The sequence below is a fragment of the Paenibacillus filicis genome, from assembly GCF_038070315.1.
In the GTDB taxonomy this organism is placed as follows: domain Bacteria; phylum Bacillota; class Bacilli; order Paenibacillales; family NBRC-103111; genus Paenibacillus_G; species Paenibacillus_G filicis.
Genome location: NZ_JBBPCC010000020.1, coordinates 114,395 through 156,405, shown reverse-complemented (window position 1 = coordinate 156,405; position 42,011 = coordinate 114,395). Strand labels below are relative to the sequence as shown.

Genomic DNA, 42,011 nt, shown 5'->3' with positions numbered 1-42,011 from the left:
CCGTCGGATGGTATGCATTTGGCCATTCGGCTGCGGGACTTACCGCTGTCGGATGGTACGCGTTCGGCCATTCGGCTGCGGGACTTACCGCCGTCGGATGGTATGCATTTGGCCATTCGGCTGCGGGGCTTACCGCCGTCGGATGGTATGCATTTGGCCATTCGGCTGCGGGGCTTACCGCCGTCGGATGGTACGCGTTCGGCCATTCAGACGCTGGGCTTACCGCTGTCGGGTTGTACGCATTTGGCCATTCGGCTGCGGGACTCACCGCTGTCGGATGGTATGCATTTGGCCATTCTATGGCCGGGCTTACCGCTGTCGGGTTAAAAGCATTCGGCCACTGTGCCTCAGGGCTCACGGCTGTCGGATGATAGGCGTTCGGCGCAGCATTCGGAAATTGAGCAACAGGCGACAGCGCATAAGGCAGATGAGGCTGCCCGCAGCCGCAATCACTCCCGACATGGGCATTCGGGCCCCAACCCGGGAATCCAGGATATGCAGCTTGAGCTTGAACCTGAGGCCAGTGATTCGGTTCATTGGCCTCAGCACTTTGCACATGCATGTTCGGAAACACGGGAAGCTCGGGCTCCTTCGCATAGGGGAGAGCACCTGCCTTGGTTGCCGGTACCTGGAATTGCTGGAACAAGTCTGTTGCCGGAGGCAAGTTACCGGCATGTGCCGGACCCAGGTTAGGAGTCGGCAATACGTTAGGCTGAATGTTCGGCTGTACATTTGGCGCAATATTTGGCTGAACCAAAGACTCCACATTGAACACTTCGTTAACCTTGACATTCAGCTTTTCATTGATATGAATATTAGGTTTTTCGTTTGGAACGGGAGCTGGCTTATTCTCGACTGGCTTCGCTTCGACCGCCTTCTCTTCGACTGGCTTCGCTTCAACCGGCTTCTCCTCAACTGGCTTCGTCTCAGGGATCACCGGTGCGGGCGGCAGCTCCGACACCGGTGTAGCTTCGACGGGCAGCGGAGCTACAGGTACAGCCGAGTTGTCAATCTTCGGCGGCGCTTGATGGGCCGAGTTGTCGACTTTATGATGCCCGGCGTGACCTTGAACGGACGTCTCCGTCTTGTGACCCGCGTGATCGTGCCCGTGACCGTGAGCATGACCATGACCGTGACCGTGGCCATGACCGTGCGAGCCCGATTCGGATTTTTGCTTGGGGATGTACACGACATCTCCGGTCATCAGGACATTCGGGTTTTTCAATTGCGGATTGGCGGCGACCATATCCGCCAGCGGCACATTCCAGGCCTTCCCCAGCTTCCACAGCGTATCTCCCTGGACGACCGCATGCTTATACAGATAGTCGTTGGGGGGGGATACCGGTTTGGGTTCATTGGGAATCTTCACCTTCAAGCCGATTTCCAGGACATCCGGGTTCGAAATTTGCGGGTTTAGAGCAATAATCTTATCAAGCTCCACCCCATATTTCTGGGAGAGACTGTAAAGAGAATCGCCTTTCTTCACGATATGGATTTTCAAATGAGTAAACCTCCTTCAGTTTCGCGCTCTGTGCTGCCGGAACAAAATGACATTACAGTTTATGCAATAACCTGGGCATTTGACCATGAAACCGTGAAAAAAATCTGCAAATCGTCGACACCTTGGCCCGAAATCGTGTTTGGCATCCCTTTTTATAGCTTAAACCGGCGCATCAGCGGAACCCCCAGCTTATTCAATACAACGCGCAGCACCGACCATCCGGCTCTGCGTACGACAGGCAAATGCCTGTCATAGACGGCGGAATATTCAATCTCCGCAACGGCCCCGCGGTTACGCTTGAATTGTGCAGCACCGGAGCTCTCATGCAGCAGACAACCATTGTTCCGGGCAATATCCAGCAGCACCGCCGACAACATCCGGTACAGGCCGACCTCCTGGGGCAGAGAGGTATCATAGCCGAATACCGGCGTAGTCATCACTCCATTCCGGCTGAAGTAACCAAGCACCGCGTCGATCCGGCCCGTTTTCACATTTCGCAGCGCGTGGAACTCCAGCAGCCTCTTGCTCAGCGCCAGCGCAAAAAAGCGATCCGTGAGCTGCGGATTGCATGCTGAATATTTATCCAGATACAAGGCCCGGTACAGCTCTGCCAGCCGGGGAATATCAGCCTCCGTGAGGTCGTCTGGACCGACGCGCTCGTATCCTCGCTTGCCGAGCAGTCCGTAATCCCGCTTCACCAGCCAGCGGGCCTTAGCCGTTAGGGAGGCTTCATCCGAAGGCCTCAGCATATAAATCTGCCGGCTCGGAACCAGGCGGAAGCCCTGCTTGACCAGCTCGTCGATGAGCAGCGCATGGGTCGTACGATTCAGCGAACGGAAGATGAGCGTGTGATCGGGGAACCGGTCGCGCAGAAGGCCAATAGCCGGGAGCCACTCCTCTGCCGGCATGTCCGGGTATAAATTCGTCGACAGCAGCCAATTGTTGATCTGTACAACACGGTTGAATCGGGTTGCCTTGAATAGAAGCCCAATCAGATTCAACAATGCCGATAACGGAGCCTGCAGACGATGGAGCCCCACCAGTCTCAACTCTTCCTTGGCATAAGTGACATAGTGCGTATATGGAGAGCACACATAGGAGCTGTCGTACTGCGTGTCGTTGACCGTCACCGGAACGGCATGCCCGGATACGCTCAAGATGTGAAGCGACGTTTCCACATTGCAGATATAGGCTGAGACGGACTGTTCCAACAGAGGACGCAGGAACTGTTCCGCATAGCGTCCCTGCTCATCGTTCGGCCACTCCATCGGCTCAGCTGTCCCTTCATTCAGTCCTAGCTGTCCGGCCCTGCTCATGAGCCACTCCTCCTCTCGATACGCCGCAGCTTCCGCTCCCCAGGCACGAAGTCATAGGGGCGGAATCGGAGCTCGGGCAGGCGGCAGCCCACCCTGCTGCAGAGCTGTGCCAGTGCTCCCGCCACCCTCTCCTTCACCTCGGCCAGCCAGGCTTCCTCCTTCACCTGCAGCGAGAGCTCCAGCACCTCTCCGTCCAGCAGAACGGCATGATAGGCCTCTACCTGTTCGGAAGCGGACATAATCGCACGGCTGATGTAGTCAGGGAATACGGCCACCCTGCTGTCCCCTGTCAGTGCGGTTAAATGAAAAATATCGTCACAGCGCCCCTCAATCCGCCGGATCGCCTGGAGCACCGAGCCGCAGGGACACGAATCCTTCTGCTCGGTGAGCACATCATTGAGCCGGTAACGGATGATCGGCTGCGTCGTTCTGGAGAAATCGGTCACAACCGGCACGAACCTGCCGGAGCCTGCGTCGATATATTCCTTCTGTATAGCGACGATATCTTCGTTCAGATGAAGCGTTCCATGCTCGCAAGTCGCTCCAAGAAAGCCCTCGGTACATTGGTACACCTGGTGGAGCCTCTGACCGAACGCCTCCTCGATAACAGGTCTATCGATCTCCTCCAGCACCTCCGCCACCCCGACGACTCGCCGGGGCCGGATATGGAGCCGGCCCGCACGCATGGCATCCGCCAGCAGACGCAGCATCGACGGAGGGCCGACCAGTACAGTCGGGCGCTGCTCATTTAACCTTGCGATGTGGCGGTCCATCGGATCCAGCAGATCGTAGAAGCGAAAGTCCAGCCTGCCTCCCTGGACGGTTCCATACAGATTACTGTCAGCCCGCAGGAAAAAGGCTATCGCATGGCGGCCAAGCAAAGATCCCGGAAGCACCCGGGCCAGCACCGTTCCCGCCCAGGCGAGCCGTTCGCGGCGGCTGACGAGAAATAACCCCCGGCTGCCCGAGGTGCCCGAGGACATGCCGACGGTAATATCGCCGATCGCAGGCGTAAAGTCACGCGTGCGCTCCGCTTCCAGGGCAAGCCGGAATGCTGCCTTCCGACTAATCCCTGCTGTATTTAGCCGGTCGAACTCAGCCATCATGACCGATTTGTCGATCACTGGATACTGCGCCCACTCAGCAGCAGAACGGTCTCCCCAGAGCTCCCTATAGAACGGGGAGGACAGCCTGATCCGCTCGATGTGCTGGATGATACAGGCATGCTGCCACCGCTCCAGGGCGGCACGGCCCGTCCATCGGCGTCCGTAGCGAGCATGAACGTAATGGGCTGCGATACGCAAGCGGTCCAATCTCATAGCAAAGTCCCCCTTCCGGGGGTCCATCGGCTGCTCGCTTCCGCGCAATGCGATGGAATGATCCGCACCTCGGGAAACTGCCGGTGGAATTGGATAATTCGGCCGAAGCTTTCCCTATAGTCAGACCGGCTGGGCATGATCACCCCGGCCAGCGGATGCGGAGGCCTTGCCTCGCGGTAGGCCCGGCTCGACCATGCCGCGTCCGCACACAGAAAATACGTATGAAGCTCCGTAGCCAGCAGCAAACCGATCTGCCCGTCCGCATGACCCGGCAGGTCTACCGCCAGCAGGCTCCCGTCACCTAGCACATCCCGGGCCGATGGGAATGGAAACCCCAGCTCGGGAGGCAGGGTGATGACCGGTGCGGATGCGAGCGTGTCCGAGCGGGATTCAAAATCTTCAGGGAGCAGCTCCGGCAGGAACGCACGGCGCAGCGCGCTGAGTCCAGTTAGCTCTCTGACCGCTTCATATGCAACCGGGTTGTAGATAAAACGGGCGTTCGGAAAATCCCGCAATCCTGCCACATGATCCGCATGGAAGTGCGAGATTACAATCTTCCCGACCTGTGCAGGATCGATGCCAGTACGGCGCAGCTGCTCGGCTGCACTCTCCTCAGACAGGAATTGAACTGGCGTCATCATCCGGTACAGCTTCTCAGGCAGGCGGCTGGTCGCCTCAAGGAAACGGGCCGCATATCCCGTATCGAACAAAATCCATCCATAGCTCGGATGCTCAATACAAGCCCACATGGCCGGAATCGTGACAGGCCGGAGTCCGCCGCCTCTCAGTGTCACCCACTCCGGATGCCGGCAGCTTCCAGAGGTAAACAAGCGCAGCTTCACCCGGGGCGGCCGCTTCTCAAGCGCAGGCATCAGCCGGTCAAGCAATTCAAGCTTCATGATTCTGTTCCTCCCACCACCGTGCAAATTCATTCAAACCTTCCGCCACGCTCACCCTCGGCTCATAGCCGAGCACCTGTCTGGCCTGACGGATATCGAGCGTCTGGCTGCGCCCCAGCATACCTACCGTAGCGCGCGTCAGCATCGGCTCACCAGCTCCCGGCCTGACGGCGGCGGCCAGCTCCAGCACAGCGGCCAGCCCGTAAGCCGCCCGAAACGGCAGCTTCACGGTCCGCAGCGGGACGCCGAGTCTGGCGAACAGGAGCCTCGCTGCAGCCGCCAGCGGCATCGGTTCGCCGTTCGTAATATTATAGATACCGCCCAGTGCCTGATCGGGCGACTCGTAAGCCTGCACCAGCGCATCGACCGCATTGCCGACATAAGTCAGATCCACAAGACCCTGGCCCCCGTCGATCATGGGCACGCCACGCTTCGCGTTCGCCTGGATCAGCTTGGGCAGAATCGTCCGGTCTCCCGGACCGAATAGGGCCCGAGGACGCAGCGTAATAGCAGGCAGCCCTCTGCGCACCCCTTGCTCTACGACTTGCTCCGCCAGTCGCTTGGTACGGGCATATGCACTCCCCTGACGTACAGGAAGCGGATCATGCTCCGCAACGTTCAAACGGTGCACCGTGCCAAAATAAACACTCGGCGTCGACACATGCACCAGCCTGCGGACGCCATGCTCCAAGCAGCCTTCCACAACATGGCTCGTCCCGAGTACGTTGCTCGCATAGAACTCCTTGTACCGGCCCCATGCCGCCGACATCGCTCCGCAGTGAAACACCGCATCCTGACCGGTGCACAACAGCCGCAGCCGCTCCTGATCCGTAAGATCCGCCCTCACGAAACGGATCCCCTCCTGCTGCAGCTGCCCGCCAAGCTTCTCGCTGCGTCCTGTCGCCGTAACCTCCCAGCCGAGATCGCGCAGCCGTCTCGCCAGATGTCCGCCGAGGAATCCGGTAGCGCCGGTCACGAGCGCTCTCATCGCATCGGGCCTCCGTTCCATTCGATATCGGCGGTGGAGACCTCCATGAGCGTCAGACCTTGGGCGCACGCCGCTCTCCCCATCCCCCACAGCATTCTCGCCTGTTCGAAGAAAGGCGCGGGGTCACTTCTGCGGTATACGACATCTCCGGCCTGACGGAACCGCCGCAGCCACATGCTGAGCCCCGTCCAGGACAAGTCCGCGCGCAGGCCATAGGCCAGCATCGGCAGCGCCAGCATCGCCCGGGCCATGGGCCGTGGCTGGATCAACGAAACATAGGACGTGCTTCGGCTATCCGGCAGCAAGGCCTGTGCCAGGCCATCGCCCGGGCGGAACAAATGGACCCCGCTAGTCGCACGGGGATTGCATTCGAGCGGGTACAGCACACCCTGCCCGTCTTCGATGAAATCAAAAGCGATCTGGCCGCTGAACCCTTCTTCAGACACGAATCGCTTCACCCATTCCAACAGTGCTGTGTGCGCAATCGACTCGAAATAAATCGTCGCCCCTTGCCCGGCGGTATAGCTGGATTCATAAGCCCCATGTGCGCGCAGCTGTCCGTCATGCGCGACCCCGTATGTACACAAGGCGCGTCCGCGGATCAAGCGCTGAACGACCCACACGGGAGGATGAGACTCCATCGCTCCGTCCCTGCTCCCGTCACCCGGTATGTTCGAATCTGACCCTGCTTTATCATCAGTTTCCCTATGCTCCGTAGAAAAGGAAGTATGGCGCAAGCTCCGCTTGCTCTCCGCCACAGCCTGATCATGGAGTTTCCGAATGAACCTCCGCGCCTCCGCCAAACGCTCAAAGCGTCGGACCTTAGCGGCGAACCGTGAAAACTCCGGCTTCAGTACGACGCCGTCCGCGTAGTCGTCCTGCTCAAGCGCTTCCAGACAAGCGGCATAGCTCGCCTCGTCTCCGGGAACCAGTCTCACCGTAGCCGGAACCGCCAGCCCCATCTCCTCCACGCGCCGGATGAAGGCCCACTTGCTATGCAGCCGGCCGAGCTGGCCAAGCGGCACCGTCATGACACGGCAGTACGGGCTCAGCCGCTCCAGACCGGCCGAGATATAGAAAATTTCCTCGCAGGTCGGGATCAGCCAGTCGATCTTCTCTTGCTGCACAATTTGCAACAGCGCCTCGATATAGGCCGTTACGCCTTGGACAGGCGGAGGAACGCGAAAAAACTCCTTGACCGCCTTGGACGCTCGGCACAAGTGCCGCTCCGTGCTCTCGGCCACCGCTACATGCCAGCCGTCCGCCGCCAACTGCCGGGCCAGCTCCAACGCCGCCGGGGCCCTTCCGCCTGTGAGCAGCACCTTCCCCCGCTCAGTATACAAAAGCCAACCCTCCCAGAGACAAGCCTGCGGATGTGCCGAGCAGCAGCACCGAATCACCGCGCTCGATGCGGCCCTGCTTCACAGCCTCATGCAGCCCCATCGGGATCGAAGCCGCTATCGTATTCCCGTGATCCGGGGTGATGTACATCAGCTGCTCGTCGGAGATCTTCAGCTTCCTGCTCAGCAGACGCATCGCCATCGCGCTCCCCTGATGCGGAATGACAAGCTTGAAATCCCCGATGCTCATGTTCGCAGCAGCCAGCAGACGGTCGAGAAAGGAGGGCAATAGCTGGGACGCCATCCGGAAGATGCCGGCCCCGTTCATATCGAACGCGTAATGTTCCTCTTCGCTTGGCTCATAGAGGCTGGCCGGAAGCGCGCTGCCGCCCCCGCGAATTTCCGAGAAGGCCGCTCCATCTCCATACGTCTCCATGGCAGCTTGCAGAATGCAAGAGGACTCTCCGGCAGAGACGCGCTCCATCACGACGGCGGCTGCCCCGTCCCCGAATAAAGCCGTGCTTTCCTTCTGATGCCAGTTCAGACCCTTGGATGCGATCTCTGACGATACGATCAGTACACGGCGGTACCGTCCCGCCGCTACCATATAAGAAACCATGTCCAGAGCCGCTACAAAGCTCAGACAGGTCGTATTAATATCCAGCGCCGGAACCCCGGAGCGCCCTTGGCCCATCGCCTTCTGTATCAACGCAGCCGTGCACGGAATCGGCTGTTCCATCGTCCCGCTCGCGCACACCAGACAATCGATGTCGGTAAACGTCAGGCCCGCGGAGCACAGCGCCGCCTCGGCTGCTCTCGCTCCCATCTCCGAGGCCTTCTCCGTACCGGCAAAATAACGAACGGCCACATCCGACTTCTTCAGCACCCAGCCATCGGGCACTCCAAGCCGCCGGTCCATCTCCTGCGCCGTTACCCGAACGGCAGGCAAATATTTGCCCGTCCCTACAATCTTAACCTCGCGTCTCTGCATGCCGAATCCTCCTTGGCTCTCGCGATGTCTTATTGGTTCCATTGTAGCGAAAGCCGCTGCAGACGGTAGTACTAACTTCTCATAGTACCTCCCCAATTCGACATGCGGAAGCAGCTTCCCTGCCAGGAGGAAAGGAATTTAGTGGGAAATGAGACGAGGTGAAACGGATCAGGTTATCACTGCCTGCGTCGCCTTCACAACCTCCAAAGGCAAAAGCCCTCCTGCCGCAAGGCGACGGAGGGCCGGTGTATACCGGATTATTGCTTGGTGACCCGCACATCGTCGATGTGGAGCGTGGTGCCTCCCGGCGAATCCACATAGAAGCCAATGTCGATTTGGCCGTTCGTCACCTGAATGTCGCTGACGCTGATATATTTCCAGATGCCGTCTTTGCTGATATTCGTAAAGACCGGCGAACCGCCGTAATTTTGGATCTCGGCTCTAGCCGTTGTTGGCGTCGTGTTTTTCAGCAATACCCAAGCCTCGAACTTGTACTTCGCATTGTTGACAGGAACGCTGACCGTTTGATGGATGCTTTGCTGATACGGACCTGCGGCATAGAAATAAGCGCGCTTATCTCCTGCCCACGGCGATTCGGGCGGATTCATCGTCGAGCCGCTGTCGATTCCGTAAGCTATCGCCTGCGAAGCCGGATGCCATTCGGTCCAGTTGCTGCTCTGCGACGGATCGCGCTCGAAGCCCCCGTTGTCGAGCAGATTCTGCTCGGAGACGGGCAAGCCTGGCGCTGCGGTGGAAAGCAGCAGTCGATCGAGATTGACACTGCCGCTGTCTCCGGCATCGTACTTGAACGCAATCGTGTTCGTACCAGCGCCAAGCGTCACGGTCTGGGTGTTGTCCTGCCACACGTTCCAGTTGCCCCCAGGGCTGGTGAAGCTCGTTTGCCCCAGCTTCGTCCCGTTCACATACGTGCTAAGCGTCTTAACAGCACCCGAACCGTTCGCATAACGAAGCGCGATCTGGTAGCTGCCTGCGACCGGAGCGTTCACCGTAAATTTGACTTGGGCTCCCGGTGTGGTTAAGCCATCTACGAACGCCGTGCCGCTGTAGAACCAATGATTCTGATTGACGGTGCTGCCGCCGCTCAGCTCGGCGCTCTCCGCCTCGTATTTGCCGATGGCCGGAGCGAAGGGCACCGTGATGTTGTCCAGGTTGACCGAGCCCGTATCCCCTGCATCCGAGTAGAACTTGTAAGTGACGCTGTTCGTTCCCGCCGTGAGAGGCAGCGTCTCCGCCTGCGTCCCCCACGTGTCCCAGTTCGGCAGATTCGCCAGCGACGTGGATTTGACGCGCTTGCCGTTGACGAAAATACTGACACTCTTGGCCGTTCCCGTCGCGTTGGCGTAGCGCAGGGAAATATTATAGTCTCCGCCTGACTTCACCTTCGGATAAAAGGTAACGCCCGCTCCTGGATTGCTCAATCCATCCGCGAAGCCACTGCCCGTGTAGCCTGCATGATTCGTATTCACCGTCGCCTTGGTTGCCGTCGTATTGCCGGATAGCGACGCTTCTTCGGCTTCGTACTGCACATCCGCCACGCTGACCGGGCTGTTGCCGGTGACGGCAACCGCCTTGGCCGCCGCTGCCCCTGCGGACAGCTTGACATACGTGACATCGCCGTAGATGTCCTTGCCCTTGGCCCAGCCTTCGCCCGCAGCGGCTTTCAGCGCTTGCAGGCTGGTGTAAGAGGCTAGCGCCGCCCCATTGCTCGTCACGGTTGCTCCTGCGGCTCCGTGAAGCTTCACGATATAGGATTGCAGCGCAGGGCTGTATGTGCCGGTCTTGGCACCCAGCGTAAAGCTCAGCGTACCGGAGCCGCTGTCCTGAGCCGTCATCAATTGCTTGAAGTAGGCTCCGCTTTCATAGTTGTAGCTGCTGCCGTCATCATCATAATAGGTAAAGCTCGACTGTGCCGTATGGGGGAATACATCCACATCCACGGTTTGGACGGGAGCTTGGCCCACGTAGTCCTGCACCTTCTGCGACGGGATAATTGCGCCCTTCTTAAGGAAGAGCGGCATATCCGTCAGCGTGTCGGGATTGACGGTGTAGCTGATCTTCTGGCCGCCGGTGAGCACCGTGCCTCGGTTGTAGTCGATCCAAGTGCCGGCCGGCAAGTAGATCTCCTTGGCAGTCTGCTGCTTCTCGACAACAGGCGCCGCCAGCAGCCAATCGCCGAACATCCAGGCATCGAGATAGTTTTTGACGTTCGTGTCGGCGGGATACTCCTGCATCAGCGGCCGGACCAGTCCGTTGCCGTTCTCGTAGGCGCTTCTTTCATAAGCATACAGGTAAGGAATCAGGGAGTATCGCAGCTGGAGCGCTGCCTTGGACGCCTCCTCCGCCGTCGAGCCGTAATACCAAGGCTGGCGCTGCTGGTGGTTGTTGCCATGCACGCGGAACACCGGAGTCAGCGCACTGAACTGCATCCATCTGGCGTACAGATCCGGATTGGGATTGTTCGTCGTGCCGTCCTGCTGGTTGAAGCCGCCTGTGTCCATGCCCCATTTGACCTGGCCGTTATTGATCGAAGAAAGCATCACCGCCCGCTGCTCCTGCATGCCTGCAGCCCAATTGATGCGCTCCCCCTTATAATACTGAATCCCGATGTCTCCAGACCAGAGCGTCGTCGCATAGCGCTGTGCCCCTGGATAGAACGTGCGCGCCGTCTGCCAGACGCGCTGGGCGTTCGACGTATACGCTCGCTGTCCCTCGTACAGCGCCTGGGACATGTGGCCAGTGGTAAAGTTGCCGAATAAGTAAGACGCCCCTCCTGATGATACGGTATCCGTCTCGTCGTTCCACCAGCCGACGATGCCTTTATCGAACGCATCCTTGGAGTGGTTCCAGAACCAAGAGCGTGCAGCAGGGTTATAGGGGTCGATGCTGCGCACGAAGACCGGGATGAAGTAGTCTTTATATTCGTTATGCCCCGGATAAAAATAACCGCCGTTCGCCGCGTCCGTCCCTTGCACCGTAGGATTGTTGGAAAAATCCTTCGTCGCGATGCGGGGCTTGGTGATGCCGATCATTTTAATTCCCTTGGCGTCCATCTGCGACTTCAGCGACGTCGTGGCGGCGGAAGGGAAATTGGCTGTATTCCAAGCGAATTCGCCGTAATTGTTCTCACCGTACTTCTTCCAATCGAAATCGATCGCGTAGCCGTCGATCGGCATGTTTTTGGCCCGGTACGTATCCACATGGCTCTTCAATTCCGCTTCGTTCAGATCCCACTCAAAATTCATAAAGCCAAGGGACCATTTGGGCAGCATCGGCGGTTTGCCCGTAATCTCCCCGACGCTGGACATCAGTTCCTTCGGCGTGCCGAGCATGATGTAGTAGTTCACATTCTGTTTCGTGTAGCGCCGTCCTTCGGAAGGCGTGCCCCCATAATAAAACTCCAGCTTGCCGGTGGCCTCGTCCGTGAACGGATAACCCCCGTCGCTGTCGACGAGCACCCCGTACCCGGCTGTGCTCCAGATCAGCGGGCCGCCGGAGTTGCCCTGATCGCCTGCACGGGCAGCTTGGGTGGAGTTGTTGCGCAGCAGATCCCCGCCACTGTCAAAAGCATTGAAGCTGCGGATGCCGTACATATTGTCGCCGGATCCATGCAAGAAACGAACACCGTCCGAGAAAACGCCTCCGCTCGGCGGTTCCCATAATAGAGTGGTGCCGTCCGGTTTTTTCACGGTCAGACGCACCGGATTTTTCGTAATTTCAACCTTCATTGCTGGCGTTGTGATCGTCATCGGATTGGAGGTCGTGTTGATGGCAGCGCCTACGACGGGCCAGGTTTTGTTCGGATCGATCATGGGGGTATCTGCGCTCGGAGCTACGCCGTTCGGTCGGTAGTCCACCTTCAGGATACCGTTCTGGACCGCCTGCAGCACCAAAATATCGTCATTTGGCTCTGCGCCGTTATCGATCGTCAGCGTGAGCGTATCGCCAGTCACCGCCGAGGAGATCAGGTTGCCCAGAGCGCTTACATAGGCTTGGGCCGGAGGTGCCGATAGAGAAGGTAGGGTAGAGCCGATCAGCGCGAATGCTGCGAGTACGGAGAGAATCCGCGTGATTCTTTTTTTCCATAGGCCCATATCATTGCCGCCTTTCATCCATGAAATAGGGGAGGGCCATCAGCCCTCCCGACCAGGGTCGCCCCTGCCGTCAATGCTCCACAATCGCGATGTTATCGAGATTAATGCCTAACGTATTGGTGTTGTCATAGCTGACCTTGATCGTGTTGGAGCCGGCGTTTAAGGCTACGTTGACAGTCGCCGTCCCCCAGGTGTCCCAGTTAGCCGTTGCCGGCAGCGCCAGATCGGTCACTTTGGCGTTATTGACATAGATGGCGCGCGTCGCATTGCCGGAAGCCGAGGCGTACCGGACTTTGACCGCATACGTGCCGGGTGCTTTGACGGATACGTCGAAGGTCACCACATCTCCTGCCGTTTCGAAGCCGTCGACAAAGCCAGTGCCCATATAGCCGGTATGATTCGTATTGGTAGTGACGCCGGTGAGCGTACCGAATTCGGCTTCGTATTCGACTTTATTGACGCCGTCGAGCACGACGGCTTGGGCCGATGAGCTGGCGCCGAGCTTTACATAGGTAAGCTTCTGTACCGTATCGTAGTACCAGCCCGAGGCAGCGCTGGTCAACGCGGTTAGCGTACTATGTGCGGTGAGCGCCGTGCCGCCCAGCGTCACCGACGACGGCTTGGTCGTGAACACCTGCAGCGTTTTCGTCGAGTTGATCGCCGGAAGCGTCACCGTTTCCTTACTCAGTCCGTACTGCTCGGTCGATGTAATCGTCTTTACCGAGCCGCCGATATCATCATTCCAGCTGTACGTCGTCGTGCCCAGCGGATAGATGCGGAACGTCAGGTTGTTGTAGGCCGTCAAGCTGTTGCCGATCGTGCCGCCCACTTGATATTGCGCATTCAAATTCATAGGCAAGATACTGCCGGACTTCACAAAGACCGGGAGGTCATCCACACCTGCATAGTAGCTGATCGTTCGTCCGCCCGGACGCTGCGCGCCGTACCAGAAGTCGATCCAATCCCCTTGCGGCAGATAAACGCTCTTGTTCGTCTCGCCTTGATTCAGGACGGGCGCGACCAGCAGGCTGCTGCCGAACATGTACTGCTGAGTCAATCCGTACGTCTGGGTATCGCTCGGATACTCCAGCGCCATCGCACGCATCATCGGTACGCCGGTGTCGCTCGCTGCTTTAGCCTCGCTGTAGATATAAGGAAGCAGGTTCATCCGGGTATTCGTATACTTGGCAAAATGATTGATGATCGTGTTGTCGCCGGTGCGGGCCTGAGCGTTCCACGGGGACCGCTCCTCATTGATGCCGGAGCTGCCGTTGGCTTCGGAGTGGAACTGCATGATCGGGGCAAACGCCGACATCGCTGTCGCACGCTTATACAGCTCGGCCGACGGATAAGCGCCGGTGAATCCAGCCAAGTCCCAGCTCCAATATGGTACGCCGGACAAGCCTGCGGTCAGTCCCGCCTGGACGGCTTGCTGGAAGGCACCGAACGTCGATTCCTGGTCACCGGACCAGAAGATCTGATTCGCCTGCGCCCCCTGCGTGCCCGAACGGCTGAAGCTAACGGCATCGCTTTTCTTCGAGCGCGCATATTCGTTGTAGGCCTTCACGTAATCGTTCGGGTACTGGTTGCGCATTTCATCGCCTTTTTTGCCGTTGGCGAACGTATTCCAGCGGCCCCAGACCATTTCCCCTCCGTCTGTCTTGAACCCGTCGATGCCGACGCCGTCAAACAGATAGGCGCGCTTGGACATCCACCAGTTTTTGGCGCTGGGGTTTGTGAAGTCCAGCAGCAGGCTGTTCTCGAACCATTGGCCGCGCGGGATGCGGTATGGACCGCCGCTGCCGTTGCCTACGGCATAATTTTGGGCGATCATATAGTTTTCATCGTTATCTTTTTGCGGGTGAGCGGCTGCGGTCCATTTCTGGATCGGCACCTGCCACAGCACCAGCTTCATCCCGTTGCTATGCACATTGTCGGCCATTTGCTTCGGATTCGGCCAACGTCCGGCCGCCGGGAAAATATAGTCCGTATAGGAATGCGTGCTGCTGCCCGGCTTGGCCGTATACTGCGCATCGTTGAACATATATAACGTATTCTCGTCGCTCCACTGCTCCAGTACGACAGCCGTGGCCGGGATGTTGTTCGTATTGGCGTTGTTGATCGCGGTCGATACCTTGGATTGCCGGTCCCACTCATTGGCCGACATCCAGAGGCCGAACGCCCATTTCGGCAGCGCAGCCGGCTTGCCTGTGATGTTCGCATAATTGCTGACGACGCCCTTCAAGTCATTGCCGTAAATAAAGTAGTAATCCAGCGTCGAATTAGCACTGCCTCCGGTATCCGCCGTAAAGCTGTACATGTCGGAGCGCTCGGTTGCCAAGCGGAATTTGGAGTAATACGTGGAGTTTACGAAGATACCGTACCCGCTGCTGTTCAGCATGAAGGGGATCGCCATATAGGTGCGGTCGTTTTGATTTTTGTACTGGTTGTACACATAGGTGTCCACGTCGATCCCGCGCTTGCGGAAGTTGTTGTAGCGCTCACCGAAGCCGAAAAACTCCTCGGATGCAGGCGAGTAGAAGTGGTCTTCGATTTTGTTGATGACGGTGCTGCCATTGGTCAGCCACGCGAGATTGCGGTTGGCCGTGCTGTCATACTGGCGCGCGATCAGCGTCGTGCCGTCCGGCTTGTACACGCTGAGCTTAAATGGGTTTTTATCCACCTTCAGCTTTAATTTGGAGGTAGAGATCCAAGCCGTGGACGCGCTGTCCGTGACAGTAAAATTACTCAGTCCCGTGCTCTGAGTCCCCGATCCCGTAGGAGAGAGCTGGATGCGGAACACATCGTCCGCCGTGAACGAAATGTTGATCTTAGGGGACAGCGTCCCCGTGTTCGGCACCGCATTCAGCAAGATGCGGTTCGTATTATTCGTGACCGAGCCGATGCTGCTGACGTATTCCCAGTCGGTTACCGTAAAGGTGAACGGGCCGGACGTTTTTTCATTGGCGCCGTCCTTATTGCCGCGTACGGTGTAGGAGATCACGTCTCCTTTGGTGAAGCTGCCCAGGTTCGCCTCCCAGTACGTGTTGTTGCCGCTGTTGTACTTGTAGGCAGCTCCGACGGCTGGCTGAGCTACGCCGTTTTTCGTCCACGTTACCCAAGCCGTTTGCCCGGGCTCGATCGGCCAAGTGGTAATCTTGATCGACACCGCCTCGCCAGCCACAGGGTCTCTCGGACTCCGCTCCGTTGCCTGAATCTCATAGAGATCGTCGATCCCGTACGGCGCGTGGTACACACCGTCAATCGCATAGATGCTCGGCACCATCAAAAAGAAAATCAACAGCCAAGAAACGATGAGCTTGATGGGCGTAGGTACTTTCCTTCCATGCATAACCCTTGCTCCTTCCGAAAGTAGAATAGGATTGACAGTTCAAAATCAAAGCTAACTGCTCCTGGTTAGATTCCCTGCCTCACCTCCCTCACGGACTAAACGGCTTGGTACAATATCTGATCGGAGACGGCCTGGCTTCAAGAAGACGGATATTCCCGCTCCATAATCATTTGCACGAATTGCAGCCAATGGTCTGCATCATGCCCCCAACCTGCATGCTCGCCCTCGCCAATATGCACATCGCAAATGCGGGCCGTATAGCGGCCCCATTCGGCCAAGCTGTCGACATGCACGCCTGGGTCTCGACGTCCGGCGAATACACTCAGCCGAGAAAGCAGCGGGCCCCGGCCGGAAGGCATGCGGTACGCCTCGGCCATCCGGCAAGCATCCGGAAACAGAGCCGGATCAGATGGTCCCGTTCCCAAGTCCGGCCTCGCTTGCGCTTGCAGCAGATGGGGTGGGCTGCACCCGGATACGAACAGATGCGCCGGCTCCTGCATGCCGCAAGCCTTCAGCCAGTGGCTGGCCTCGAACGCCAACAGACCTCCCGAGCAGTGGCCAATCAAGCCGTAAACTCCGCCCCCTGCCCCGTCCATAGCGGAAGCGATATAGATTCCCGCCTCCTCCACCGCCTGCGTCCAAGCTTGAGAGGACGGATTCCACCCAAGCCTGGACGCTTCCTTCAACTCGACGGTTTCGAATCGGAATCGTGAAGGAAGTCCCCGGCTCCAAGCTCCATAGATATTCTCCTGGCCTCCACAGTGTGGAAACCCGAAAAGCCTCACTGCGTAATCACCAGGCTTCCTGCGAGATCGCTTGTCACAATCAACAGCTCGGCTCCTCTGCGGATGTACCTGCCCGGTTCAAGCTGCGAGAGATCGGCAGCCTGCGCCCACTCGCCGCCCTCGGAGACGATTGAGACCGCTTCGCCCTGCTGATGGATGAGGAAGCTGATGCCTTGCGGCAAGCCTTCCGGCCAATCCCCCGTCCAGGACAGATGAAGCTGGTTCCCCTCCCGTTTGGCGGATAGGTTCACCCGCGTTCCGAGATCGTCCTCAAATACCGCTTCCAATTGCGAGACGACGTACAGCCTGAAGGAGAGGTGCGTGTACCCGTCCGTGCGGCTGCCCACGTGACCGCCCAGCTTATAATCGTCGGCCAGATCTAGCGGGATTGCGCTATCCTGTCTGACATAGACCGGGATATCAGCCAGTTCAGCCGCCACTTTCAGCAAACGGGGCCCTTGCACTTCCGTATGATCGAACAGCGACAACCAGGAGCCTTCCGGCACGTAAACCTCCTTGACCGTATGCCCTTCTTCGGTAACCGGGGCCACCAGCAGCCGATCGCCGAACATGTACTGGCTGATCATCCCGGTGCACTGCGGGTCGGCCGGGTACTCCAGATACATCGCCCGCATCATCGGCAGACCGGTCCGGCTCGTGCGGATCGCCTGATCATAAATATAGGGCAGCAGGTTCATCCGCAGATCGGCGTACTTCTTGTACAAGCCGATGACCTCCGGCCGGCCCGTGCGCTCCGCAATGTTCCATGGCGTCCGGTCCTGGTTAAACTCGCCCTTAGTCTCCGCGTGGTACTGCATGACGGGGCAGAACGCCGCCATTTGCGCGGATCGCACGAACAGCTCTGCCGTCGGGATATCGCCGTGGAAGCCTCCAAGATCCCAGCCCCAGAACGGGATGCCGGACATGCCGCTGGACAGCCCCGCGATCATCGAGGAGCGAAAGGCCCCGAAGGTGGAGCGCTCATCGCCTGCCCAGTGCAGCGGGTACTGCTGCGCCCCCGTATAGCCAGCCCGGCTGAACGTAATGCCCCCCTCGGGCGCATGTTTCTGCACGAAGTCATAGTAGCTGCCCACATACAGATTCGGGTATAGATTGCGCATCTCTCGTCCGGTCGAGCCATCGTCAAACTGCAGATCATGGCCGAAGACGAACTCGCCTCCATCGGTTTTGAAGCCGTCCACACCGATCTCTTCGACCAGATACTTCCGCTTGCCGAACCACCAATCGGACGCCTCCGGGTTCGTAAAGTCAACGATATGGGAGTCCTTGAACCAGTTGTACGGCAGTGTGAACGCCGTGCCATCGGCGTTCTTCACGCCGTAGCCCCGCTCCAGCAGCGTCTGCTCGTCCCGGTCGCGCTGGGCATGGGCGACACCGTACATGCATTTGTGAATAGGAATTTGCCATAGCAGCACCTTCAGCCCCTGCGCGTGCAGATTGTCGACCATCTGCTTCGGATTCGGCCACCGCCCCCATGCCGGGAACTGGAAATCCCCGTAGCGGAACGGCTCGGCTCCGTCTTTGGCTTCATACTGAGCATCATTGAAAACATAGAACGTCGCCTCGTCGCTCCACTGTTCGATGACCAGGACCGTCGACGGAATTTCATATTTTTCCGTCAGCTCCGCTTGCAGCATAACCTCGGCTTGGGAATCCCAGTTGTTGCTCGACATCCACGGCCCGAACGCCCACTTCGGCGGCAGCACCGGCTTGCCGGCAGTCTGGGCGAACTGCCCGATCATCTCCAGCGGCTCGCCGGCGAAGAAGTAGACACTGATCTGCTGCGTCTGCGGCGAGAGGTCGATCTCCGCCTCCACCAGATCAGATAGCCGTGTCTGGAAGCGGAAGACCGAGTACAGCGCCGTATCCGCGAACAGCGAATATCCGCCCGAGCTGATTGCAAACGGCACCGGCATATATGTCTTCAGCCCTTGGTCCCGGTACTGGTTGTAGACGTACTGATCGACCTCCTGGCCTGAGTACTCATAATGGGAGAAGCGCTCTCCCATGCCGAACCAGCGCTGCCCCGGCTGCGGCCGCAAATTCAAGCGAACCTTGTGGATGGTGCCTGAACCGTCGGTCAGTACCTCGACGAACGGCTTCCCGCCGGTGGCATAGCCCTCCACCAGCAGCCCGCTTGCGCTGCGCAGCGCAAGCTCGAGCTTGCCCTCGCGCACAGCGGCCTCCAGCCGTGCGCGCGCGTGGCCCAGCGGCAGCGCCGCCTGCTGCAGCGGCGCGCCTGAGGGACGTTCGCCGGCTGCGGCGAACGTCAGCTGCACCGCGCCGCTCGCATCGGCGCGGAAGATCAGCGCGGGCGGCTGCGCGCCCGCTCCGGCCAGCCCGGTGCCGCCCGCGCCAGGCGCACCGGGGGCGAGCTCGACGACGAAGCCGTCCGTCGTCTCGTACATCGCATGGACGCGCTCCAGCGCCGTCCAAGTCCGTACCCGGAAGCTATACGGCTGCGAAGCGACCGACTTACTCCCGCTTCGCAGCGTGAAGGCATAGCTGACCTCGTCTCCGGCGAGATAAGGGCCGAGCTGCGCTTCCCACACCTTCTCGCCGTCGGCCGCGACTTTCATGACCGCCTGCACAGGCTCGGGCGCCTCGATGCCGTTAACGACGGCCTCCACGGTCACAACCTGACTCCCCTGAAAAGGCTGAGCCAATAATCGCACCAGCACCGCATCGCCCTCTTCGGGCTGACGGGGAAAGCGCTCGTACGGCAGAATCACGTACGGATCATCATACCCGGTCGGCCTATGCAGCAGCGTGATACCGTCCGATCCCACACTGCGCGCACCGCCCGAAGCCAGCGCAGCCTGCGCCAGCTCCAGCAGTACGGCGCTCCACGTACTGACCGGCGGCTGACCTTCGCTCGCCGGTCCGCTCGCAGCACCGCTGGGCAGCTCCTGCCAGTAAGCGAGCATAAGCGGCTCCTTCGCCGTCGCGATGTCTGCCTCATACAGCACGCCTTGCCCGGCCTGCTGTGATTCCACGCGCGCCAGCAGTTCCTTGGCCCGGGCCGTGTCCCCCTTGTTCGCATAGTACCAAGCCAACAAGCAGGTCAAATCCGGCCGCTCGCAGCCGCCAAAATAAGTATCGCCTTCCCATAGGCGAACGCCCTGGCCGACCAGCGTCTCTTCGAGCTTATACAGCGCCTCAATCAGAATACGGTCTTCAATGCCGAGCATGCCGAAGGGGATCGCCGCCACAATGATGTCCCCATGAATGGAAGATTCCCCTAAGCGGCTGACGACCCGGCCCTCCTTAATAAAGCTCGCGAACACCAACTCGCGGATCGCCTTTAGCAGCTTGACGCCTGTGTCTCCAGAGCTGTACTGCAACGTCGACTGCACACCGGCATAGTAGATGGCCAGATGGGTCAGATAGATGCCGCTGCTGTCACTCTGCAGCCAATGAGGCTGAGGCTTCTGCCAATCCGCATCGATACGCAGGACGGTCTCTTCCACGAACGCTTCGCTCGCCGACAGGAAGTCCTCGTCCCCGGTTGCTTGGATATACTCGCCTGATGCCCACAGCACCAGCGCTGCGTCTGTTAATCGGCTTTTTCCGCCGGTTACGCGGCGCTGCGCCTCCTTCAAGAGCTGCAAGGCCCGCTCCGTTCCCCCCTGCTGCACGAGCGCGTAGCTCTGTAAGGCAAGCTCCTTGAAGCCAGCCCCACTGCCGCTAGTTTCCCTGATCAAGGTCTCGTATTCATAATCCGCTTGCTGCCCGTGTATATCCTGCTTATTCACCATGAACCCTCCTGTCCTGAATGAACCTTTGTTCTTTGTTCTATGTTCTCGAGCTTCTGTCCGACGAACCGCTTAGGACCGGACTTTCGCTGCTCAAGCGTCCCCATTCCGGCATTGGCGGACAGAAAAAGGGGCCTTGCTCCCACAACGCCCCTTCTCTTGTCAAGACTCGAATTCCGGTTCGGATTACCGTTACTCCTGCTATTTGGCGGCAAGCTTCTCCAGTTTAGCCTGAGCCTCGTTCAACGCTTTTTCCGCCGTATAATCTTGTTTCAATCTCGCTTTATCCAGCTCGTCACCGACGGCTTTGGTCAGATCGTTCCATTTGTCGGGAATCGGGCCGACAGGCGGGAGCACCAGCGTATTCAGTGCTTCCATCACCACTTTCTTCGATTCGGGAGGCGTTTGCTTGAAGAACGCATCCATCACCTTTTCATCGGATACGGGCGGCACGCTCCAGCCCTTCTCGATGCGCTTGCTCACGACCGCAGGGTCGGAGGACATGAATTTGAGGAATTTCCACGCCGCTTCGGCGTTTTTCGTTTTCTCCGAAACGACGAGACCGTCAGCGAAGAAATGATGAGCTTTCTTCATGTTGCCCGGCTCCAGGGCGATATCCCATTTGAACGGCGCGTCGGCGAAGCGGCCGAAGTTCCAGATACCGGCGCGCAGCATGGCGATCTTGCCCGATTTGAAAGCATTCAGATCCGCGTCCGGCTGGTTGAAGGTATCGTCATTAAGCGGCGGTGAAACCTTATGCACTCTTGCTTTGTCCAGCATCCAGTTCAGTGCCTCGATGTTTTCCTTGCTGTTGACCGTCGGCTTGCCGCTGGCATCCCAGATGCTGCCACCGTTCTGCGCGATCGTTTTGTAAAATTCATAGAATTGAATCGGCGAGTAGGTGCCCCATACGCCGCTCTTGGCATCGGTCAGCTTTTGAGCCGCTTCGAGCTCCTGCTTCCACGTCCAGTTCGCCTGCGGGTAAGCCACTTGCTTTTTATCAAACAAATCCTTGTTATAGAAAAGCACGACGTCCGAGAACGATTCCACAACCCCGTACTGCTTGTTGTTATACTTGAAGGCATCGTAGGCGAGCCCTTTATAAATATCCGGCTTGAACGACGCGTCCTTCGCTATAATCGGCGTCAAGTCTTTGAGCGTGTTTTTGGCTGCATATGAGACGAAGTGCTCATAACCGACCTCGAAGACGTCAGGCGCTTCCCCCGATGCGAGCTGTGTATTGAGCTTCGTGTAGTAATTGTTGTAATCGACGATATCCACCTTCACCTTGATATCCGGATTCGCCGTTTCGAACGCTTTAATCATGTCCGCGAGCGTCTGCTCCTGCGAACCGCTGGCCGTATTCTGCATAAACTTGAGCGTCACCGTATCCTGCTTGGGAGCCCCCGCTGCCCCGGTGTCCGGCTTATTGTCCGAAGCACATCCCGTTGCGGCGATAGCAACCGCCATACTTAAAGCTGCAACCCAACCTGCCCGTTTTTTCATCATTGGTGTAACCCCTCTTTTCCCCTGGATTGATCTTAGCGTTCCATCCTGTGGCTTCCTTAAGCGCCTTTCATCCTAGAAACGGCATCTCCCCCCTCTCGCACTAGCCTTTCACGCCGCTCATCGTCATGCCCTTGATGAAGTATCTGGAGGCAAACAGGAACACGATGAAAATCGGAATAAAGCTGATCACATTGCCTGCCATCAAAATGTTCCACTCTGTCGCCCAGCGGCCTTGCAGCTTGCTAAGCCCGATCGGCAGCGTCATCAGCTCCTTGTCGCTCGTCACGATCAGCGGCCACAGGAAATTGTTCCACGACGCCATGAAGGCGAAGATCGATAAAGTCGCCAGAGACGGCTTGCTAAGCGGCAGAATGATACTCGAAAATACTCTTCCGTAGGACGCTCCGTCCATGCGGGCCGCCTCGATCAGCGGGTCGGGAATCGTCATGATGTGCTGCCGGAGCAGGAAAGTGCCATAGGCGCTGAATATCCCCGGCAGAATAAGGCCCGGATATGTGTTAATCAAGTTCAGCTTCTGAAAGACGATAAACAGCGGAGTCATCGTCACCTGCATCGGGATCATCATCGTGACCAGGTAGAGCACGAACAAGGCTTCCCGCCCTTTGAACGAGATTTTGGCGAAGACAAATGCCGCCATGGCGCAGACGATCACCTGGGCGATGGTCGTAATCACGGCTACAATCATACTGTTACCTAAGAACCGGTAAATGGGAAAATATTTCGTAATCTCAACATAGTTGTCGAAGCGGAAGGTGTCGGGAATGAGGCTAGGCGGCATGCGGACGACTTCCAGGCTGTCTTTAAAGGAGCCCGAAAGCATCCAGACGAAGGGAAACATCAGCACAATGGCCGCCACGATCAGAATCGCGTGGGAGACGATATTTTTGAAGGGCGTAGACTTATCGGTCATAGGTAACCCACCTTTTTTGGAGCTGCTGCTGAACGATGGTCACAGCGAAAATAATGACGAACAGGAGCCAGGATTGTGCCGAAGCAAACCCCATTTTGTAGCTTTGGAAAGCGTTACCGTAAATTTGCTGCACGAGCGTGCTCGTCTGTCCGGCCGGGCCTCCGCCCGTCATAATCAGCACCTGGTCGAAAAGCTGAAATCCGTTGATCAACGAGATGATCAATACGAAAAAGAGACTAGGCGTCAGCAGGGGCAGCGTCACGCTCCAAAATTTCTGAAGTCCGCTTGCCCCGTCGATCGTGGCGGCTTCATAATAGTCCTCAGATATTTCCTGCAGCCCTGCGAGTAAAATGACGGTGACGTATCCGAGATCCTTCCACACGCTGACCGCAATAATCGAGGGCATCGCCCAGAAAAAGTCCTGCAGCCAGACTGGGCCTTGGATGCCTACAAGGGACAGCAGGTAATTCACAAGACCGTTCTGCCCGTTAAGCAGCCATCGCCATACGATGGATACGGCGACCCATGACGTAATAACGGGGACGAACATGAACAACCGGTACAGCTTCACCCCGCGCAGCTTCCGGTTCAGCAGCACGGCGAACAGCACACCAAGCACCAGCACAGAAGGAATGTAGCCGACGATATACTGGAGAATGTTCCATAGTGACGTAAGCGTTTTCTCATCCTGCAAGGCTTCCCGGTAATTATCCAATCCTACGAACTTGGCCGGCGTCAGCAAATCCCAGTTCGTAAAGCTAATCACTGCCGACGACAGCATCGGAATGAGTTGGAATAGCAGCAGTCCCGCCAAGCTTGGGAATAAAAAACCGATAATAACGGCGATTTTTGTCAGCCTCTTTTGTCCTACCATGTCGCTCTCCTTTTCCGTGGTGATGGTTATCCCAAGGCCTTGACCGTCGCCCGTTCCACAATCGTGAGCGGCAGCACAACTTCATTCGCTTCCTGCTCTCCATTGCCTTGAATCATATGGATCAAGAGTTCGGCTGCGACAGCGCCCTTTTCTGTAATGCTTTGACGGATCGTCGTAAGCGGGGGAATGAACATCTTGGACATCGAGATATCGTCGAAGCCGATGACCGATATGTCTTCCGGTACCCTCTTGCCCTCGTTGATCAAGCTACGGATCGCGCCGAACGCCACCATATCGCCGGTTGCGAACACCGCGGTAATCTCCGGATGCTTGCTGGCGATCAGCTTGCCGGCCGCCATCCCGTGCTCGTAGCTCATCGAATCCTCAAACACATAATCTGGGTTGTAAAAAAAGTTCGCTTCCCGAATCGCGCGCTTGTAGCCCAGGAAACGCTTCTCCACCACACCGTCCTTGCGAATCGCCCCCGTGATCAACCCGATATTGGAATGCCCCTTGTCGATCAAGTGCTTCGTAGCCAAATACCCCCCATACTCATCGTCGATTCCGATCCGCTTAAAGTAACTGTCGTTAATGTAGCTATCGATCAGGACAATCGGAATTTTGATTTTCTTGAAGCCGTCGTAAAACTGTTCGGGATAAATGCCCATCATGATCGCCCCGTCCAGATTGCGCTGAACCGACAGGTTGAGATAGCTCTCCCCTTGGTTAACGCCGGAGAGAAGCAGGTGATAGCCATGCTCGCGAAGCTTGCCCTCGATGCCGCTTATAATCTCGCTGTAGAAAGGGTTTTCAAGAATCAATTGCTTATGACTCTCTGTCTGCGGAATGACAATGCCGATCAGCTTCGACTGGTTCTTGACCAGGCTTCTCGCCGAAAAATCAGGGATATAGTTGATCGTTTCAATAATTTGCTTAATACGCTCGATGGTCTCGTTCGACACCTTATCGGTGCGGCCATTCAGCGCGTAGGAGACGGTTGCCGTCGAGACGCCTGCGGCTTTGGCTACATCTTTAATCGTTGGTTTTTTCATGTTGGCTACCTCATTCAGTTAAGTTATACGTTTAACTAGATTATAAGCGCGAATGGCTATTTTTTCAAGATGTTAGCGCTATCTTTTTAAAAAAATATTCGATTATTGGTTATATCGTTTAACTAAAATTTATGATAAGCCGGTTCTGAATATTTCCACAAATATGTGTGCTGGGAGGCTTCTATTAAGAGGTTACAACATGGCGAGGGCTTCACTAAAAAGTAAATAAGCTCCCCTTAAAGCAGCGGTTTGGTTAACCTGTCTGTTTAAAGGAGAGCTTATTGAGTTAGAGGCGTATATGTTTCAATCTACGCTCCCGCACGGGGAGCGACGTCGGGCTATCACACAGGATGAGCGAACGATAGCCCGTTTCAATCCACGCTCCCGCACGGGGAGCGACCTGGCCTCGGTATCGGCGTCGATATCCGTATCCGAGTTTCAATCCACGCTCCCGCACGGGGAGCGACATGAATCGCCGGGCAGGTGGCGGCCATGCCCCATGTTTCAATCCACGCTCCCGCACGGGGAGCGACCCAGCCTTTTCGGTTGATGTTTTTTTTATTTCCAGTTTCAATCCACGCTCCCGCACGGGGAGCGACGTGCAACTCGCTGCTGGTTCCCTTAGGGATCTTGTTTCAATCCACGCTCCCGCACGGGGAGCGACGTTTACTCACGTTGGATATGAGATAAAAGTGTTGTTTCAATCCACGCTCCCGCACGGGGAGCGACCTCCTTGCACCGGGATTTTGTTAGCAGCACAGCGTTTCAATCCACGCTCCCGCACGGGGAGCGACGTCGTCTGTTCTCACGCCACCTCGCGTTGATTTAGTTTCAATCCACGCTCCCGCACGGGGAGCGACGAGAGCTTTGAGACCAACAGTCCGATCTTGCAAGTTTCAATCCACGCTCCCGCACGGGGAGCGACACATCGCCGCCACTTGGACGCTGGTAAGCGAGGTTTCAATCCACGCTCCCGCACGGGGAGCGACCAAAAGCAACCAACAGTACATTGGAATACTTAAGAGTTTCAATCCACGCTCCCGCACGGGGAGCGACTAGACCCAATTGGGCGATGATTTTACGGAGATCCAGTTTCAATCCACGCTCCCGCACGGGGAGCGACGTCGTAGTCGTTTCCCTTGTCCCTTCTGGGTTCTGTTTCAATCCACGCTCCCGCACGGGGAGCGACACCGCTCCAGCGATAACCTGACCGTTCGCTCCCTTGTTTCAATCCACGCTCCCGCACGGGGAGCGACTAAAATTTTTCCGTGCCGTGTGCATGGTTCTGAATGTTTCAATCCACGCTCCCGCACGGGGAGCGACCTTACAACGGCTACCGCGCGATCCTCCATAAGGACGTTTCAATCCACGCTCCCGCACGGGGAGCGACATTGCTGATTTTTGGTGGTCTTTGTCGAGCATTCGGTTTCAATCCACGCTCCCGCACGGGGAGCGACATGCAGCGGTTTTCTCTTCTTCGGTCAAACTGGTGGTTTCAATCCACGCTCCCGCACGGGGAGCGACGGCCGGTCGAAGTCGGCACCGGATGAGCCCACGTGTTTCAATCCACGCTCCCGCACGGGGAGCGACCACTCGACTTCGTGGCTGTATAACGCGGTGCTGTGTTTCAATCCACGCTCCCGCACGGGGAGCGACTGGCTAAGTCCGCGCCGGACAAAACGATTGAGCAGTTTCAATCCACGCTCCCGCACGGGGAGCGACTGAAAGCTTCGAGACCAGCAGCCCGATCTTGCAGGTTTCAATCCACGCTCCCGCACGGGGAGCGACGCTCCTGCTGTTGACACGCAAATTTTTGTAATAGGTTTCAATCCACGCTCCCGCACGGGGAGCGACGATAAATGAAAGCCAGAGCGAACACGGTTGTGATGTTTCAATCCACGCTCCCGCACGGGGAGCGACTTGGAGAGATCCGAAAGGCCATTTTCATTGAGCAGGTTTCAATCCACGCCCCCGGCAGGGGTTTCAATCCACGCTCCCGCACGGGGAGCGACGGGGCGTTGTGGATTGCTTAGAAGCTAGGAAGTACGTTTCAATCCACGCTCCCGCACGGGGAGCGACGGGCGGTAAGCGTAATGGTCTTAACCTGGATAGTCTGTTTCAATCCACGCTCCCGCACGGGGAGCGACAAGGAAGGCAAAAAAGGCGCTACCGACGCCATGAAAGTTTCAATCCACGCTCCCGCACGGGGAGCGACCGGAGGTCGACGTAATCCTGCTGGAGCTAGCGGAGGTTTCAATCCACGCTCCCGCACGGGGAGCGACGTTACGGTAAAATTATGGTAAGTTAAATACATTCGGTTTCAATCCACGCTCCCGCACGGGGAGCGACCAAGGCCACTGTCACTATGGATTGGAAGTTGATTGTTTCAATCCACGCTCCCGCACGGGGAGCGACAAGGTCGTTGTATCTGCCGTAAAACACGGCAGCTTTGTTTCAATCCACGCTCCCGCACGGGGAGCGACAAGTCCGCAATCAGCGAGGTAGTCGCGGCTCATACGGTTTCAATCCACGCTCCCGCACGGGGAGCGACGCGCCAACGTCTCTGGTCACTGAGGAATACGATATGGTTTCAATCCACGCTCCCGCACGGGGAGCGACCCGGCTACAAAGCGGACGAGGGCGGTGGTATTCCGGTTTCAATCCACGCTCCCGCACGGGGAGCGACGGAATCCGCAACGGCTACCTTCTCGCCGTAGCTCCGTTTCAATCCACGCTCCCGCACGGGGAGCGACGCGCAGTCAGCAGCCGCAGTAACGCCGAAGTCCGCGGTTTCAATCCACGCTCCCGCACGGGGAGCGACAGCACCCCCTGAGAAGCCTTGCCACGCAAGGCTTCTCAGGCCCAAAAGTGCGAACCCCCTCCAACGGAGGGTTCGGCACCTTCTAAATCAACGCGAAAATCCCACAAAACCTTACGGGACAAGGGGTGCGAATGTCCCAGGGATTTCATGGGAGCTTGGGGTTCGCACCAGCAATGCCTTTGGGAAGCTATGTCCTCCTCCAAACGTATACAACAACAGCCGCCGGACCCAATATCCGGCGGCCATACACCGCACAGGGCTGCCTGTGTTGAACCCCGGCAGCTACTCGTACACCTTCACACCGTCCACCTGAACCAGCTTGCGGAATTCCTGCAGCAGGTTCGTGGTGATCGGGCCGGCCTTGCCTTCGCCGATGATGCGGGCGTCGACCTCACGGACGGCGATGACTTCCGCCGCTGTGCCGGTGAAAAATACCTCGTCGGCGACGTAGACGTCGTGCAGCGTGAACGGCTCTTCCTTAAGCGTGTAGCCCAGCTTGGCACTCAGCTCGATGATCGCCGCCCGGGTGATGCCCTCGAGCGCCCCGCAGTAGCACGGTGGCGTGTACACGACGCCGCGCTTCACGATGAAGATATTGTCGCTCGAGCCTTCGGCGACATAGCCTTGGGAGTTCAGCATGATGGCTTCGCCAACGCCGGCCAGGTTAGCTTGAATTTTGACGAGAATGTTGTTCAGATAGTTGAGCGACTTGATCTTCGGATTCAGCGCATCCGGCACGTTGCGGCGCGTCGAGACGGAGACGGTCTTTAGTCCGTTCACATACGCCTCCTCCGGATAGATGGATAGCTGTTCCACGATGATAATGACGTTCGCCTTGGGCGAGCGGCGAGGGTCCAGTCCCAGATCGCCGGGGCCGCGGGATACGACCAGCCGTATGTAGCCATCGCGCAAGCCGTTGCGGCGGATCGTCTCGACCAGCACGTCCTGCATCTCCGGCTGCGTCAGCGGGATATTCAGCATGATCGACTTGGCTGAATCATACAGCCGCTCGAGATGCTCCCGGCACTTGAAGATATTGCCTCCATAGATGCGGATGCCTTCAAAAATCCCGTCTCCATACAAAAAACCGTGGTCATATACGGAAATCTTCGCGTCTTCTTTGCTCACATACTCGCCATTCAAGTAAATAACCTGTGCCACGTTAACTACACCCCCGATGGATTTGGATGATAGGAATACGTCGGATAACAACCGAGAATACGCACCTGACAGCCTATCGCCTCAATTTCTTGCAGCGCGGCAGGCAGCAGGACAGATTCCATGGAAGCCTGAATATCGATATAGAAGAAATAGTTGCCCAGCCGCTTCTTGGTCGGCCAGGATTCGATCTTGGACAAGTTGATCCGGCGCCAGGCGAAGGCCGACAGCACCTGATGCAGCGCTCCTGGATAATCCTCCGGCAGCGTCACCAGAATCGTCGTCTTGATATCCGGCGACGGCTTGAGCTCCGGCTTCTCGGGGCCGATCAGCACGAACCGGGTAAAGTTGTGCTGGTGATCCTGCACACCTGCCGCGACCGTCTGGAGCTTGTACAAAATGCCAGCACCCTGCGGAGCAAGGGCTGCGACCGTCGGATCATTCAGCTCGCGTACGAGGCGCGCCGCCTCACCGTTGCTGCCGACCTGCTCCAGCTCAACATGCGGCAGCAGCTCGCGCAGAAACCGCTGGCATTGCGCCATCGTCACGCTATGCGAATACACCTTGCGAAGCTGGGAGCAAGCCGCTCCCGTGTCCGCGACAAGGCTGCCCTCGCCCTCCGGCAACCGAAGCAGATTGATCGAGATCGGGTACACCCACTCCGCCTGAATCGGCAGGTCCACCTCATGCACCAGCCAGTCCACATGCAGGGTGACGGATCCCTCGAACGTATTCTCGATCGGGATCACACTATAATCCGTCGCTCCGGTGACCGTCGATCGGAACACATCGGCGATCAGGCTGCGGCCGACATATTCGAAGGCCTCTTTGCCCAGAAAATGATGAGCGGATTCTTCCGTGTACGTGCCCGGGCCTAGCAGCGAGATCTTCTTCATGATCGGCCAGCTCCTTTCACCGCAAGCATCAGACCGCCCTCCGGCTCATCCGCATGCAGCTCGTGCACGACAACACCCGCCTGGTCGGGATTCAGCCAAAGCATCGTTGACTCGATGCCTTCGCTCCGCAGCCTGCCTTGCATATAGGCTTCCAGTTCGGCCTTGCGGTCGGAGCTGCGGTCCACAAGCGCGAGGATCGTTGGTCCCGCTCCACTAAGCGCCACGCCCAGCGCGCCATGCTCCGTCGCGCCCTCGAGAATCTCGGCGAGTCCCGGCACGAGCGGCGCCCGGTAAGGCTGATGCAGCGCATCCTTCATCGCCCGGCTGATCATATCCAGCTGTCCTGTACAGAAGGCGGCGACCAGCACGGAAGAATGACCGACGTTGAACACGGCATTCTCCAGAGACTGATGACGCGGCAGCACGCCGCGTGCCTTCTCCGTCGAGAGCTGGAAATGCGGGATCGCTACCAGCACCTCCAGATTCTCATGAGGCTCCACACGGATATGCTCCGCGCGTTCCCCGTCCCAGAACGCGACGACGATGCCGCCGAAGAGGGAGGCGCCGACATTGTCCGGGTGCTTCTCCAGCTCCGTCGCGAACTGAAACAGCTCGTCGTTCGTAAATCTGCCGCCGATCAAGGCATTGGCCGCGGCCAGCGCGCCTACGATGGCCGACGCGCTGCTGCCCAGTCCTCGGGTCAGCGGAATCTCGCTATAGATCGCGATATCCAGCTCAGGAGCCGGGAGTCCTGCCCGCTCGAAGACCAGACTTGCAACCTCGTAGAGCAGGTTGCTCTTATCTGTAGGGACACCCTTCATCTGGTCCCCGTACAGCGTGAATCGAGTTTCCTCGGCGATACTCATTTCAATCCATGCATATAGATTCAGCGCCATGCCCAGTGTATCGAAGCCTGGCCCAAGATTGGCCGTGCTGGCCGGCACCTGTACGCGTACTCTGCGCTTGTTATGGTCTGTCATCCCTTGATTCCTACCCTTCGACGCGGTACACACTCTTAATCGCGTGAACGGCGCTCATGCTTTCGAACTGCTTCAATACGTTGTTCATAGACGCCTTGTTCGCATCATGCGTGATGATGATGATCTCAGCCAGCGGATTGGATTGATTCGGGTGCTGGAGCACCGACTCCAGGCTTACCTCATGCTGAGCAAATACCTGGGTAATCTGTGCCAGCACGCCCGCCTTGTCCTCGACATGCAGCAGGATAAAGTTTTTCGAAGAGATCTGCTCGTCGGTCTTGAGCTTCTTCTCCTTATAAGGGACGAACCCGCGACGTCCGTTGACGCCGAGATTCGAGTTGCGGACAACAGCGACCAGATCCGCGACGACCGAGGTTGCCGTCGGCATCTCGCCTGCGCCAGGTCCATAGAACATCGTTTCCCCGACGGCTTCCCCGTACACATACACAGCGTTGAATACCCCGTTGACCGCGGCCAGCGGATGCGAATGCTTCACCATCGTCGGCTGTACGCTGATGCTAATATGCTCGTCCTGACGCTCCGCGATTCCGAGGAGCTTCACCTCATAGCCCAGCTTTTTGCCGTAGGCGATATCCTCCTTGCTCACCTTGGAGATGCCCTTGGCCGTCACGTCGGACAGCGCAATGTTCGCATGGAAGCCAAGCGTTGCGAGAATCGTCATCTTGCGCGCCGCATCAAACCCTTCCACGTCAGAGGTCGGATCGGATTCCGCATAACCAAGCTGCTGCGCTTCCTTCAACACATCGTCATATGCCGCGCCTTCCTGACTCATCTTCGTCAGAATATAGTTGGTCGTGCCGTTGACAATCCCCATAATCTTGGTGATCCGATCGGAGGAGAAGCCCTCGATCAGCGTGCGGATGATCGGGATGCCCCCCGCCACACTCGCTTCATACATCACGTCGCAGCCCTTCTCAGCCGCCTTCTGCAAAATCTCAGGACCGTGCAGCGCCATCAGATCCTTGTTGGCCGTCACGATATGCTTGCCCCTGTCCAGCGCGGCCAGCATCAGCTCCTTGGTCTGCTCGATGCCGCCCATAACCTCCACGATCACATCCACATCCGGGCTCTCGATAATATCCCAGGCACTCTCTGTCAGCTTATCTTCCGACACATGGATCGAGCGGGCCTTGCTTTTATCCTTCACGAGAATCTTGGAGATCTCGATCGGCGAGCCGGACTGGCTCATGAGATCATGCTGATGTCCTTCCACAATACGCACGACACCGGTTCCGACGGTACCCAGCCCAAGTAATCCGACTTTGACGGGTTTCATAGATGTTCCTCCTCAAGGGGTTACTGCCGTAGCGACTGTGCCTATAGCACAGCAATCCCCATATACCGGCAGCTAACATTTATTTATTTGTATTCTTTTCTCAGCCTTGCCCGGCAAGGGTTGCGCGGGTCACGCCATCCTGCTCACGCAGCTTATCAAGCAGCACGGCTACGCTGTCGCCCATCAGCGACGTTTCGACGGAGATGACGACATTCGCGACACCCTGCAGCGGGATAGTTTGATGGATGGTCAGCACATTGCCTTCCAGACCGGCGATGAGCGCCAGTACCCGGGACAAGATGCCCGAGCGGTGCTCCAGATCCATCGAGATCGTCACGATCCGGTCACGATCCAGCTTGCTTAACGGGAAGATCCCGTCCTTGTATTTGTAAAAGGCGCTTCGGCTCAGCTCTACCTGCTCGACCGCTTCGTGAACGGTTTTCACTTCGCCCCGAGCGAGCAAGCTTTTGGCTTGAACCGTCTTGACGAGCGCCTCGGGTAGCATATCCTCTCGAACGAGGAAAAATCGCTCGCCTTGCGGGGGTCTTCCCCCGATAGGTTTATCAGGCACTGTAACAGTCCTCTCTACACAGACTATTGTTCTCACCTAGAGGACATTATATCGCATGCCCACCGCTTCGGGCAATAGGCTTTGTACATAAAAATATGATAAAGTAATATCCAGTATGAGGAAAGAGGAGAAGCCAAGTGATTCGAGCCCGCATGATGGCCACCGCCATGTTATTTAATCAGGGTGATCTGCTGATGATGAAGCGGTCCATGACCCGCACCTTATCGCCCGGCTTGTGGGCGGCTGTAGGAGGACATCTGGAGACCCACGAAATTAATGATCCCGAAGCCGCGGTGCTGCGCGAGATTCAGGAGGAAACCGGCTTGCTGCCTGAGGAGCTGGGCGAGCTGCGGCTGAGGTATATCCTGATCCGACTGAACCAGCAAGAGGTTCGCCAGCAGTTTATTTATACGGCTGTCACCAGGAAGCGGGACATCATCCAGTCCGACGAAGGCGTCCTCCACTGGATTCCGCGAGACGAAGTGCTGGACCGGGAGATCCCTTTTATCTACCGTAAGTTGCTTGAGCATTATTTCCAGCAGCCTGCAAGTCCTCATGTATGGGTGGGTACAGCCGGATATGAAGCTTCCGGTGAGCCTGCCGTACACTGGACAGAACTGATCGATCCTGAGCAAATGTAAGCCTTATTGCCCATCCAACGGATATCACGAGAAAAGGAGCCCTTGAACATGGCCATAGCCGAAATCACAATCATTCCTGTCGGCACGGAGTCGACGAGTCTGAGCGCTTATGTCGCTGAGCTTCACACCTATTTAACGGAGCAGCAAGCTTCCGGAAGCATCCTATTCGAGATGACGGCCATGAGCACGATACTGGAAGGCGAGCTGGATGAGCTGTTCCGCGTAATCCGCGGCCTGCACGAGCTGCCGTTCCAAGCGGGGGCGCAGCGCGTCTGCACCTCCGTCAAATTCGACGATCGCCGCGACAAGCACGGCTCCATCCGTCAGAAGCTGGAATCGGTTGCCAAACGGCTCGACAGCCGTTAAAATAGCTGATAAAAGAAACGGCCTGCTTAAGGGCCCCAGCAGAGGAGAATCTAACATGAGCAACGGGGAACAAGTTGAAGAACCGCAAGGAAGTGCGTCTGTTATCGATGTTCGAAGTGTCAGCTATATTCGCGATGACAAGACGCTACTCTCGGAGATTAACTGGCGTGTAAACAAGGGCGAGCATTGGGCGCTGCTCGGGCTGAACGGCTCGGGTAAGACGACCCTGCTGAATATTATCACAGGCTACATCTGGCCGACAAGCGGCCGGGTCGGCGTACTCGGCGAGACGTACGGGGATGTCGATCTGCGCGAGCTGCGCAAGACGATCGGCTGGGTCAGCTCCTCCCTGCAGGAGAAGCTGCATGTGTCGGATAGGACGCAGAAAGTCGTGATTAGCGGTAAATACGCCACCATCGGGTTATATGACAAGCCCGATGAGGCAGATTACGAGCGCGCGGCCAGCCTGATGCGCCAGCTCGGCTGTTATCATCTATGGGACCGGGCCTATCAGACCTGCTCCCAGGGAGAGAAGCAGAAGCTGCTGATCGCACGCGCGCTGATGGCCTCTCCAAGGCTGCTCATCCTGGACGAGCCTTGTAACGGGCTTGATCTGTTCTCGCGCGAGACGCTGCTGAACAGCATTGATCAGCTCGCCAAGCTGCCGGATGCACCGACGATGATCTACGTCACCCATCATACCGAGGAAATATTGCCGATCTTCAGTCACACGCTGCTGCTGCGGCGGGGAACCCGATTTGAAGCCGGACCTACGACATCCGTCCTGTCCGAGGACTTGCTGTCCCGCTTCTTCGAGCTGCCGGTCGAGGTTCGCTGGCGCCAGGGCCGGGCCTGGCTGGCCCCTCAAGAGGACGCTGTTTCGAACCGGGAGTAGAGTACACAGGTTCGCTTGAAGGCAGCCCATGCTGAGCGCGTCATCCGTTTCCATACACAAAAAAGAGCAGATCAGAAGGTCACCGACCTCCTCGTCTGCTCTTTGGGCATATACGTTAAAACACCCGTTATTCCTGCTCGACAAACTCAAACTCAAAATCGCCAATCCGTACCGTCGTGCCGTCCTTCGCTCCACGTTGACGCAGAGCTTTGTCGACGCCCTTCTTACGCAGAATACGGGCAAACCGCAACACCGACTCCTGCGTGCTGAAGTTTGTACGCTTGATCAAGCGCTCGATGCTCGGACTTTCCACCACATAGGCTTCATTATCGCGGTGGATAACGAAATCTTCGTCTTCATCGGCATCCAGACGGTATACCTTGCGCTCGGACAATTCGACCAGATCTTCCACCATCGGCAGCTCAGGTATCGTCTCCAGCAGGTCAGCAGCCTTGTACAGGAGCTCCTGAATTCCCGACTTGGTGACGGCTGAGATTGGGAAGATGGGATGTTCCAGATCGCGTGCGGCGAGCTGTTCTTTGAACGATTCCAGATACACTTCTGCATCGGGAATATCCATCTTATTAGCCGCAATCAACTGCGGACGATCTTCCAGCTTCGCATTGTACAGCTTGAGCTCTTCGTTGATTTTCAGCCAGTCATCGAACGGATCGCGTCCCTCTGTACCGGCCATATCTACCACATGGACAATAACCCTTGTCCGTTCCACATGCCGCAGGAATTCATGCCCGAGGCCCACGCCTTCGTGCGCGCCCTCGATCAAGCCAGGCAAATCGGCCATCACAAAGCTGCGGCCGTCGCCAACCTCGACGACACCCAGATTGGGCGTCAGCGTCGTAAAGTGATAAGCTCCGATCTTGGGCTTGGCCCCCGAAACGACGGAAAGCAGTGTCGATTTGCCCACACTCGGGAATCCGACAAGCCCTACATCCGCCATAACCTTGAGCTCCAGCACAACCCAGCGCTCTTGTCCTTCCTCGCCATTCTCGGCAATTTCCGGAGCCGTATTATTGGCCGTCGCAAAACGGGTGTTGCCGCGTCCGCCGCGTCCTCCCTTGGCAATAATCACTTCCTGACCATGGCGGGTCAGATCTGCGATGATTTCCTGCGAATCGTCGTCCAGCACCACGGTGCCAGGAGGCACACGTACCACCATATCGTCGGCGTTGGCGCCATGACGGCTTTTATTACGTCCTTTTTCCCCGCGATCCGCCTTGAAATGCTTCTGATAGCGGAAGTCAACCAGCGTACGCAAGCCTTCGTCTACACGGAAAATCACATCGCCGCCGTCGCCGCCATCGCCACCGCCCGGACCGCCTTCGGGTACATACTTCTCCCGGATAAACGCCACGAGTCCGTCGCCGCCGTCGCCGCCTTTGACATAAATTTTAGCTTTATCTACAAACATGATCTCTCACCCTCTTATCGTTCCAGCTCCGTGCCGGTTAGTGTCCACTGGACGCTCCATAGCACCTCTTGCTCCTCATAGTTGCTTTGAATCCTCGTCTGCTGGGTTTCCCAGAACCGGATCAGCCCCTGCTCCAGCTGACGCACCCTCTCCGCCTGGCAGACACCGGTATAGCGAATATCCAGGCGGAGCTCATGCTCGAGTTTCGTCCAGACCAGCTCCAGATTGTTATCATCAGAGTACGGGGAAGAGGCTGCTTCCTTCCGGAATCCTGCCAAGATCCGCTTAATGCCCTCCTCGACGTCTTCCCACCCTGGCAGCTCATGGAGACGGATCTCTTCATTCATCCGAACATCGAGCTGAAGCTCCTTTACTTCCGCCTGAAAGTTCAAAAGAAAAAGAATCAGCGATGGAATGCCGAGCTTGGAGATCAAGCTTTCCTGCTGTACCTTATCTTTTATTTTCTCCATCATAGCCGGTAATTTATCATACTTCTTCAATTGGACGTAACCCATCAAGACCTGAATGTCATTCATCCAATCATGCCTGTAGTGATTGAACAGACGAAGCATACGCAAGTCCTGCTCGGACGCCAGCCTGGTACTCTCCGATGCCGCGGAATCCCGCTCAGGCTCGTCCGTAGGCAGATGTGCGTAACCTTCGGCTTTTGCATTCGATGCCATGCTCGATCTCTCCGTTCCGCATCATTCCATGTCCTTAACAGTATAGCATGATGCCTGGCAAAGTTCACGACTGAAGAACATTTTCCCAGCTTCGCTCAACAAAACAAACCCTGGCGAAGCTTAGTTCGCCAGGGTTTGGACGTTTCGTTGATGTTACACCTCTACCGCAGCAGCTACGGGTGCAGCTACTACAGGGTAGACGCTCACTTTTTTGCGGTCACGGCCAAGGCGCTCGAATTTCACGACGCCCTCGACTTTCGCGAACAGCGTATCGTCGGAGCCGATGCCTACGTTGTTGCCCGGATGAATTTTCGTTCCGCGTTGACGAACGAGAATGCTGCCGGCAGTCACGGTTTGACCGTCAGCACGCTTCACGCCAAGGCGCTTCGCGATGCTGTCACGTCCGTTTTTCGTGGAGCCTACGCCCTTCTTGGACGCGAATAACTGGAGATCCAATTTCAACATTTGTGTCTACCTCCTTACTTCGATGATGGGTGGTCTTGCATTGCTATATATGCGCCGTACGATTGTTGTATAGATTGCAGCATGACGACCATGCCTTCAAGTAATAACTGCACCTTGCTATCCGTATCCGCGTCGGTCTGTGGCGAAATATCCGCGCTCAGAAATCCGTGCTTCATCCGGGTATTCAACTGCACACCGGTTAACACCTCAATAGCGTTTACCGTGCCGACCGTCACCGCCGATACGCCCGCGCACACAATATCCTTGCCGCGCTCATCATATTGCGCATGTCCGTCGACATGAAACCGTACGATCCGACCATCCGCGCCTCGATTAATCTTGATGCGAATCATGTCGTTCTTACGCTTGGATCTTCTCGATCACAACTTTCGTGTACGGTTGACGATGACCTTGCTTGCGACGATAGTTCTTCTTCGCTTTGTACTTGTAAACGATGACCTTTTGGCCTTTGCCGTGCTTCTCGACTTTACCGGAAACGGTAGCGCCGGAAACCAGTGGAGCGCCTACAGTCAAGCCACCTTCGTTCGATACAGCCAGAACACGGTCAAAAGTAACCGCATCACCAGCGCCGACTTCCAGTTTCTCGATGTAGAGAACATCACCTTCGGAAACTTTGTATTGTTTACCGCCTGTTTCAATAATTGCGTACATAGTTGCACCTCCTCATGTCTCAGACTCGCCTATAAGCCAGGTGACTTGTCCGTAAGGACAAGCGCTTGGGGGACCCGCTTCGAGCGGTTACAGCATGCTATAGCAACACACCCGATCATTCTACCACAAACAGCACCCGGTATGCAACGATTTATTTTCCTCTATTTGCAAAGCCGGTGCCTCCACATGACGAGCAAGGCTCAAGTGCCGTCGTCTCCTTGCTGTCGCGCACCTTCTTGCGCGTCATCTCGACCAGGCCCAGCTTGGTCCAGCCTACGACGACCGTCTTCGTACGGTCCTTGCGGACCTCCTGATTCAGCTCGTCCAGCACCTGATTGCGGCGCTCGGGCGTTTCCATATCGATAAAATCAATCACGATCAGACCGCCTATGTCACGCAGACGAAGCAGCCTGGCAATCTCGCGTGCCGCCTCCATATTCGTATCGAATACGGTCTGCTCCAAGTCCACCGAGCCGGTATACTTGCCCGTATTCACGTCAAATACCGTCAGCGCCTCCGTCCGGTCCACGATTAGATAGCCGCCATTGTCCAGCCACACCTTGCGGCGCAGCGCCAGCTCCAGCTGTTTGGCAATGCCGTAATCATCCATCACATCGCGCCCCAGGTGCACATTCACCCGGCCCATCAGCGCCAGCGTACCGGGTACGGAGAGCACGCCCAGCACGAGCTCCTGCACCTCTCGGGAGCTGACGAGCACCTCCTGCACGTCCTCACGGAACACGTCGCGGATCAGTCTGGGCAGCATGTCCAGGTCGCTATGTACCTGACGGGGCACAGCGCCTTCCCTTCCCGCAGCCGCAGCAAGCAGCCCCCAACGGCCGCGAAGCTCGCTCAGGTCCGCGGCCAGCGCTTCCTCTGTCTCGCCCAGCGCCGCCGTACGAACGATAAAGCCTTCACCGGGCTGGAGCTGCCGCTCCGCCATCCGCTTCAGCCTGTCCCGCTCGGAGGCCTGCTCGATCTTGCGCGACACGCCCACATAATCCGCACTCGGCATATAGACGCCAAACCTGCCTGGGATGGAGTAATGCGTGGTGACGCGGGCTCCCTTGCTGCCCACAGGCTCCTTGACCACCTGAACCATCACCTGCTGTCCGACATGGACCAGATCGTGAATCGGCGGCTTCTCCTTCGGCTGTTTGTCCAAGTTCGCCGGAAGCACGTCGTCAATGTACAGAAATCCGTTACGCTCCAGTCCAATATCCACAAAGGCCGCCTGCATGCCCTGAAGCACGCGGACGATACGGCCTATATAAATGTTACCTGCGAGTTGTCCTTGATCCCGATGCCCTCTATAGTACTCGGTAAGCTTGCCGAATTCGACAACAGCCACCTCGGTATGCTCCTGATCGCATTTCACCAATATACGTTTCATGTCCGGCAACACCTCGGGTCTATTGTAACATAATCCTGCGGGCTCTGCCCGTTAACGGGCAGCTCCGGACTCAAGCGAAAAGCTCAGCCACCGGCCGTTCTCGTTTCGTCTCGTCAAAATAACAGTCCAGCATCTGCTGCTCCGGGATGATGTGACGGATGCGGAGCTGCTCATCCACGACAACGACCAAATGATACCGGTCACGCATAAACAAGCGGACGATTTCCCCCGCCTTGCGCTGCCCCTGGACGACGATGGGACCTGCAAGAGTCCCGCGGGAAATCCGGCTGTCGAACTTCCCCTCCCGGCCCAGCAAGAAGCGCAAGAACCGGTAAGGCACTCCACGCCGCTCATACCAGTTAGAGGCCAGCAGAAACAGTCCGATCAGCAGCCAGTTCAGCTGGATGCCGCCTTTCCCTGCAAAAGCGTGAAGGCCGGCTGCAGCCACAATGGCCAAACTGAAGACAAGACTCACGCCGGAGGCCAGCTGCAGCGTTCGCTGATAGGGCAGCCATAATCCGAACAGCGCCGACATCACTTTGCCCCCATCCAGCGGGAGCACCGGCAGCAGGTTGAACACAGCAATGATCGCATTCGCCTGTATAAAATATTCGCCCCATAAGGGCGGAAGTACACCGAGCCCTGTCAGCGCATAGGCAACGGCCATCATCCAGACATTCTGCAGCGGACCCGCCAAAGCCACCGCCAGCTCGTGGGCAGCCGTCGTTCCAGGGGCTTCCTCCATCACCGCCACACCGCCGAAGGGAAGCAATTGTACCTCGCGGACCCGCCACCCCAGACTCCGCGCTGCCGCTACATGCCCCAATTCATGCGTCAATACGATGCCGAACAACGTCAGAATCTCGACCGCATATCCGGTCAGCAGCGACAACAGCAGCAGCAGCGTGAACAAGGGGTGGAGGCGAAAGGAAATACCGAACCAGACGTTCCAGGGTGCAAAGCGCAGCCTACTCAATCGGGATCACATCCGCCGGGTCGACAGGTTTGCCTTCTTTGGAAAAGGAGAAGAACAAGGTACCAGGCGCTTGTCCAGACACAGGCCTCGCCAGTATGCCTACCGTCTCGCCTCCCTTGACCCAATCGTTCAGCCGGATGCTGCTAGCACCCAGATGCCCGTAGGTCGATTCCATTCCCCCGGAATGCCGAAGCACCACTGTAAAGCCGGTATTATCCTTCTGACCGGCGAAAATCACCATCCCCGTATCTACAGCAGCTACCGGCGTGCCACCCGGGGCCTCCATCAGAACGCCACCCTGATTCGGCGTGAAAGCCGCAATCAGCTTGCCTTCCACGGGTGTAAAATAATGCTTGGGCAGCGAGGCCACCTTCTCTGCATCCTGATGCCGAGCTCCGCTGTTGATGGCCGGCAGAAACGACGGCGCCCCGCCGAAATGCTGCTCATACCAAGCCGCCAGCGCCGAGGTATCCAGCGGCTCCGTCAAGGCCCCTGCGACGAGCGAGCGGCCCCTCTCAGCCAGAGGATGATCGAGACGATACAAGCCCCATACGGCTGCGAAGAGCAGGCCGCTGAGCACCAGCCTCAGACCGAAGCGGTTCAGCCCTGGCCGGCCGGGCTGCTCATTGTACTCACGCCTCCGGGAATGAGTATCATAGGAAGACCATTCACGCTCATACTTCCGTTTCCATTCCTCCTCGGGGTCCGGGAACCTGGGAGCTACAGGGGGTACATCCCCATATTCATATTCCAAACGGCCCGCTACGAGCGGTCTGTCTGGAGAATCTATTCGGCCATAGCGGGCCGATTCCCCTTCATGAGGGAAGCTCATATGGGTAAGCACCGGCTCCCCATGGCCGCCTCGCCAGGCATGCTCCTGGAGCTTGCGGATCTTCTCCGTTCTGCGGTCGCGCACGTTTTTCCTCGTATTCACGCCGATGACCTCCTCGCCACCTGAATCGCTCATTCAATCCATCCTATGAGCTTGTACGCGCAAATATACGCGCAGGCCGGGAGATACGCCACGATGCCTCTTAAATAGCAAAATAACCGGATCTAAGCAGACCCAGTTGTTGTCAAAATAAAAATACGTCAGCAAGTTGCTCTCCTCGCTGGCGTATTTGCCGTTTCGTCTTTGTTGTCATTAACCCGTCACTACTCTCCTAATCCTCATCGAGCAGCTTATCATCATGCATCTTAATACTCATGACCAGCCCCATGGACATCATATTAATCAGCAGCGATGTCCCTCCATAGCTGACAAAGGGCAGCGTGATCCCCGTAAGCGGCATAATCTTCATCATCATCCCTACATTCTGGAAGATCTGGAATACCAGCATCGAGACGATCCCGATAATAATGAATGAGCCCGCATGGTTGTGGCTGTATAGAGCAATGAGAATCATCCGATAGATCAATATGAAATAAAGGAGCAGCAAGACCGAAGAGCCGACAAAGCCGAATTCCTCACCCACTACGGAAAAGATCGAATCCGAATACGCATAGGGCACCAGACGTGAAGAAGACCCCTTCAGATACCCCTCTCCCGTGAGAAAGCCTGAACCGATCGCGCGGATCGCGCTGTCTACATGATAAGAATGGTCCTTATCGGCAATAGCCGGATTAACAAAGGTATTGATTCGAACAATCCATTGCCTAGGGAGGTTTTGCGCAGTCAGAAACGCCATGAGCTCCTCATAGAAATGAGTCACCATATACACCATCAGATAGGCGATGCCCCCTATGATAGATGCGCCGAGTGCCACAAATCTGGCCTTGATGTTACCGATCCAAAGCATACCGACTAGCAACACAGCTAGGATCAAGCCATTGCCGAAATCAGGCTGCAGCAAGACAAGCCCGATCGGGATGGCTACCAGCACGCCAATCGGCAGGATATCCCGAAGCAGCTCCAGGGGTTCGCCCTTGCGGCGGGCCATGAAGGTTGCCAGCGTGATGATCAATATGATTTTCATCAGCTCGACAGGCTGAAAATCCAGAAAGCCGAACCTGAACCATCCTT

Annotated in this window: 32 protein-coding genes and 1 CRISPR repeat array (1 of these 33 cut by a window edge); of the genes, 3 read left to right on the top strand and 29 right to left on the bottom strand. The window is 57.2% G+C overall.

Translation table 11 applies throughout. The features are described from left to right. The 20 genes from WMW72_RS26110 to WMW72_RS26015 all read right to left on the bottom strand — a co-directional run. On the bottom strand, positions 1–1,501 hold a 1,501-nt coding region (locus WMW72_RS26110), incomplete at its 3' end, for a LysM peptidoglycan-binding domain-containing protein (RefSeq protein WP_341418519.1). Between the two features lie 152 nt (positions 1,502–1,653). Next, a complete protein-coding gene (locus WMW72_RS26105; RefSeq protein WP_341418518.1) occupies positions 1,654–2,817 on the bottom strand; it encodes a GNAT family N-acetyltransferase in 1,164 nt (387 codons plus the stop codon). Next, positions 2,814–4,136, bottom strand: a complete 1,323-nt coding sequence (locus WMW72_RS26100; RefSeq protein ID WP_341418517.1) for a F390 synthetase-related protein — start codon at positions 4,134–4,136, stop codon at positions 2,814–2,816. The genes WMW72_RS26105 and WMW72_RS26100 overlap by 4 nt, the downstream gene beginning before the upstream one ends. Next, the gene (locus tag WMW72_RS26095; RefSeq protein ID WP_341418516.1) at positions 4,133–5,035 is read right to left on the bottom strand and encodes an MBL fold metallo-hydrolase; all 903 of its coding nucleotides are present in this window, start codon (positions 5,033–5,035) and stop codon (positions 4,133–4,135) included. Before WMW72_RS26095 ends, WMW72_RS26100 begins: the two co-directional genes overlap by 4 nt. After that, positions 5,025–6,023: an NAD-dependent epimerase/dehydratase family protein gene (locus WMW72_RS26090; protein ID WP_341418515.1), complete on the bottom strand. Its 999-nt coding sequence runs from the start codon at positions 6,021–6,023 to the stop codon at positions 5,025–5,027. Before WMW72_RS26090 ends, WMW72_RS26095 begins: the two co-directional genes overlap by 11 nt. Further along, positions 6,020–7,366, bottom strand: coding sequence for an ATP-grasp domain-containing protein (locus WMW72_RS26085; protein ID WP_341418514.1), 1,347 nt, complete (start codon positions 7,364–7,366; stop codon positions 6,020–6,022). Before WMW72_RS26085 ends, WMW72_RS26090 begins: the two co-directional genes overlap by 4 nt. Further along, positions 7,356–8,354 carry a beta-ketoacyl-ACP synthase III gene (locus tag WMW72_RS26080; protein ID WP_341418513.1) on the bottom strand — a complete coding sequence of 333 codons (999 nt, stop codon included), beginning with the start codon at positions 8,352–8,354 and terminating at the stop codon, positions 7,356–7,358. The genes WMW72_RS26085 and WMW72_RS26080 overlap by 11 nt, the downstream gene beginning before the upstream one ends. A 257-nt stretch (positions 8,355–8,611) precedes the next feature. Next, entirely contained in the window at positions 8,612–12,466 is a 3,855-nt protein-coding gene (locus WMW72_RS26075; protein ID WP_341418512.1) for a TIM-barrel domain-containing protein, read from the bottom strand. A gap of 70 nt (positions 12,467–12,536) precedes the next feature. Beyond that, on the bottom strand, positions 12,537–15,818 hold the full coding sequence (locus tag WMW72_RS26070; protein ID WP_341418511.1) for a TIM-barrel domain-containing protein: 3,282 nt from the start codon (positions 15,816–15,818) through the stop codon (positions 12,537–12,539). Between the two features lie 137 nt (positions 15,819–15,955). After that, positions 15,956–16,603 carry a thioesterase II family protein gene (locus WMW72_RS26065; protein ID WP_341418510.1) on the bottom strand — a complete coding sequence of 216 codons (648 nt, stop codon included), beginning with the start codon at positions 16,601–16,603 and terminating at the stop codon, positions 15,956–15,958. Next, entirely contained in the window at positions 16,600–20,382 is a 3,783-nt protein-coding gene (locus WMW72_RS26060) for a glycoside hydrolase family 31 protein (protein ID WP_341418509.1), read from the bottom strand. Before WMW72_RS26060 ends, WMW72_RS26065 begins: the two co-directional genes overlap by 4 nt. 198 nt (positions 20,383–20,580) lie before the next feature. After that, positions 20,581–21,888 carry an ABC transporter substrate-binding protein gene (locus WMW72_RS26055; RefSeq protein ID WP_341418508.1) on the bottom strand — a complete coding sequence of 436 codons (1,308 nt, stop codon included), beginning with the start codon at positions 21,886–21,888 and terminating at the stop codon, positions 20,581–20,583. Between the two features lie 100 nt (positions 21,889–21,988). Beyond that, positions 21,989–22,819, bottom strand: coding sequence for a carbohydrate ABC transporter permease (locus tag WMW72_RS26050; RefSeq protein WP_341418507.1), 831 nt, complete (start codon positions 22,817–22,819; stop codon positions 21,989–21,991). After that, on the bottom strand, positions 22,809–23,693 hold the full coding sequence (locus WMW72_RS26045) for a carbohydrate ABC transporter permease (RefSeq protein ID WP_341418506.1): 885 nt from the start codon (positions 23,691–23,693) through the stop codon (positions 22,809–22,811). Before WMW72_RS26045 ends, WMW72_RS26050 begins: the two co-directional genes overlap by 11 nt. A gap of 26 nt (positions 23,694–23,719) precedes the next feature. Further along, positions 23,720–24,745, bottom strand: coding sequence for a LacI family DNA-binding transcriptional regulator (locus WMW72_RS26040; RefSeq protein WP_341418505.1), 1,026 nt, complete (start codon positions 24,743–24,745; stop codon positions 23,720–23,722). 300 nt (positions 24,746–25,045) lie between these two features. Then, positions 25,046–27,566: direct repeats of the CRISPR family, unit length 32 nt; unit sequence GTTTCAATCCACGCTCCCGCACGGGGAGCGAC. Between the two features lie 282 nt (positions 27,567–27,848). After that, complete coding sequence (gene ilvE, locus WMW72_RS26035; protein ID WP_341418504.1) at positions 27,849–28,727, bottom strand: branched-chain-amino-acid transaminase; 879 nt, start codon at positions 28,725–28,727, stop codon at positions 27,849–27,851. A gap of 5 nt (positions 28,728–28,732) precedes the next feature. Then, complete coding sequence (gene pheA, locus WMW72_RS26030) at positions 28,733–29,620, bottom strand: prephenate dehydratase (RefSeq protein WP_341418503.1); 888 nt, start codon at positions 29,618–29,620, stop codon at positions 28,733–28,735. Further along, on the bottom strand, positions 29,617–30,600 hold the full coding sequence (gene thrB / locus WMW72_RS26025) for a homoserine kinase (protein WP_341418502.1): 984 nt from the start codon (positions 30,598–30,600) through the stop codon (positions 29,617–29,619). The genes pheA and thrB overlap by 4 nt, the downstream gene beginning before the upstream one ends. Positions 30,601–30,610: 10 nt before the next feature. After that, positions 30,611–31,897, bottom strand: coding sequence for a homoserine dehydrogenase (locus tag WMW72_RS26020; protein ID WP_341418501.1), 1,287 nt, complete (start codon positions 31,895–31,897; stop codon positions 30,611–30,613). 100 nt (positions 31,898–31,997) lie between these two features. Beyond that, entirely contained in the window at positions 31,998–32,468 is a 471-nt protein-coding gene (locus WMW72_RS26015; RefSeq protein ID WP_341418500.1) for an ACT domain-containing protein, read from the bottom strand. 137 nt (positions 32,469–32,605) lie between these two features. On the opposite strand from WMW72_RS26015, the gene WMW72_RS26010 reads away from it, so the two are divergent. The 3 genes from WMW72_RS26010 to WMW72_RS26000 are packed head-to-tail and all read left to right on the top strand — an operon-like array spanning position 32,606 to position 34,370. Continuing rightward, positions 32,606–33,109 carry an NUDIX domain-containing protein gene (locus tag WMW72_RS26010; RefSeq protein WP_341418499.1) on the top strand — a complete coding sequence of 168 codons (504 nt, stop codon included), beginning with the start codon at positions 32,606–32,608 and terminating at the stop codon, positions 33,107–33,109. A gap of 48 nt (positions 33,110–33,157) precedes the next feature. Further along, complete coding sequence (locus tag WMW72_RS26005; RefSeq protein ID WP_341418498.1) at positions 33,158–33,475, top strand: MTH1187 family thiamine-binding protein; 318 nt, start codon at positions 33,158–33,160, stop codon at positions 33,473–33,475. Positions 33,476–33,530: 55 nt separating this feature from the next. Then, on the top strand, positions 33,531–34,370 hold the full coding sequence (locus WMW72_RS26000) for an ABC transporter ATP-binding protein (protein ID WP_341418497.1): 840 nt from the start codon (positions 33,531–33,533) through the stop codon (positions 34,368–34,370). Positions 34,371–34,497: 127 nt separating this feature from the next. Here WMW72_RS26000 and obgE read toward each other — a convergent pair whose 3' ends face one another. The 9 genes from obgE to WMW72_RS25955 form a co-directional block, all read right to left on the bottom strand. After that, positions 34,498–35,799, bottom strand: coding sequence for a GTPase ObgE (obgE, locus tag WMW72_RS25995; RefSeq protein WP_341418496.1), 1,302 nt, complete (start codon positions 35,797–35,799; stop codon positions 34,498–34,500). Positions 35,800–35,813: 14 nt separating this feature from the next. Further along, complete coding sequence (locus tag WMW72_RS25990) at positions 35,814–36,482, bottom strand: Spo0B domain-containing protein (protein ID WP_341418495.1); 669 nt, start codon at positions 36,480–36,482, stop codon at positions 35,814–35,816. A 153-nt stretch (positions 36,483–36,635) separates the two neighbouring features. Beyond that, positions 36,636–36,947, bottom strand: coding sequence for a 50S ribosomal protein L27 (rpmA, locus tag WMW72_RS25985; RefSeq protein ID WP_341418494.1), 312 nt, complete (start codon positions 36,945–36,947; stop codon positions 36,636–36,638). A 14-nt stretch (positions 36,948–36,961) separates the two neighbouring features. Continuing rightward, positions 36,962–37,300 carry a ribosomal-processing cysteine protease Prp gene (locus WMW72_RS25980; RefSeq protein WP_341418493.1) on the bottom strand — a complete coding sequence of 113 codons (339 nt, stop codon included), beginning with the start codon at positions 37,298–37,300 and terminating at the stop codon, positions 36,962–36,964. Positions 37,301–37,307: 7 nt separating this feature from the next. Then, complete coding sequence (gene rplU, locus WMW72_RS25975; RefSeq protein ID WP_341418492.1) at positions 37,308–37,619, bottom strand: 50S ribosomal protein L21; 312 nt, start codon at positions 37,617–37,619, stop codon at positions 37,308–37,310. A 151-nt stretch (positions 37,620–37,770) separates the two neighbouring features. Beyond that, positions 37,771–39,012: an Rne/Rng family ribonuclease gene (locus tag WMW72_RS25970; RefSeq protein WP_341418491.1), complete on the bottom strand. Its 1,242-nt coding sequence runs from the start codon at positions 39,010–39,012 to the stop codon at positions 37,771–37,773. A gap of 70 nt (positions 39,013–39,082) precedes the next feature. After that, entirely contained in the window at positions 39,083–39,988 is a 906-nt protein-coding gene (locus WMW72_RS25965) for a M50 family metallopeptidase (RefSeq protein WP_341418490.1), read from the bottom strand. After that, the gene (locus tag WMW72_RS25960) at positions 39,981–40,955 is read right to left on the bottom strand and encodes a peptidoglycan DD-metalloendopeptidase family protein (protein WP_341418489.1); all 975 of its coding nucleotides are present in this window, start codon (positions 40,953–40,955) and stop codon (positions 39,981–39,983) included. Before WMW72_RS25960 ends, WMW72_RS25965 begins: the two co-directional genes overlap by 8 nt. A 196-nt stretch (positions 40,956–41,151) precedes the next feature. Beyond that, positions 41,152–42,011: the 3' portion of an FtsW/RodA/SpoVE family cell cycle protein gene (locus tag WMW72_RS25955; protein WP_341418488.1), read on the bottom strand. It continues 283 nt past the right edge of the window; 860 of the gene's 1,143 nt are visible here — the last part of the coding sequence; its start codon lies beyond the right edge, outside the window; the stop codon is at positions 41,152–41,154.

Excerpts from the sequence above, each read along its gene's own strand:
- WMW72_RS26105 (WP_341418518.1), bottom strand. The coding sequence starts at position 2,817 with ATGAGCAGGGCCGGACAGCTAGGACTGAATGAAGGGACAGCTGAGCCG.
- WMW72_RS26100 (WP_341418517.1), bottom strand. The coding sequence starts at position 4,136 with ATGAGATTGGACCGCTTGCGTATCGCAGCCCATTACGTTCATGCTCGC.
- WMW72_RS26095 (WP_341418516.1), bottom strand. The coding sequence starts at position 5,035 with ATGAAGCTTGAATTGCTTGACCGGCTGATGCCTGCGCTTGAGAAGCGG.
- WMW72_RS26090 (WP_341418515.1), bottom strand. The coding sequence starts at position 6,023 with ATGAGAGCGCTCGTGACCGGCGCTACCGGATTCCTCGGCGGACATCTG.
- WMW72_RS26080 (WP_341418513.1), bottom strand. The coding sequence starts at position 8,354 with ATGCAGAGACGCGAGGTTAAGATTGTAGGGACGGGCAAATATTTGCCT.
- WMW72_RS26075 (WP_341418512.1), bottom strand. The coding sequence starts at position 12,466 with ATGGGCCTATGGAAAAAAAGAATCACGCGGATTCTCTCCGTACTCGCA.
- WMW72_RS26070 (WP_341418511.1), bottom strand. The coding sequence starts at position 15,818 with ATGCATGGAAGGAAAGTACCTACGCCCATCAAGCTCATCGTTTCTTGG.
- WMW72_RS26060 (WP_341418509.1), bottom strand. The coding sequence starts at position 20,382 with ATGGTGAATAAGCAGGATATACACGGGCAGCAAGCGGATTATGAATAC.
- WMW72_RS26055 (WP_341418508.1), bottom strand. The coding sequence starts at position 21,888 with ATGATGAAAAAACGGGCAGGTTGGGTTGCAGCTTTAAGTATGGCGGTT.
- WMW72_RS26050 (WP_341418507.1), bottom strand. The coding sequence starts at position 22,819 with ATGACCGATAAGTCTACGCCCTTCAAAAATATCGTCTCCCACGCGATT.
- WMW72_RS26045 (WP_341418506.1), bottom strand. The coding sequence starts at position 23,693 with ATGGTAGGACAAAAGAGGCTGACAAAAATCGCCGTTATTATCGGTTTT.
- WMW72_RS26040 (WP_341418505.1), bottom strand. The coding sequence starts at position 24,745 with ATGAAAAAACCAACGATTAAAGATGTAGCCAAAGCCGCAGGCGTCTCG.
- pheA (WP_341418503.1), bottom strand. The coding sequence starts at position 29,620 with ATGAAGAAGATCTCGCTGCTAGGCCCGGGCACGTACACGGAAGAATCC.
- thrB (WP_341418502.1), bottom strand. The coding sequence starts at position 30,600 with ATGACAGACCATAACAAGCGCAGAGTACGCGTACAGGTGCCGGCCAGC.
- WMW72_RS26020 (WP_341418501.1), bottom strand. The coding sequence starts at position 31,897 with ATGAAACCCGTCAAAGTCGGATTACTTGGGCTGGGTACCGTCGGAACC.
- WMW72_RS26005 (WP_341418498.1), top strand. The coding sequence starts at position 33,158 with ATGGCCATAGCCGAAATCACAATCATTCCTGTCGGCACGGAGTCGACG.
- WMW72_RS26000 (WP_341418497.1), top strand. The coding sequence starts at position 33,531 with ATGAGCAACGGGGAACAAGTTGAAGAACCGCAAGGAAGTGCGTCTGTT.
- obgE (WP_341418496.1), bottom strand. The coding sequence starts at position 35,799 with ATGTTTGTAGATAAAGCTAAAATTTATGTCAAAGGCGGCGACGGCGGC.
- WMW72_RS25990 (WP_341418495.1), bottom strand. The coding sequence starts at position 36,482 with ATGGCATCGAATGCAAAAGCCGAAGGTTACGCACATCTGCCTACGGAC.
- rpmA (WP_341418494.1), bottom strand. The coding sequence starts at position 36,947 with ATGTTGAAATTGGATCTCCAGTTATTCGCGTCCAAGAAGGGCGTAGGC.
- WMW72_RS25980 (WP_341418493.1), bottom strand. The coding sequence starts at position 37,300 with ATGATTCGCATCAAGATTAATCGAGGCGCGGATGGTCGGATCGTACGG.
- rplU (WP_341418492.1), bottom strand. The coding sequence starts at position 37,619 with ATGTACGCAATTATTGAAACAGGCGGTAAACAATACAAAGTTTCCGAA.
- WMW72_RS25970 (WP_341418491.1), bottom strand. The coding sequence starts at position 39,012 with ATGAAACGTATATTGGTGAAATGCGATCAGGAGCATACCGAGGTGGCT.
- WMW72_RS25960 (WP_341418489.1), bottom strand. The coding sequence starts at position 40,955 with ATGAGCGATTCAGGTGGCGAGGAGGTCATCGGCGTGAATACGAGGAAA.